The organism is Phenylobacterium sp., from assembly GCF_030651755.1.
GTDB lineage: Bacteria > Pseudomonadota > Alphaproteobacteria > Caulobacterales > Caulobacteraceae > Phenylobacterium.
On record NZ_JAUSBZ010000053.1, the window covers coordinates 1 to 45,133 of the forward strand.

A 45,133-nucleotide genomic window follows, 5' to 3' on the forward strand; every position below is an offset into this window, starting at 1 on the left:
GATGGATGAAGATGAAAGTGATGCCGATGTCACCGCCACCTTGTCTGCTTTCAGTATTAGCTCAATGACTGGCATCCCCCGCGAGACTGTCCGGCGGAAGCTCCGGATCCTCGTGGACCGCGGTCTGATCACCCCTGGACCGGGTTCGGCCTTCAGCCTCACACTCGCCCGTGAGGAGATCAGCGAATTCGTTCGCCGGGCCCAACCCCTGGAAACGTCCTATGACTGGGAGGCCCTCCAGTGACCCCAAACTCGCCTTCTGGCGCCGAAATAATCCACCTGACGTTGCGTCAAGATCTGGGAGCCCTGGATCATCCCTCGCCGGCGGCGCCCTATTTCTTCGGCTCTGGCGTGCTCAGTGACGATGGTGAACATCGGGTGGTCGAGTACTGCCTGCTCGACACCTTCGCCACCATCGCGCTGAAGTTCCGCGCCGAGTGGACTGCCGGCTGGGTCGGAACGCGGAGCCGCTGGCAGCCCGGGTCCGAGGCCCTGGCCGGCCTGTTGATGCTGCGCCTGGCCATCGCCCGCCAAACGGTGGTGATCGCCAGCCGGGAGGCCGACGAGTCACGCCTGCCTGTGGGCGCCCTCGAAGAAGCGCGACGGGTCATGGTGGGAAAGGAGTTCTATGACGACCGCCAGATTCGGCGTCATGCGCCTGGCGCCTGCGCCCGCATGGCCGTCGTCCACGCCGAAGCCATAGAAAGTGAATTCACAGCCTTCCTGGTGGCCGCGCGGCTCCATGAGCTCTGGACCATCCGGGAGGCCACCCTGCGGGCGCCGCCGGAACTGGACGCGTCAGCCGAGATCGTCGCCTTTCCCCTGGAAGAAAGCCGCAGCTTCGATCCCCGATCTGGCGGCGGCGATATTCGTCGCAGCCCCCTCTTCACCCGCCTTCTCGACCCCTTTGGACTCACAGGCGCGCCAGCCCCGGAAGGGCGCCCCCAATGAGCCAGCCTGGAGACATCCTCCGCGCCGTGGTGGGCCCGCTGGGCTATCCGATCACCCGCGACACCCTGCCGCCGCCGGACACGGCCCGGTGGAACGCCCGGCGAAAGGCGGAGCTGCTTCTCGCCATTCGGGCGGAGTTGATCACCCTGCGCGAGGCCGTCAGCCTCTACAGGCTGTCGGCTGAGGAAATCGCCGGCTGGCTGGCCCTGTTTGAACGTCATGGTCTGGACGGCCTGAAGACCACAAGAGCCCAGACCTATCGCCAAGGCCGGACGCGGCCGCGTCTCCCCCCGACTCATGGCCGCGCCCAGCCCGTGGAGATCTCCGCCCGCTAGAGCCCAGGCGACGAGCGAAAGGCTTCTCCGCTCATCTCGCCTTAGGCGGGGGTCTCCACGACCTGCACCTGACTGATCCCGGCGTGCGCCAGCACGTCGATGAGTTCAGCGAGCGTCGCCTCGACCTCCGCCGGGTCGCGACCGCGGATGACCAGGTTCGAACCAAAGCCTTCGGGACCATAAAAAGGATAGCTCCCCAGGGACAGGGCCGGATGGGCCTTGGCCAGGCCCTCCAGGGGGGCTGCGATCGCGCCTTCGCCCGATCCCTCCACCCGCAGGGTGCGCGAAACCACCACCGCCCCGCCCTTCAGCCTTGGCCCCACATCCTGCAGCATGCCGCGCATGATCTGCGGCACGCCGGCCAGGACGAAGACATTGCCGATCATGAAGCCGGGCGGGCCCTGGACGGGATTGTTCACCAGCTCCCCGCCCACCGGCACCCGGGCCATCCGCCGGCGCGCGGCATTGATCTCTCCGCCCCAGCGGGCGGTCATCATGGCCAGGATGTCGGGATGCTCATAGAGCGCGACGCCGAAGGCCGCGGCCACCGCATCGGCGGTGATATCGTCGTGGGTCGGGCCGATGCCGCCGGTGGTGATCACATAATTGTAGCGCGCGCGCAGGGCGTTCAGCGCCGCAACGATCTCCCCCAGATCATCGGAAACGGTGCGCGCCTCGGCCAGCTCCACCCCGTGGGCGCCGAGATATTTGGCGATGTCGCCGAGATTGGTGTCCCGGGTGCGGCCCGACAGAATCTCATCGCCGATGATCAGGACTGCGGCGGTCACGCGGCCCTGGGTGAAGGGGTCGACGGCGCCGTCCGCCGGAGTGTCTGCGGTGCTGTCCATCGTTGCGATCCTCGCCTAAACCCTGCCCTAACCTCAGACCCTACGGACTAGCGCGCCCCATGGATTTCCCGCAACCGCTCAAGCGCGGTCAGCTCGTGCAACGCTACAAGCGCTTCCTGGCCGACATCGTGCTTGAGGACGGCAGCGAGATCACCGCCCACTGCCCCAATCCCGGCGCCATGCTGGGCCTGAACATGCCGGGGCTACCGGTCTGGGTCTCCCGCTCGCCGGACCCCAAGCGCAAGCTCGCCCATACCCTGGAACTGGTGGAGATCGATGGCGGCCTGGTGGGGATCAACACCATGCATCCCAACCGCCTCGTGGCCGAAGCCCTGGCGGCGGACGCCATCCCCGAACTCACCGGCTACGCCACCCACCGCCGCGAAGTGAAGTACGGCCAGGCCAGCCGGGTCGATTTCCTGCTGGAGGCGCCCGACCGGCCCCGTTGCTGGCTGGAGATCAAGAACTGCCATCTGCGGCGCACAGGAACCCTGGCGGAGTTTCCAGACTGCGTGGCGGCCCGGTCGACCAAACACCTGCGCGAGCTGGAAGCCATGGTCGCCGAGGGGGACCGCGCCGTGGCGCTGTTCGTCGTCCAGCGTACCGATTGTGACGCTTTTTCCGCCTGTCACGACCTCGATCCCGCCTTCGCCCGCGGGCTGGAGGCGGCGGCTGACGCCGGCGTCGAGGTGCTCGTCTATGGATGTGACCTCACCCCCGAACAGGTAAGGATCGCGCGCGCCATGACCTGGAGACGGTAGGCGAGATGGAGCAGGTCTGACGCCTACCGCCCCCGGGTCAGGGCGCGGTATTCGACCAGCCGTTCCTTGTCGCGCCGCACCTGGTCACCAATAGTGTTGTCCACGTCGAGGGAGGCGAAGCGGACCCAGCCGTCCAGGCCGAGCTTGTCCTTCACCGCCGCCGTGGGAGTCTGCCACTTGGCGTAGGACAGCCAGGACACAATCACCCCCAGGACCAACGCCACAGCCTGCAGGCCGCGGAAACCAGCTGGGTTCACTTCCGGCGCCGGCCAGAAGGCGAAGACCACCAGCCAGATGATCAGCACCAGCGGCGTCGTGAACCGGCCGACCCAGCGCATCCAGTAGCGTTCCCGCCGCACCCGCCACAACTCCATCTGGGCGTACTTTTCCAGATACTCCATGCGGGCGCCGATCCACATGACCAGCCGCGTCAGGAACAGGGCGCGCTGCCCCCAGCCCTTGCCGTCCATCTGGAACTGGGTCTCGGCCTGGTCCGACATGGCCCGGGCGTTGGTGAACAGGTTCTGCAACTCCCGCGTCCGCTGGACGATCTCGCGGGAGAGCTCATAGGAGTCGTTTTCCAGCCGGAACCGGTACTGGATGAACAGTATGGCCGAGACGCCATAGAAGGCGCCCAGGGTGACCAGCATGCCCAGCACCGCCAGACCAAGCCCCTGAGCCTGATCGCCGGTCCAACGCGGGAACAGGGTCGGCCCCAGGATCGCCAGGGCCGAAAATCCGACCAGGGCCAGCGCCTGAGTCAGACGCTTGATCCCCACATGCACGAGAAGCGCGCCGAACACCCGGCGGCCATAGCCGTGCACGCGGCCGCGGATGTCGGCGTCGACGGGAAAACGCTCCTCGATCTGCCGGGTGAAAAGGACGTGAAAGCGGTCGGGCTTGTTCTCGGTTTCCCAGAACGGAAAGATGTCCAGAGCCTGGTTGAAATACTGATCGATATTGGCGGAAATGACCTGGATCGCCTCAGGATCCATGGTGAAATAGTCGCTCTCCTGGATCGGACGCAGAATGCCGTCGCGAGCGGCGACTGGCTCTGGCCGCGTGGGCGGTGTGGGCGGCGGCGTCATGCGATTGGGAATGTCGGCCGCCCCCGGAGGCGGGGCGGGCTGGGCGGCGAATAGGGTCGGGTTCGGAGCGCCGGCGGCGCGCGTCTGGTCATCATCGGACATGGCGGACGCTTTGACCCCCTTGAGCTGCACGGCGAAGCTTAGGATGCAGACACAGTTCGGACGACGGCGTTCTCTCCCAAGGCGAAGCCGCCCGGCTGATATCGCCGTTAACCTTGGCCTGCGGCAAGTCAGTTTCGAAGACTCTCAGCCGCCGCCAGAGCGCCCGCCGCCGCCGCACCGCGGCCTCGCCGGGTAGCGGCAGACGTTGAAGTTTTATGCTAGGATTGCGACATAGCCTTCAATCAGACGTTTCGCCTGCGCCGCCGCAGTGGCTGGCTGACCGCAGACGAACCGGGAGTTTCGCACCGCCATGAGCACCACCGACGTCCTCGAAGCCGAGTATCGCGACGGCCAGATTCGCACCCATGGGCCTGAGGGCTTTGAGGGCATGCGCAAGGCCGGCCGGTTGGCGGCGGAGTGCCTGGACATGCTGACCCCCCATGTGGTCCCGGGCGTCGTCACCGACGATCTCGACCGCATGGCCCGGGAGTTCATCCTCGACCACGGCGCCCTGCCCGCCTGCCTGTTCTACCGCGGCTATTCGAAGACGGTCTGCATCTCGGTCAATCACGTGGTCTGCCACGGCATTCCCGGTGAGCGCGTGCTGCGCGAGGGCGACATCGCCAATATCGACGTCACCTGCATTGTGGATGGCTGGCACGGCGACCACAGCCGGATGTACGGGGTCGGCCCCGTCTCGGCCCGATCAAAGCGGCTGGTGGAGGTGACCTATGAGTCCATCGCCCGCGGTATCGCCGCGGTGAAGCCCGGCGCCACAACCGGCGATATCGGCCACGCCATCCAGTCCTATGTGGAGTCCATGCGCTGCTCCGTGGTCCGCGACTTCTGCGGCCACGGCCTGGGCAAGGTGTTCCACGACGCCCCTAACATCCTTCACTTCGGCCAGCCCGGCCAGGGCGAGGTGCTGAAGGCGGGCATGTTCTTCACCATCGAACCCATGGTGAACCTGGGCAAGCCGGCGGTGAAGGTCCTGGCCGACGGCTGGACCGCCGTCACCCGGGACAAGTCCCTGTCGGCCCAGTGCGAGCACTCCATCGGCGTGACCGAGGACGGAGCGGAGATCTTCACAGCCTCCCCGGCCGGCCTCTTCCAGCCGCCGATCGAAACGGCCTGAGGCGCTTTAGCCCGAACGCTGACGTCTGGCGTCGAAGGACGCCCTCTGGGCTGAGCGCAGAGGCCCTTCGCCGGCGGTCATGACGGCAGGCTGTGCGCGCACCCCGCCGCCGCCGCTGGTTCAGGCCCTGGAAGCGGCGAACAGGCGGCGGGCGCCGATTGCTAGCGACGGCCCCGCCCACCGAGGCGGCTCAGGGCGTCTGGATAGCGCCGTGACAGGGGCGCCGCGCCCTCGCCGAGCTCGATCTGGAAGTCGCCGGAGCCTTCCGGAACCAGCCCGGTGACCGCCGCGGCATTGACCAGCCACGAGCGGTGGGTGCGGACGAAGCCCGCCGGTCCCAGTTCTTGCTCCAAGGCCGACAGGGCGCTGCGCATCAGCGGACGGCGGCCGTCGCGCAGGTGAAACTCGACATAGTTCCCCGCCGCGCTGATCGCCAAGACATCGGCGAGTTCCACGCGCACCAGCCGGGATCCATCGCGGATGTCGAACAGCGCGGCCGGGGCGTCGTCCGCCGCCGGTCGCGGGGCGGCCAGGAGACCGGCGAAGAGGTAGGCGCCCACACACAGCCCATAGGCGATGACGTCCTTCCCCGCTTCGAACGGAAAGGCGCCCAAGGTGGCCCAGGGGTCATAGGGCTGGCTCACCGCGGCGAACAGGACCAGCCGGAACAGGATGAAAAGGCCCACATGGGCGGCGGAGAAGGCCAGCGCCGCCGCCATATGGGAAAGCCCCTGCGCCCACCACGGCCCGTTTCGGGTTGCGCGCAGGATCGTCCAGGGCAGCCAGGCCAGCAGCGCGATCGACAGCCAGCTTGAGCCCTCATAGATGAGCTGTTCGCCCAGCCGGCCGCGCCCGTGCTGAGTGAATCCCACGACGTTCAGCAGGCAGACCGCGGCGGCCACCACCAGGATCACCGCCCAGCCGATCACCAGCTCCCTGTGGCCCTCAAGCCGCGACCGCAGGCCGCTGCGCCATTCGTCCCTGCTAGTGCGCCGCTTATCCCGGGAGGCTTTCTCCACCGGCGCGCCCTGCTGATGAGGAGGCTCATTCGCCTGAGAGGGAGACTGCGCCATGAGCGATCCGAGCCCGCGCCGATACGATCTGGACTGGATCCGCATCGGCGCCTTTTTCCTGCTGATCCTCTACCACGTGGGCATGTTCTACGTGCCCTGGGACTGGCATGTGAAGAGCCCGCAGCCGGTCGCCTGGCTCGAGCCGGTGATGCTGCTGACCAATCCCTGGCGGCTGTCGCTGCTGTTCCTGGTCTCAGGGGCCGCGACCCGGTTCATGGCCGACAAGCTGGCCGCCGGCGCCCTGGCCGGCCAGCGCACCGCCCGGCTGCTGCCGCCCCTGGTGTTTGGCATGCTGATCATCGTGCCGCCCCAGTCCTATTACGAGATCGTCGAGCAACTGGGATTCAGCGAGGGCTACCTCGCCTTTTACGGCCGCTATCTGACGGCCTCGGGCGGCTGGTGTGACGCGGGAGGCTGCCTGATCACGCCCACCTGGAACCACCTTTGGTTCGTCGCCTATCTCCTGGTCTATACGCTGGCCCTGGCGGCGCTGATCGCCTGGGCGAAGCCTGCCCTGCGTCGCCTGGAACAGGGTCTCGCCCGTCTGCCGGCCTGGGCCCTGCTGGTCTGCCCGATCATCGTCCTGGGTCTGGCGCGCGCGGTGCTGCTGCCGCGGTTTGGGATCACCCACGCCCTGGTGGACGACTGGTACAACCACGTCCTGTCCTTCAGCCTGTTTCTGTTCGGCTATCTGACCGCCAAGTCAGACGACGTCCGGCGCCGCCTGATCAGCCTGCGCTGGCCAGCCCTGGCAGTGGCTCTGGTCGCCTATGGCCTGTTCAGCCTCTATGCCTGGACCTGGCGCGAGGCTGTAGCTGAGCCCGCCCCCGGCCTCGTCCTGGCCATGCGGTTCGTCTATGCGGTCGACCAGTGGGGCGCCATCGTCGCCATCCTTGGCTTTGGCGCCCGACACCTGAACCGTCCGCACCCGGCGCTGGCCTATCTGACCCTGGCGGTCTTCCCCTACTACATCGTCCACCAGAGCGTGATCGTCGTCGCCGGCCACCACCTGGCGCAGTCGGGTTTGCCCCAGGGCCTTGAGGCGGGATTGCTGATTGGCGTGACGGTCGCCGCCTGCGGCCTCACCTACGAGGTCGTTCGACGGCTCGGCTGGCTGCGGCCGCTGTTTGGCCTGAAGTCCGAACAGCACAGCGCGCGGGGGCGCGAACAGGCCTTGCCAATTCAGAACGGATGAGGAACATTTCGGCCCATGACCGACGCTGCCGGCCTCTCTGAAGATCTGTCCCGCCAGGCCGACCTATGGGCCGCCGCCAGCGTCAGGCCGCATCATCTGGGTCATCGGGAGCGGTTGCGCGACCGGGCGTTGAGGGGCGGGATCGAGGCCCTGCCCGACTATGAGCTGCTGGAGATGCATCTCTTCCGCTCCATCCCCCGGGGGGACGTCAAGCCGCTGGCCAAGGCGCTGCTGACCAGGTTCGGCTCCCTGGCCGGCGTGCTGGGCGCCACCGTGGCCGAGCTGCGAACCGTGAAAGGGGTAGGCGAGGCCGTGGCCCTGGACCTGAAGCTGCTCCACCACACCGCGTTGCGCATCGGCCGCGAGCAAGTGGCCCGGCGCACCGTGATCACCTCGTGGGCGCAGCTGCTGGACTATGTGAAGGTCGCCCTGGCCCATGAGGCCCGCGAGCAGTTCCGGGTGCTGTTCCTGGACAAGAAGAACCAGCTGATCGCCGACGAGGTGCAGAACCACGGCACGGTGGACCATGCCCCGGTCTATCCCCGGGAGGTGATGCGCCGGGCGCTGGAGCTGTCAGCCAGCGCCATCATCCTGGTGCACAACCACCCCTCCGGCGATCCGACGCCGTCGACCACCGATGTGGATATGACCCGTCAGGTGATCGAGGCGGGCCGCGCCCTGCGCATTACCGTCCATGACCACCTGGTGGTGGGCCGCGACGGCGTGGCGAGCTTCAAGGCCCTGGGTCTGATGTGAGGCCTGAGAGGCCCGTTGGGCGCGGAACGAACCGCGCCCTGGCATGGGTCGTCTACTGGCGCGCCTTGCGGGCGGCGTAGCGACGGTCGCGGGCTTCTTTCTGCTCGGCCTTGGTCAGGGCCTTGCGGGCCTTGCGTTCGCCGCGCTTGGCGTCGAGAGCTTCGGCGGCGACGGCTTCTTCCGCGAGGCGGGCGGCCTCTTCGGCTTCGGCGGCGGCCTGCTTCTTGGCGTCCTTGGCCGCCTGGCGCTCCTGGCGCACGCGCTCCAGTTCGGCTTCGCGCAGGGCCGCGCGTTCAGCAAACTGCGGGTCGGACACGGCCGCCTTGGGCTTCATCTTGGCCAGCAGGGCCTTCTTGGCCTCCGCGGCGGTCTTCAGGCGTTCAGAGAAACCCGTGCGTTCGTCTTGGTTCATGTGGAGCTTTCATCGTGTTGCGCCGCCTCAGCGGCTTCGGAGGGCGTATCGGTCGTCTCAGGTGGGTGAAAGGTGGCCGCGCAGATGGCCTGCAGGTGGCGACGCACCGAATAGGTGGCCAAGAGCGCGTCAACCGCACGACAGCCTTCAATCTTCAGGCGGCTCTTGAGTTGGGCGAGGTCAGCGACCTCCCCGGAGCGGGCGAGAAAATAAGCGCGTTCAAGGGTCGACATGGTCATCCTCTCAAGTTCGGCAGGACTGCGGTTCCAAGGAAAAGCCTCTAGAGCCGGGTCGGTCGTGCATAGGCGTCTGCACCCCCAATGCGGGAGTACGCGGTCAAAAATTGCTGGCGAGGATCGAAAAAGGCTCGGGCTCGATCCTAGGGACAAGCGTGGAGAGCGACCGAACCAATGCAACAGTTCGCCACCCTAGCACCAATGGCCGACAAAGGCCAGCGCACGGCAGTCTAGTCTCTATTGCGCGGGGGGTCGAACATGGGTGGCTGGCGAAGGGACGTTTTCTATTCGACAGATCATGCCAGCGCCGCCGGCCAAGGCCTCGTCGCCCGAGAGACGGCTGAGCGTCCCCTCATCTGTCCCCTTGGCCCACCATTGCCGGCCGCCGCCCACATAGCGCGCGCCGCTGGCCGAGCGGGCGAGCGTCATGAAATGGGTCTCTCCCCGATAGGTGAGCATGATGCTGTCTTCGGACCGGTAGACCACCTGCAGGCGCTCGCCATTCTCACATCGATAGGTCTGAGCTTCCGAGCTGATATCCAGCCGGTCGCCCAGGGGCTTGGCGGCCGGCGCAGCGACCAGCTTTTTCGCCGGGGCTGGCGATCCGGCCGCGGCCCGTGGCTCAGGCGCTGGCTCACAGCCCCCCACAGTGAGGATGGCCAAGCCAATCAGGCTCGCGCAGCGCAGGGGAAAGGGGGCCTTGAGCGTCATGGGACAGCAACTCCAGCCCCCAGGCTAACCCTTCCGCCGCGCCGGTCAAAACCCCTTGGCCGACTGCGGCCTAGGCATTGGCGGCAGCCTCCCAGACCAGGAAGTCTTCATCCGCCAGCAGCCGCGCCACATAGGCTCCAGCCGTCCCGTCGTCGCCGTAGTCCGACAGGTCCTGGCCATAGGTTCGCAGGCGGGTGGCCACTGGTGTGAAGAAGGCGTCGGCGATGGACCATGGGCCGGCGAGAAAGGGGCCGCCATACTGGTCCAGCATCTGGCGCCACAACCGGACCAGTTTGCGAATGTCCTCCTGGGTGGCTGGGGAGAGCGCCCGAACCTCTGGCGGCTGGTCCAGGGCCATCGGGCACTCCCCGCGCAGTGAGGCGAATCCCGAGTGCATCTGGGCGCTCGCAGCGCGGGCCTGGCCCCGGGCGCGCGGGTCGTCGGGCCACAGCCTGGCGGCGGGATACCTTTCCGCCAGATATTCGCAGATCGCCAGGGAGTCCCAGATCGTCAGATCCCCGTCTTTCAGAACGGGCGCCAGACCCGAGGGGGCATAGGGCGCAAGGTCGGCTTGGGTGGCCTCGCCCCGGCGAAGCTCGATCTCGGTTTCCGTGAAGGCCGCCCCTGTCTTTCGCAAGGCCAGCCACGGTCGCAGCGACCAGGTCGACCAGCGCCGGGTGCCGATAATCAGCTCCATCTGAACCTCCTAGAAATCTGGGTATCGCACTTGCCCAACGCCCGCAGAGCCTGTCTAGAGTGACTTAACGATAAGAAGCCGTCCGCCCAGGAGACAACGTCCCATGACAGACACCACCGCCCCAGGGGCGCCAAACCCTGACGCCGCTGCGGCGCAACCTGAGGGCATCCAGCCCCTGGCCAAGCCGGCTCGGACCTACGCCCTAAGCCTGCTGCTTGGCATCTACACGATCAACTTCCTTGATCGGCAGGTGGTGAACATCCTGGCCGAGCCGATCAAGCTGGAGCTCGGCCTCGCCGACTGGCAGCTCGGCCTGATGAGCGGTCTGGCTTTCGCCCTCTTCTATACCGTGCTGGGCATCCCGATCGCTCGGCTGGCGGAACGGGGTAATCGCCCCCTAATCATCGGCACCGCCGTGGCGGTCTGGAGCGGCTTCACCGCCCTTTGCGGCGTGGCCCAGAACTTTGCTCAGCTGATCCTCTTCCGGATCGGCGTGGGTGTCGGCGAGGCGGGCTGCACGCCGCCGGCCCACTCCCTGATCAGCGACTATGTCCCCAAGGAAAACCGATCCACGGCGCTGGCCTTCTATTCCATGGGCACCCCCATCGGCGGCCTCGCGGGTCTGATTCTGGGGGGGCTTATCGCTGACGCCTATGGCTGGCGCACGGCCTTCTTCGTGGCCGGCGTTCCGGGGATTCTGTTCGCCATCCTGGCCATCTTCACCCTGCCGGAGCCCCGCAAGGAACTCGCCCGCCGGGCCGTGAAAATCCAAGCCAACTCGGCGACCTTCCCCGAGACGATGAAGTTCCTGAAGGGTCGCAAGACCTTCTGGTACATCTCGTTCGCCGCGGCGATCAAAGCCTTCATCGGCTACGGCCATGCCCCCTTCACCGCGTCCTTCTTCCTGCGGAACTATCCCGAACAGGTTCAGTCCCTGGCCTCCACGGTCGGCGCCACCGTGGGATACAATCTGCAGTCCATCGGCTTCCTCGGCCTGGCCCTGGGTCTGATGTCGGGCACCGCCGGCGCTCTGGGTTCCTGGCTCGGCGGCTTTGTGGCCGACAAGTTTGCGGCGCGCGACCTGCGCGCCCAGATGATCGCCCCGGCGCTGGCCTCGCTGATCACCATCCCCATCTTCATCGGCGCCATGACCATCGGCAACGTCCCGCTCGCGCTGCTGCTCCTGACGGTGAACGGCCTCCTGGGGACCATCTGGTACGGCCCGGTCTATGGCACGGCCCAGTCGATCGTCCCGCCGCACATGCGGGCCACCACCTCGGCCATTCTGCTGTTCATCATCAACCTCATCGGCCTTGGCCTGGGTCCCCTCGCCGTGGGCCTGCTCAGCGACTATTTCGCCGTTGGGATGGGCATGGGATCGGGCGATGGGGTGCGTTGGGCGCTCATCGTCTCGGCCAGCTTCGGCCTGGTGGCCTTCTACTGCTTCTGGCGCGCCACCCAGACCATCCGCGAAGATCACGTCGGCTGATCGCCGCCGCCCGGCGCCCCGCAAGGGGCGTCGGGCGGGCCTCGCAGATACGCTCTCGACCGCCGAAGACTGATCCCTTCGGCTTGACAGGCAGGCGCCTTGACCCCCATCAGCGCGGGGCTGAAGGAGCCCCGCATGATCCCCCGTTACGCCCGCGCCGACGCCGCCGACATCTGGTCCCCCCAGACGCGGTTCTCGATCATGTTCGAGATCGAGGCGCACGCGGCCGACGCCATGGCCGAGCTGGGGGTCATCCCCAAGGAAGCCGCGGAGACCATCTGGGCCAAGGGCCGCGACGTGGTCTGGGACGCCGAGCGCATCGACGCCATCGAGCGCGAGGTGAAGCATGACGTCATCGCCTTCCTGACCCATGTCACCGAGGTGGTCGGGCCTGAAGCGCGCTTCCTGCACCAGGGCATGACCTCCTCGGACGTCAATGACACCGCGCTGGCCGTCCAGCTCAGCCGGGCCACCGACCTGCTGATCGAGGATGTGGATCTGGTCCTGGCGGCCCTGAAGAAGCGGGCCTTTGAGCACCGTATGACTCCCTGCGTCGGCCGCAGCCACGCCATCCACGCCGAGCCCACCACCTTTGGTCTGAAGCTTGCCGGCCACTATGCGGAGTTCCAGCGCGCCAAGGAGCGCCTGGCCATGGCGAAGTTCGAGATCGCCACCTGCGCCATCTCCGGCGCCGTCGGCACCTTCGCCAATGTCTCGCCACAGGTCGAAGCCCATGTGGCGCAAAAAATGGGTCTGGCCGTGGAGCCGGTCTCCACCCAGGTCATCCCGCGCGACCGCCACGCGGCCTATTTCTGCGCCCTCGCCGTGGTCGCCTCGTCCATCGAGCGCCTGGCCGTCGAGATCCGTCACCTGCAGCGCACCGAGGTGCTCGAGGCTGAGGAAGCCTTCGATGTGGGCCAAAAGGGCTCCAGCGCCATGCCCCACAAGCGCAACCCGATCCTGACGGAGAATCTCACCGGCCTCGCCCGCCTGATCCGTTCGGCCGCCGTCCCGGCCCTGGAAAATGTCGCCCTGTGGCACGAGCGCGACATCAGCCACTCCTCGGTCGAGCGCGGTATCGCGCCGGACGCCACCATCCACATGGACTTCGCCCTGCGCCGCCTGGCCGGGGTCATGGAGCGGCTGGTGGTCTATCCCGAGAACATGGCCAAGAACCTCGACCGCCTGGGCGGCCTGGTCCACTCCCAGCGGGTGCTGCTGGCCCTGACGCAGAAGGGGTCCTCGCGGGAGGGCGGCTATGCGGCGGTCCAGCGCAACGCCATGAAGGTCTGGCGCGGCGAGGGCAATTTCCTGGACTTCCTCAAGGCCGATCCCGAGATCACCCTGGCCGACGAGGAGCTCGAGGCCCTGTTCGACCTCGGCTACCACTTCAAGCATGTGGACACGGTCTTCGCCCGGGTGTTCGGCGAGCAGGCCTAGGGCGCTCTCAGGCCTGGGCCTGAGCGGGCGCGTCTCTTTCGCCGCCCGCCGGCGGCTCCTGGTCCTTTGACCGCCCTAGCCTATCCGCCAGTCGGAAGACGAAGGGGTTGGCCAGGATCGAGATCAGGGCTCCGGCCAGGACCAGGTCGTGGGTCTCCCGGGCCATGAGGCCTGCTGACACCCCGACTCCGGCCAGGATGAAGGAGAATTCGCCGATCTGGGCGAGGCTGGCGGCGATCATCAGGCTGGAGCGTTTTTCCAGCCTGAACAGGCTGGTGATGGCGAGCGCCGCGGCGGACTTGCCGACCACGACGATCAGCACCACAGCGATCAGGGCGAGCGGTCGCTCGACGATCACGGCGGGATCAAAAAGCATGCCCACCGAGACAAAGAACAGCACGGCGAAGGCGTCCCGCAGGGGCAATGACCGCTCCGCCGCGTTCTGGCCAAGCGGCGAGCTGCTCAGCACCACGCCGGCCACAAAGGCTCCAAGGGCGAAGGACGCGCCAAACACCGCATAGGCCAGATAGGCGATGCCGAGCGCGATGGACAGCACGCCCAGGGTGAAGAGTTCGCGAGACCTGGTGTGGGCGATCCGCACCAGCAGCCAGGGCAGGGCCCGCGATCCGACGATCATCATGAAGGCGATGAAGATGGCGATCTGCAGCAGGGTCGAGCCGATACTCAACGCCACCTCACCGGCCGAGGCGGCGGCCTGACTGACCGCCATCAACGGCACCAGCACCAGGGCGATGACCATCACCAGGTCCTCGACGATCAGCCAGCCCACGGCGGTCTGACCGGCCTCGGTCTTGAGCGCCTTTCGCTCCTCGATGGCACGCAACAGCACGACCGTCGAGGCCACCGACAGGGTCAGGCCAAAGAGCGCCGCCTCCCCGTCGCCAAAGCCCATCAGCCGCCCTGCCCCCCATCCCAGGACCGTGGCGACGGCGATCTGCACCAGGGCGCCCGGCACCGCCACCTTGCGCACCTTCAGAAGGTCGGCCGGCGAAAAGTGCAGGCCAACCCCGAACATCAGCAGGATCACCCCAATCTCAGCCAGTTGCCCGGCGAGGGACACATCGGCCACCCAACCGGGGGTGAACGGCCCCACCGCCACGCCGGCCAGCAGATAGCCCACCAGCGGCGAGAGCTTCAGCCGGTTGGCCAGCATGCCGAACACGAAGGCCAGGACGAAGCCGGCCACCAGGGTCAGGATCAGGGAGTCGTCGTGGGGCATCGCATCTCCGAACGCGGCGCGCGGTCGGACCAGCATACGCGCAGCCCGTCGCCGTCCGCGATGTCGGCAGGTGCTCTACGGGTAACCGATCTGCGCGCCCGTCGCCACTGAGCGCGGCGTAGGCCTTGGCGCCTCACGAACAAGCGTCAGGCGGCCGCGCCCTATGGGAGCGCCACCGCCGGCCTGCCGGGACGGATAGAATGGGACGGGAGCGGCCTCAGCCGCCGAAGCCGACCTACTGGCCGCCGCGAACCTGTTCGCGAGCCTGGGCCATGAACTCGTCCATCTTCATGCGGACTTCGCCCTCGGAGACCTGGACGCCAGAGCCTTTTAGGTCTTCGAAGACCTTGCGCAGCACGTCTTCCTCGCCCGGCTGCTCCAGATCGGAGCGAACCACGGCTTGGGCATAGGTCGCCACGCTGTCCTCGGCCAGGCCCATCAGGCCAGCCGCCCATTCGCCCAGCATGCGGTTGCGCCGCGCGCTGGCCTTGAATTCCTGTTCCTGATCGAGCGCGAACTTCTTTTCGAAGCCCCTCTCACGATCGTCAAACGTGGTCATGCGTTCCCCGATAAGCGACACATCGCAGGGTGCATACCTCCCGGCGGGCGGCCCCGCAATCGAAACAGACGACTTGCCTGACGTTCGCAATCGGCCACCGGGGGGGGCTTACAAAAGGACGCAAGCGCAAGGTTTGCGCACGGCGCGCCCTTCCGCTAATTTCCGCCCGCCTCATGTCGAACGAGAGGCCGAGTCGGAACCGCGCGTGGAGACCGCTGCGCGCGTTTTTTCATTTCCGATGGCGGCAAGCCCTCGTTCTGGGAGAAGGCGTTGCAAATGACCCGCCGCAAAAAGATTTACGAGGGCAAGGCCAAGATCCTCTACGAGGGTCCGGAACCTGGCACCTTGATCCAGTACTTCAAGGACGACACCACCGCCTTCGACGCGACCAAGAAGGCCGTGCTGGAGGGCAAGGGCGTCATCAACAACCGCATCAGCGAGTTCGTGATGACCCGTCTGAACTCCATCGGGGTGCAGAACCACTTCATCAAGCGGCTGAACCTGCGCGAGCAGCTGATCCGTGAGGTGGAGATCATTCCGCTGGAGGTGGTGTGCCGCAACATCGCCGCGGGCTCGCTCTCCACCCGGCTTGGCCTGCCGGAAGGCCAGGCCCTGCCCCGCTCGATCATTGAGTTCTTCCTGAAGGACGACAAGCTCCACGACCCGATGGTCACCGAGGAGCACATCACCGCCTTCAACTGGGCCTCGACCCAGGAGATCGACGACATCATGGCGCTCACCCTGCGGGTCAATGACTACCTTACCGGCATGTTCGGCGCGGTCGGCATCACCCTGGTGGACTTCAAGATCGAGTTCGGCCGCGTCTGGGAGAACGACTTTGGCCGGGTCATCCTGGCCGATGAGATCAGCCCGGATTCCTGCCGCCTGTGGGACTCGACCACCAATGAGAAGCTCGACAAGGACCGGTTCCGCCGCGACCTGGGCGATGTGATCGAGAGCTACACCGAGGTGGCGCGCCGCCTGGGCATCATGAAAGAGATGCCCACCGTAATCCAAGGAGGACTGCACTAGTGAAGGCCAAGGTTCACGTCTTCCTCAAGCCCGGCGTCCTGGACGTGCAGGGCAAGGCCGTCGAACAGGCCCTCCACGGCCTGGGCTGGTCGGGCGTCGAGGGCGTCCGCGTCGGCAAGACCATCGAATTCGACCTGGCGGCCGACGATCGCGCCGCCGCCGAGGCCGAGGTCAAGGCCATGTGCGACAAGCTGCTGGCCAATACGGTCATCGAAAGCTACCGGGTCGAACTGGCGTGAAATTGTGGGGCGTCCTGGCGTCCGGGCTGGTGGCCCTTGGCCTTTCGGCCTGCGCGCCTGCGGCTCCCAGTTCGGGAGCGCCCTTCACGCTGGACTGCGCCGCGGGGTATGAGGCGATCCGCGCCGGCATCCTCGCTCGCCCCGGCGTCAAGCCCGCGCCAGACGCGCCCGGAGAGCCCTACGAGATCTTCAACGAAGAGACCGGTCGGGCTTCCTATATATTCACCAGGCCCGAGGCGCCGGCCCACCCGGCGGTGTTTATCCAGACCGCGACCCGGCGGGATGGGGCTCGAGTGATGCAGCACGAAGGCTGCGCCCTGGGTGATCCCGCCGCCTATGACGAACTTCTCGACTATTGGGAGTCGATCGCCGCCGCCCGGTGACGACACGCCGCCCGGCCCCCAGGCCGACTCAACTTTGGAACGACCAGGTTCGAACGCGACATGAAAGCCGCCGTCATCGTCTTCCCCGGCTCCAACTGCGACCGCGACTGCAAGGTCGCCGTGGAGCGCTCCACCGGCGCCCAGGTCGAGATGGTCTGGCACGGGGACACCGCCCTGCCCGGCGGGCTGGACCTGATTGTCCTGCCGGGGGGCTTTTCCTATGGGGACTATCTGCGCTGCGGCGCCATGGCCGCCCTCTCGCCAGTGATGGCCGAGGTCAAGGCCGCCGCTGAGCGCGGCGTGGCGACGGTGGGCATCTGCAATGGCTTTCAGGTGCTCTGCGAGGCGGGTCTGCTGCCCGGCGCCCTGCTGCAGAACGAGCGGCTGAAATATGTCTGCAAGCCCGTGGCCCTGGAGGTCACCAACGCCCAGACACGCTTCACCTCAGGCTATGGCGGCCGCCGCGAGGTGGTGATGACCGTGGGCAATGGGGAGGGCAACTATTTCGCCGACGAAGCCACCCTGGACCGGCTGGAGGGCGAGGGTCAGGTGGTGTTCCGCTACCGCGACAATCCCAATGGTTCGGCCCGGGACATCGCCGGCATCGTCAATCCCAAGGGCAATGTGTTGGGCATGATGCCCCACCCTGACCGGGCGTTTGAGGCCGAACTCGGCTCGGCCGACGGCGCCATCCTGTTCCAGAGCGCGCTGGCCAGCGCCTGAGCTGAGCGGCGTTTCAACGACCCGTTACGGCGAACAGCGCAATAGATTGGTCTGACTGGCCAAGGCGGGCTATGCGCAACCCCATGTCGTCCGCCGAGTCCGCCCTGCCGCCCCCCAGTCCTCTCGCCGTTCCTGTCCTGATGGGCGTGGTGTTCCTGAGCCTGATCGGCTTTGGGGTGGTGATCCCGCTCCTGCCCTTCTACGCCGTGGTGTTCAGCGCCACCGCCTGGCAAGTCACCCTGATGTTTGCGGTGTTCGCCGCCGGCCAGTTCTTCGGCGAGCTGATCTGGGGGCGGTTGTCGGACAAGATCGGCCGAAAGCCGGTGATCCTCGGCACCATTTTGATGGCCGCGCTCGGCTATGTGGCCCTGGCCTATGCGCCGAACATCTGGTTCGCCGTCGCCGCCCGCGCCGTGGCCGGAGTGTTCAGCGGCAATATCTCCACCATCCAGGGCTATATCGTCGATGTTACGCCGAAGGAAAAACTGGCGGGCCGCCTGGGTCTGATCGGCTCAGCCTTTGGCATCGGTTTTGTCGTCGGCCCCCTGCTGGGCGGCCTGTTGGCCCGTCCTGAACTGGGCGCCGCCGGCTTTCAGCCGCCGCTGCTCACCGCTGCGGCGCTCTGCGTCGCCGGCGCCTTGGGCGCGGCGGTCTTTGTGCGCGAGAGCCGGACGCGGGCGGCGGCTGGCGCGGCGCGCCCAGGCCCCCTTCAGGCCCTGGCCCACACCCTGAGCGACCCGACCTTGCGGCGGCTGATGGGCGGGACCTTCCTCTCCTTCGCCGGCTTCTCGGCCATGTGGTCCATCTTCGGCCTCTGGGGCGCGGCGGAATATGGCTGGGACCCGAGAATGATCGGCTTCGTCATGGCGTTGACCGGCGTCGCGGCGGCGGCCAGCCAGGGCCTGCTGGCCGGGTGGGCCGTGCGGAAGATCGGTGAGCGGCCGACGGTGCTGATCGGCCTGACCGTGACCTCCGTCTTCCTGTTCCTGGAGGCCCTGGGGCCGCCGGTCACCGTGGCCATCATTCTGATGATCATTCTGGTGATCGGCCACACCACCAGCCAACCAGCCACCTCATCCCTGATCTCCCGCGCCGCCCCGGCTGACCGTCAGGGCGAGACCCTGGGCGCCAACAACGCTTCCAGCGCTGCGGCCCGGGTGCTGGGTCCGGTCATGGCGGGATTCCTGTTTTCAGGGGTCGGGACCTGGGCGCCCTTTGTCCTGGCCGGCGTTCTGATCCTACCCGCCGCCGTCCTGATCGGTCTGGGGGGACGGCGCTGAACGTAGGGGCGGAAGTTCGCCCCGCGCCATGGCCATGCCCATCTGCAGGCTACGGGCGATCATCTCCGCTCGAGCGATGAACATGTCCGCCGCCAGCGGCGGACATGTCTCCCGCGCCGTCGCCCGCCAGATCTCCAGCCAATGGGCGAAGTGGGGTCCGCCGACACCGACCAGCCGCGCGTGAGCGGGCATGGGCGCGCCCTTGAACCGCCCCGTCATCAGCAGGACCGAGGACCAGAAGTCGCACAGCTTAGCCAGATGGGCGTCCCAGTCGTCGATCTTGGCCTCGAAGATGGGACCCAGCATGGGGTCGTCCCGCACCCGGCCGTAGAAGGCGTGAACCTGGGCGCCGATCAGCTCTTCGGTGACACCGACGGCGACGCCTGGCGCCTCCAGTCGCCGACGGGCGGCCGCGGCGGCGCGGTGGGCCATCAGTTCCTCATCCTGCATGAGGCCATTGTGCCGCGGGTCCGTCCCGCCCGCCACTCAGGGCGACTACCGAGGCCCTTTGTCGGTCGACAGGCGGAAGGCGGCCTCAGCCATAGGCCTGACGAAGGCGCTCGGTCATCTGCCGGGGCGTCGATGGGCCTTGCGAACCCTGCGTCCCCGATCCCTCACTAATGCGGAACTCACCCACCAGCCGGCTCAGCTCGGCGGCCTCGCCGCGCAGGGCGTGGCTGGCGGCGGTCGCCTGCTCGACCATGGCGGCGTTCTGCTGGGTCACCTGATCCATGCGGTTGACCGCATCATTGACCTCGTTGAGGCCCACAGCCTGCTCCTGAGCGCTGGCGGCGATTTCGCCCACCAGAGCGTCGATCTGCTCCACCTGCACGACAATCTGGCGCAGGGCTGCGCCAGTCCGTCCGACCAGATCGACACCGGCGCCCACCTGTTGGGTGGAGGTGCTGATCAGGGTCTTGATCTCCTTGGCCGCATCGGCCGAACGCTGGGCCAGGGCCCGGACTTCGGAGGCGACCACGGCGAACCCGCGGCCGGCGTCGCCCGCGCGGGCGGCCTCAACCCCGGCGTTCAGGGCCAGCAGGTTGGTCTGGAAGGCGATTTCGTCGATCACACCGATAATCTGGGTGATTTCGGCCGAAGACTTCTCGATCCCGCCCATGGCGGCGATGGCCTGCTCGACGACCTTGCCCCCTTCGCCTGCGCCGGAGCGGGCGGTCAGCACGGCCGTGCGGGCATGACTGGCGCCTTCGGCGGATTTGCGCACCGTGGCGGTGATCTCGTCCAGGGCCGCGGCGGTCTCTTCGAGGCTGGCCGCCTGCTGTTCGGTCCGCCGGGCGAGGTCGTCAGACGCGCCGGCGATCTCATCGGCGCCGGAGCTGATCTGGGTGACGTTGGCGCTGATCACCCCCATGGCGTCCCGCAGCTTGGCGACGGCGCCATTGAAGTCGGCGCGTAGCTGCTCGTACTCACTGGTGAAGGGGTCGGTGAGGCGCGAGGTGAGGTCGCCGTCCGACAGGCGCGACAGGCCTGTCGCCAGCGCCTGGACGACGGCGGCCTGGGCGGCCTGGGTGGCTGCGCGCTCCTGTTCGACCTGATCGCGCATGGCGGCTTCGCGCTGGCTACTGGCCTGTTGAGCCTGGTTCAGGGCGGCCAGGCTCCGTTGATTGTCCTGGAAGACCCGCAGGCCCCGCACGATGGCGCCCAGTTCGTCGCTGCGTTCCAGGCGGTCGAGATCCTGCGCGTCGTCGCCGGACGCCAGGGCTTCAGCCGCGCCGGCGATACTGTCGATGGCCCGCCGTATCCCAAGCACGACCACCACTGACAGGCCCGCCACCGCCAGCAGGGTGATCAGGGACCCGATCATGAAGATGCGCCCAGCAAGCTGACCTTGGGCCGCGCTCTGGGCGGCGCGCTGCTCGGCGCCGGACTGGATGGCGGCTGTCGCCTGCTCCAGGGTCTTGGTCATGCGGGCATAATGTTCTTCGAAGGGCTGGACGAAGGCCACCGCTGTGCCGAAGTCCACCGCCATCATTGAGCCCACGACCTCCACTCCGTCCCGGTAGTCGGTGAGGTCTTGGGCGAGCTCGGTGAACCTCGCCTGTTCGTCGGCTGGCAGGCGCGGTTTCAGCGCCTCCAGATCGGCCTTGATGGCGTCGACCTCGCCCACCAGCTCCACAAGCTCCGCCGAGGAATCCGGCGCTGTGAACGGATCGGCCGCGCCGGCCTGGCGTGTCAGCAGCTGATAAATGTTCAGGTGGGCCACCGCGACCCGCCGGGAGACCGCCGCCAGCTCCAGGCCAGCCTGCATGTCCTCATTGACGATCCGGTCCAGGGCCTGGGCCTGCTGCTGCTGGCTGATGAAGGCCCCGCCTGTGATCACCGCCAGCATCACCACGGCGAACAGGGGCGCGAGCGCCATCTTCACCACCAGGGACAGATCGGCGAAGCGAAGCGATTTCATGTCAGGTCTCCGGTGGTCCATCGCCGATTTGACGGGGGTGCGCGCAGAAGAAGGCTGGAAAAGTAGACAGGGGACCGCGCCCTGCTCGACGCGGCCCCCTGGGGCGGCCCCACCCTCGGGGGAGGGGGGAGGATGGAGCCGATGGCGATCACCAGTCCTTGCTGAGCGTCATGAACACCCGGCGCTCGGCGGCCAGGCCGCTGGTCTGGCGCTGGGCGTCGTCGAGCAGGTTCTGCCCGCTGACGGCGAGGGTCATGCCGTAGGGAAGCTCGCGGGCGACACGGCCGGCGAAGGTCATGTGGCCATCCACCGGCTGGAGCGCGGCGTTGTAGTAGAGCGCCTTGTCGCCTTCGTAGCGGGCGAAGGTGTCCACCGACCACAGGTCGTTGGACCAGCCGATGTTCAGGTTGGCCCGATGCTCGGGCGTGGTCGAAGCGAAGGCCGCATACCGGGTTGCGGCGTTGTAGCCGGCGTTAATCGACTCCTCGACGTCGGTGAAGACGTAGTTGGCGTTCCAATAGAAGCCGTCGGCGTAACGGCCCTCCGCGGTCAGCTCCACGCCCTTCATCTCGGACTCGCCGATGTTGACGAAGGTGTAGACCGGCAGACTGACGGGGGTGGCCGGCAGGTCGGCCTGGACCGCATTGGGCTGGCCTTTGATATCCTCGCTCTTCTGGGCGAAGAGGCGGATCCCGACCTTGCCGCCGAACTGGGGCATGTCGCGGTCATAGGCCAGGCCGAAATTGGTCACCACGGTAGGCTCAAGCGTCGGATTGCCGCCGAAAGCGCCGCGGAAGGTCGGGGTCACCGCCACCAGTTGCAGGCCGCCAAGATCCACCAGGGTCGGCAGCTGGACGCCGCGGGCGTAGGTGGCCCGGAAGGTGTCAGACGCCGTGGCGGTCCACACCGCGCCAAGATTGTAGGTGGTCTCCTCCAGGCTCCGATCCCAGAGGGCGTTGCCAAGCGGCGGCAGGCCGGCGGGGAAGACGCCTTCGCGCTTCAGCTCCAGGGAGTCGTAGCGGGCGGCTGCGGTCACCGCCAAGGCGTCGCTGACCTGCCAGTTCCACATGCCAGAGACCGAGGCCACGTCGTAGCTGATGGTCGCGCCGCGGACCGGGGCGGTGGGCATCTCGTTGTTGCGATGCTCCAGGCCCACCCGGAAGGTGTGCTGGGCGCCGACCTTGAACAGGTTCTGCAGGCTGAACACGCGGATGGTGTTCTCATACAGGGTCGGAACCGCGGCGATCTCGGTCTTGACCGTCAGATCGTTCTGATAGGCGGCCGCCTGGATCAGGCCGAACTGAGAATCCCAGGTCAGGGTGCCCTTGATCGAGTGGGCGAGATATTTGGCCGGAGCGTAGGCATAGGTCGAGATGATGTCGGTCTGCTTGGTGTTGGCGTAGCCGCCCTCCACCCGCAGCTCGAGCTTGTCGGTCAGTTGCGCCACAGTGTCGAGGTTGGCCGTCAGGCGTTCGGCGTCATAGAACAGGCGGTCGGCCGAACCGGTGTTGTTGTCCCACTCGTCCTGCTGCGATGCGCCGGCCGTCAGGCGGGCCGAAACGCGGTCGCCGAGCTTGACCGTGTGACCCAGGGCGAGTTCCCCGTAGCCGCCGGTTCCTGCCCGCGCAGTGGCGAAGCCCTCGTCGTCGAATTTCGGATTATAGGTGATGATGTTCACCACGCCGGCCACGGCGTTGAAGCCGAACAGGGCGGAGTTGGGTCCCTTCACCACCTCAATCTGGCGGATTTCCTCAAGGCGCACCGGCAAGGTCGACCAGGCCGTATAGCCATAGTGGTCGAGATAGGCCTGGCGGCCGTTGACCAGCACCAGCAGGCGAGCCGAACGGGCCTGGTTGTAGCCCCGCACGCCCACATCGGCGTGGCCGGCGCTCCAGGCCTGGATGTCGACCCCGGCCACGCGGGACAGGATGGTCGGCAGGTCAGTGGCGCCTGAGCGACGGATCGCCTCGGCGGAGATGATGTCCATATCGACCGGCGCCTGGCTGGCGCGCTGCGGCGAGCCGGTGGCGCTGGTGGTCACCGGCTCATTGAACAGCATCTCGAGCGAGCCGTAGTCGATGGATTGAGCGCCGGCCGGCAGGGCGGCGGCGAGCACGAGGCCGGCGGCGGCGCCGGCGAACAAGAAGGACTTAGACATGGGTGATGGCTCCTGGCGTCGCGCCGGCTCAGACTTCTTTGATCATCATGCGGAAGGCGGCCTTGAAGGCGGCGCCCACGGCCGAGGCCGTCGCACGATTGACGATGATTTCGACCTTGGGCTGGGTCGCCACGGCCATGACGCAGGCGCCGGAATTGGCGCAGGCGGCGTCTGACGAGATGGTGATGATCTTCTTGCTCTTGGCGGCGGCGCCGACGGCGGCGTAGTTCACGCCGGTCGTGACGAACAGGACCTGGGCGTTGGAGCCCGCGACGGCTCCGGCCTCGACCGCTGTACCCACCAGCTTGACGGCGCCGGCGTCATAGCCTGCGCCGATGGCGGCCATGACGGCGTTCTTCTCGGCCACCGAGGCCGGTTTGGACGGGTCGAAGACGACCCCCATCCGGGTCGTTCCGGTCGGACCACCTTCCAGGAAGGTCAGGGCGCGACCTGCGACCTGCAGGTTCTTGGCGGCGTCAGCGTGGGCCACGGCCGGCAGGGCCAGCGCGGCGGCGCACAAAACAGCAAGCGCTGGCTTGGCGTAGCGTGTGAACATGAATGATCCCCTCACCCGATTTTTTCGGGCCTGAATGGCCGGATAACGACCTTAGAGAGGCAAACAGAACCTTAACCACCGCCACACGAGGGACGGCGCGCGGTCGATTTCCGTCCACACACTACTGTAGTAAGTGAATATATAAGGTGATTTATAGCGTATAGTTTTCCCATAAGACAGACAAAATCGATCCACGATGTTCGTAACCACCCCCTTTGACGTCAATATTATATAGACATATACATCTATCGCACTTCTCTCAATTGCTAGACGCCTAAGTGTTTGGCGATGATTACCGCTATTCATCGTCGATTTTATCTCGCAGCCTCGCCAACAGGTGCTAGGAAGTAAGGCGGAATGTCGCAGGGGCCGGCAGGATTGTCGCACCCCCCTCCACGAGGCCCTCAAGGTTGCGGCGCAGCATTGAGCGCACGTTGGCAGGGTTGGTTCTTCGACCCGCCTGACCGCGCCGAGAGTCGCGTCGCCCGCGGATTCGTAGGGGCTTTGTGGCGACGGCCATCTGCCCTATGAACCTGCCGACCTGTGGAGCCCATGACCATGACCGCCGACACGCCCCCCGATCGCCTGGCCACCAACCCCGACAGCCCGCACTACGACGAGGCCGTCCTGGCGCGCGGGGTGGGCGTCCGGTTCAAGGGCGTCGACAAGAACAATGTCGATGAGTACTGCGTCAGCGAGGGCTGGGTGCGGCTGGCGGTGGGCAAGACCCTCGACCGCAAGGGCAACCCTGTGACGGTCAAGCTCCAGGGCGAGGTCGAGCCCTATTTCCGCGATGCTGAAGCCTGACTTGAGATCACCACGCCGAGTCGCACAGCGCTATGAATAAATGCATCGCTTGATTTCATTAATCTGAATGGGAAATTTCCCACACCTCAGTTTTCATGGTCACGCTTTCTACTCAAAACGCGTATTTCTAGTAGCGCCGGTCTATAAAAATAAACAACTGATTTACCCCAACCTGACACACGCAGGGCGCGATATTTCTCGCCCTCTGGTTGGAGTAAACCTTCGTGCATCGGTTCAAGATTTCCACGCGTATCGTTACTGGATTTCTATTTCTGCTTGTGCTCATGACGGGGCTGACCATCGGTTCGATCGCACAGATCAATCAGGTCAAGGACAACCTGGCTCAGATCAATCAGGTCAACAGCGTGAAGCAGCGCTATGCGATCAATTTCCGGGGTAGCGTCCATGACCGCGCGATCGCCATCCGAGACGTGGTGATCCTGGAGGATCCCCGGCAGGTGCAGGCGCAACTGGAGCTCATTGATAGGCTCGCCGCCGACTATGCGCAAAACGAGTCGCTGATGGCCGAGATGATGGCCTCCGCCTCCGCGGACGAGCAACAGATCGTCAACGAGATCGCCGCCACCCAGGCCCGCACCAACCCCCTGGTCGCCCAGGTGATCAATCTGCAGTCCCAGGGCCAGACCGACGCGGCCCGCACCCTGCTCAACAGCGAGGTCGGCCCCCTGTTCGGGGAATGGCTGAAGACGATCAATGTTTTCATCGACCTTCAGGAGTCCCGCAATCAGGCCGTCGGCGGCCAGGTTGAGAAGGCGGCCAGCGGCTTCCAGACCCTGGCCCTCACCTCCCTCCTGGGCGCCGCCCTGCTGGCGGTTCTGGCCTCCTGGCTCACCACCCGTTCAATCACCCAGCCCGTCGACCGTCTGTCGCGGGTGATGTCCGTCCTGGCGGGCGGCGACTATCGAATCCCGGTGTCGGAAACCGAGCGTGGGGATGAGATCGGCGTCATGGCCCGCACCGTCGAAGTGTTCCGCCAGAACGGGCTGAAGGTGGCCGAACTCACCGCCGCCGAGACCGCCCGGGACGCGGCTGCCGCGGCCGAACGGCAGGCCAACGAGGCCGAGCGCGCCGAGGCCGCCCGGGCCCAGGCCCTGGTTGTCCAGACTCTGGCCGATGGTCTGGAGAACCTGTCCGCCGGCAAGCTGGACTTCACCATCGATGTCGCCTTCCCCGAGGGCTATGAGGGCCTGCGCGTCAACTTCAACACCGCCATCGCCCGTCTGCACGACACCATCGCCACCCTCGACGCCTCCACCAGCAGCCTGCGCAGCAGCGCTCAGGAGGTCAGCTCCGGCGCTGACGAACTGTCCCGGCGCACCGAACAGCAGGCCGCCAGCCTGGAGGAGACCGCCGCGGCCCTGGAGCAGATCACCGTCACGGTCAGCAAGACCGCCGACGGCGCCCGACAGGCGCACGGCGTCGTCAACGCCGCCCGGGCCGACGCCCAGACCTCCGGCGAGATCGTCGCCGACGCCGTGGCGGCCATGGGTCATATCGAGAGCTCGGCCAATCAGATCAGCCAGATCATTGGGGTGATCGACGAGATCGCCTTCCAGACCAACCTTCTGGCCTTGAACGCCGGAGTCGAGGCCGCCCGGGCGGGAGAGGCCGGGCGCGGCTTCGCCGTCGTGGCCTCCGAGGTGCGGGCGCTCGCCCAACGCTCGGCCCAGGCCGCTAAGGAAATTAAGGTGCTGATCTCCAACTCCGCCCAGCAGGTGGGCGCGGGGGTGGATCTCGTGGGTAAGACCGGCGAGGCACTGCGGCGCATCGCCGGCCAGGTCAGCCAAATCACCGATCTGGTCACCGAGATCGCCGCCAGCGCTCAGGAGCAGGCGTCGGGCCTCGCCCAGGTGAACACCGCCGTCAGCCATATGGATCAGATGACCCAGCAGAACGCCGCCATGGTCGAGGAATCCACCGCCGCCAGTCGGACGCTCTCAGAACAGTCCCTTGAACTGTCCCAGCTGGTGACCGGCTTCCAGATCAGCCGGGTCCGGATGCAGGTCGTAACCCCGCGGGCGAAGCCCCGGCTCTCCGTCATCCGCCAAGGCGCGACCATGCGCAAGGTGGCGGTCGATGCGGCCCCTGACCGTTGGACCGACTTCTAGCGACCTTGATGTCGCCGCCCCAGGCGCAGTCTTGGGGCGGCGACACCATTGGTGCTATCGTCCGGTGGCCGCAGGGAATGAGGTCTGTAACCGGTGTCAGTCGCCTTCGCATTCGCACTCGCGCTCCTCGCCCAGGAGGGACAGGCCACCCTGCAGTCCTGCGTCTTTGAAGCCGACGGCTGGGTCTGCCGCTATCGCGTGCCTGAGGCCATCTACCGCCCGGAAACGGCAGCTCCAGCGCGGACCAGCCAGCCGACGCCTGCGCAGGACTTGGCGCCTGGCGTTCCCCGGGACGCCGAAGCCGTCCGCCAAGACCGGCTCATCCGGCGGTGCGCCGACGCCGGCTGGCTCTCCCTGTGCACCCCAGGCGACCGACGCGAGGCCCAGGCCCTGAAGGCCCGGGCCGATATCCGAGAGTCTCTCCGCCTTGAGGTCACCGCCCTGGCCGCCAAGAACCAGTGCGCCGACGCCATTCGGGTCGCCCTGGAGGGCGGCGATCTGGACCTCGCCCGAGAAATCCGCGCCTTCTGCGCGCCGGTCGACTGAGGCTCCAGCGCTGCCGCTCCCCCCACGAGACGCCGCCTCGACGGAGCCCGGTTCCACCTCCTCGGTCACCAAGGCTTCCTTCGCCCCTGTGGCCGACCACCGCACACGGGTGCTGATCCTTGGCAGCCTGCCCGGCGAGGCCTCCCTGGCCAAAGCCCAGTACTACGCCCATCCCCGCAACCAGTTCTGGCGGCTGGTCGAGGCGGCGACCGAGCGCCCCCTGCCCGAAGGCTATGAGTCCCGCCTTGGCCACTTGCTGGAAATTGGCGTGGGGCTCTGGGACACCATCGGTTCCGCCCGCCGACGCGGGAGCCTGGACGGCGCGCTCCGCGACATTGAGGCGAACCCTCTGGCTGAAATGGTGGAAGGCCTGTCGAACCTGCAGGCGGTGGCGTTCAATGGTCTGACGGCGACGAGGCTTGGGCGACGTCAACTGGCGACCAATCCCAGGCTGAGCTTGATAAGCCTGCCCTCAAGCAGCCCCGCCCACACCCTGGATTACGAGGCCAAGCTGGCGCGTTGGCGTGAGATCAGGCGCCATCTGCCGGACTAACCGCCCACCGACATCAAAAACGCCGCCGCCCGGGCCTGGGCGGCGGCGTTCAAACTTCCGCCGATGATCGCGGCGCGACGATCAGGGGTGGGCCACCGGCCCGCACACCCGACCATCCGGGCAAGGCGCGATATGGACCTGCGGCGGCTCCACCGTCACCTGGGACGGCTTCACCCGCACATCGGGGGCATGGAGATAGATCTGGGCCGGCGCGACGCGGATGGGCGGCGCCTCCACATAGATCGGCGGCCCCTGAATATCGATCCGACCCGAGGGCACATAGACCGGGGCAGAATAGATCCGGACCGCCGGGCCGCCCGTGTGGCGGACATTCCAGGGGGTCCCAGGATGATAGAAGGTATGCTCCTGTGGGCAGTAGCAGTTGGCGTGGCCAGCATGTCCGGGATAGTGACCCGGAGGGCAGTTCTGATAGGCCGGCTGGGCCGCGGTCGGATGATACTGCGCGCTCGCCGCCCCGGCCGAGGCCAGAAGCGCGATCACCGTCAAAGACGCTGTCTTAAGCATAAAAACCATCCCCAGTTGAGAGTCTCCAAGGGCTGGCGAACGGCCATCAGCCCCTTACGCTGACGGTTCCTTGTTAGGGCGGATTGTCGCACCTGACAAGGTTCGGTTAACCATAGTTCAGGCCAAGGTTAACAGCGTCTTCTCAGTCGACCAGACAGGTTCCCGCAGGAGGCGAGCCGCAGGGTCGGATTGATCAACTCACAAGTGTTCGCGACAGACTGGCGGCGCCCGCGCCCGCGGCCCTCCTGCCAGGGCCGCTTGGGTCCCGGGCAAAAAGAAAATGTCTCCTCAGGTGAGCTTATGTTGCGCTGCAGCATTATCTAAGGGTGAACCCCCGCCGATAGGAACGACCATGCCGAGTCTCGGAGACACCACAGCCCTTTTGAAGCGGGCCAGACGCAAGGCGCCGACCGCCGCATCGCGCCGGGGGAGACCGGCCGAACAGATGGTCGAGACCGCTGATTTTGGTCCCAATCCCGGGGCGCTGCGCATGTTGAGCTATGCACCGGCCGGCTTGCCCAAGGGCGCGCCGCTGGTGGTGGTGCTCCACGGCTGCACGCAAACGGCTGAGGCCTTTGCGGCCGACGCCGGCTGGCTGGCCTTGGCTGATCGCTACGGGCTCGCCGTGGTGGCGCCCGAGCAGAACAGCCAAAACAACCCCAATCGCTGCTTCACCTGGTTTTCATCTGGCGACATCACCCGCGGCGAGGGAGAGGCGGCCTCCGTCGCCGCCATGACCGCCCATGCGATCGCCACCTACCAACTTGACCCCGAGCGGGTTTTTGTCAGCGGCCTGTCGGCAGGCGGGGCCATGGCCGCTGTGATGCTGGCGGCCTATCCCGACATCTTCGCTGGCGGAGCGATCATCGCGGGCCTGCCCTATGGCGTGGCGGGCAATGTCGGCCAGGCCATGATGGCCATGCGGGGCTCTGACCGGCGCGACGCGTCGGCGCTCGGCGCCTTGGCGCGGGGCGCCTCGCCCCAGGGTGGCCGGACGCCGCGGGTGTCGATCTGGCATGGCGCGGCCGATCACACCGTGAACCCCGCCAACGCCGCGGCCAGCGCCGGCCAATGGGCCTGGATGCACGGCCTGGCGGTCGAGCCCGACGAGACATGGTCGCCGCCAGGGCGGAGTCATTCAGTCTGGCGATCCCCAGAGGGCGGCCAGGTGATGATCGAAAAGCACCTAATTGCGGGCCTCGGCCACGGAACGCCGCTGGCGGTGGATGGCCCCGATGGAGCGGGCGCGGTCGCGCCTTACATGCTGGAGGCGGGGGTGTCTTCGTCCCTTGAGAGCCTGCGGTTCTGGGGTCTCGCGCCCCCCGCCGCCGACCCGCCGGCGGAGCAGAAAGCGGCCAAGGCCGCCCCCGCCGCCGCCGCCGCCGAAGGGGGCTTGGCCGAGCTGGTGATGCGGTCAGTATCTGGTCATGTCTCGGGTCCGGTCCACGACCTGATCGCCAAAGCGCTGAGAAGCGCCGGTCTGAAGTGATCAGGAGGTCAGCGAGCCAGAGTGGTCGCTCGCCTCCATCTCCTAGTCGTCGAAACCGACGAACACCGTCGCCTCGGCCACCGGCTTGCGTTCAGACACCACGGCGTTGGCGGGGAAGGTCTCGTCGGGCCAGCCCAGCGCGATGGACTTCATGATCACCTGATCCTCGGCGATGCCGGCGTGTTCGCGGACCACCGGGGACTGCATGATGCCTTGGCTATTGATCACAGCGCCCAGGCCGCGGGACCAGGCGGCGTTGACCAGGGCCGTCGTCACCGCCCCGCAGTCGAAGGGGGTGTCGTCGCTGCCGTCCAGGACCCGGTCATAGGTGACGATGATACACACCGGCGCGTCAAACTGGCGAAAGCCGCGCAGCACCCAGTCCTGCCGCATCTCCTTGTCCTCGCGGGCGATGCCCATGGCGGCGAACAGCTGCTTGGCCACGCCGACCTGTCGGTCGCGGTGCGGACCCTCGAAGGCCTGGCCGGTGCGGAACTCCCGCGACTGCGGCACGCCGGCCACCATCCGCTCGGTGTTGCCGGCGCGGATGCGGTCCAGCGGCTCGCCGGTGATGACGTAGAAGTTCCAGGGCTGAGTGTTCATCGATGACGGCGCGCGCATGGCCAGGGTGAGGATTTCCTCAATCAGCGCCCGGGGAACCGGATCGGGCTTATAGCCCCGGATGCTGCGGCGGCCGAGGATAACGTCGTCAAACTGCATGAAGGGCCCCTGGGGTCTCTGGCGCTGTGTCGGTGGAGGGAGAACTGTCAGTTTTCGGCCACGGCGCCAATCTCGGTCCTCGGCTAGGGCCGCCCATGGACCTCTGGCCAGGGTTTTCCCCGCGGCGCGGGGTGGCCTGAGGCCCCTGGCCGGGCTAATTCCCTTGGATGGCGCGAACCAAACAGAATCCCGAATTTGAGATCCAGGTCGATGGGGACCCCTATGTCTGGCGCATCCAACGTCAGCCCCAGTGGTCCAGCGACGCCGCAGAGTGGCGCGGCATGGCGATCGCCGTGCGTCACCAGGAAGGCCAGCGTGAAGCCGTGGTGGAGTTTCCCCCCGGCCCGCAGCGCAAGTATGGCGCCCCGCAACTGCAGCCCTCGCAGATCGCCCCCGAACTGGTGGCCAGAGCCATCGCCTCCGCCATTGAGGCTGGATGGGAGCCCCTGTCCCGGGGCAAGACCGTCGCCATCGTCGTCGACGCCACCGGCGGCTAGGGCGCGCCCGCTGCGCCTCCTGGCGGCGACCAGAACCGCAAGCTCGATGTTCGTGATCCTCACCCTATCGCCCTGCGGCCCGAACCTCGCTAGAAGGCGGCCATGACCGCTGCGCCTGCGAAATCCCTGGCCGATACGGCCGCCGAGTTCGGCCTCAAGGCCGAAGAATATGACCTGATCGTCCAGCGCCTGAACCGCGAGCCGAACCTCGTGGAACTTGGCGTCTTCTCGGTCATGTGGAGCGAGCACTGCTCCTACAAGTCGAGCCGAAAACACCTGGGCAAGTTCCCCACATCGGGACCGCGGGTGATCCAGGGCCCTGGCGAGAACGCCGGGGTGGTGGACATCGGCGATGGCCAGGCCTGCGTCTTCAAGATGGAGAGCCACAACCACCCCTCCTATATCGAGCCTTACCAGGGCGCGGCCACCGGCGTCGGCGGCATCATGCGCGACGTCTTCACCATGGGCGCGCGCCCCGTGGCCCTGCTGAACGCCCTGCGCTTCGGCGATCCCAGCCACCCGAAGACCAAGCGCCTGGTGTCGGGCGTGGTCGCTGGCATCGGCGGCTACGGAAACTGCGTGGGCGTGCCCACCGTGGCCGGCGAGACCAATTTCCATCGCGGCTATGACGGCAACATCCTGGTCAACGCCATGTGCGTGGGCCTGGCCGACGCCGACAAGATCTTCTATTCCGCCGCCCCCGGCCCTGGCCTGCCTGTGGTCTATTTCGGCTCCAAGACCGGCCGCGACGGCATCCATGGCGCCACCATGGCCTCAGCCGAGTTCGATGACGCCTCCGATGAAAAGCGCCCCACCGTTCAGGTCGGCGACCCCTTCGCCGAGAAGCTGCTGATCGAGGCGACCCTGGAGCTGATGGCTTCCGGCGCCGTGGCCGCGATCCAGGACATGGGCGCGGCCGGCCTCACCTCCTCCTCCGTCGAGATGGCGGGCAAGGGCGGCGTCGGCATCGAGCTCAATCTGGACGCCGTGCCCCAGCGCGAAGAGGGCATGAGCGCCTATGAGATGATGCTGTCGGAAAGCCAGGAGCGGATGCTGGCCATCCTCAAGCCCGGCCGCGAGGCCGACGGCCAGCGCATTTTCCAGAAGTGGGGCCTGGACGCCGCCACCATCGGCCAGACCACCGACACCGGCCGCATTGTGCTGACCCACCAAGGTCAGGTGGTCTGCGACCTGCCGCTGGCGCCCCTGTCGGACGATGCGCCCCTCTATGACCGCCCCTGGGTCGCCCCCGCACTCCAGCCTCACCTAGCGCCGGCGGACGTCCCGGCTCCGGCCGACTACGCCGCAGCGGTGCGCCAACTGATGGGCAGCCCCGACATGGCGTCAAAGCGCTGGATCTGGGAGCAATACGACCGCCACGTCATGGCCGACACCATGGAAGACTCCGCCACTGGCGCCGACGCCGGCATTGTGCGGGTCCATGGGACCAAAAAGGCGCTCGCCGTCACTTCAGACTGCACCCCGCGCTACGTCCAGAACGACCCCTTCGAAGGGGGCAAGCAGGCTGTGGCCGAGGCCTGGCGCAACCTGACCGCCGTCGGCGCCGAACCCATCGCCATCACCGACAATCTGAACTTCGGCAATCCCGAACGCCCCGAAATCATGGGCCAGATCGTCCGGGCCATTGAAGGCATGGCGCTCGCCTGCCGCGAACTCGACTTCCCCGTCGTGAGCGGCAATGTCTCGCTCTATAACGAGACCAATGGCCAGGCCATTCCGCCGACGCCCACCGTCGGGGCCGTGGGCCTGATCGCCGACTATGAACGCCGCGCCGATTTCTCCAGCCTGAGGCCCGTGGATACGCTCATCCTCCTGGGCGAAACCCGGGGAGAACTGGGCGCTAGCATGTATCTGCGCGAGATTCTCGGCCGCGAGGACGGGGCGCCCCCCCCGGTCGACCTGGCTCAGGAGCGCAAGGTCGGCGACTTTGTGCGCGCCCTGATCAAGGGCGAGCAGATCGCCGTGGTTCACGACCTCTCCGACGGCGGCCTGGTGGCTGCGGCCGCCGACATGAGCCTGGCTTCCGGTCTGGGCGTGACCCTGAACCTGGAGGGCGCCCTGCCGCCCCACGCCGAACTGTTTGGCGAAGATCAGGCGCGTTATCTGGTGGCCGCCGCCGAGGCTGAGCCGATCCTGGCCGCCGCCCGCGCCGCGGGCGTGGCCGCGCGGATCGTGGGTCAGGCCGGCGGGACCGCCTTGGCGGTGACCGGTCTGTTTAATCTGCCTCTATCGCAACTTCGCGATGCATACGAAGGGTGGATGCCGGCGTACATGGGCTAGGCGGAGCCACGTGCCGGCCTTCGCGTTTAAGGTCGTCATGTCCCAGAACCTCTCCCGCCTATCCGCCCCCCTCCTGTTGCTCGCCCTGGCCGCCTGTGCCGGGACGCCCCAACAGGGGCGGTTCCTGACCAGCTATGAGGGTCTCTCCCCGCGCGCCGACATGGTTCGCGCCGGCGCCCTGGATCGCTCCGACAAGGCCGCCCTCGACCAGGTCAAGGCGGTGAGGATCGAACCCGCCGTCTTTGCGCCCCAAGCCGAGGCCCGCGCCTGGATGACGCCCGTCGAACAGACCGCCATGCTGCGGGAGGTCGACGCCCAGCTATGTTTTGAGCTGTCAGAGCGGTTCGAGATCGCTGGGGCGGACGCTGCCCCCGATGTCCCGCGGGTTCGCGCCGCGGTCACTGAGGTCATCCCCACGGGTCGGGTAGGGTCAGCGGCGTCCGCCGCCGCCGGCTTCTTCATCCCCGGCCCTATCGGCGTCCGCGTGCCCGGGACCCTTGGGGGCCTGGGCGCAGAGGCCGAGTTGCTTGACCCCGCGGGCCAGCAGATCGCCGCCATCGTCTGGCGGCGCACCGCCGGCGCCATCGGCACCGACAATCCCTCCCTGAGCCGAATTGGCGACGCCCTGCAATTTGTCGAGCCCTTCGCCGACGCCGCGGCCGCCGCCATGACGCCAGAGGACCACACCGCCCGCAAGATCACTGCAGAAACAGATCCCTGCCTGGAATTCGGCTCCCGCTTCCGGGTCGAGGGCTTCGGCGCCCGGTTCATCACTGGCCTCTATGTGCCTGAGGCAAGCGCGGCCCGGCCGGCGCAGGCTGCGCCCCAGGTCGATCCGGCGTCCCAGCCGTGACCCTGGCTGAACAGGCCGCCCCCTCTACGGACGGGCCCGGCCTGACCGTCTGGTATGATGGGGACTGTCCGCTCTGCGCCCGGGAGATCGCCCTGATGCGCCGCCTGGACGATGAGGGCCAGGTGGAGTTCGTCGACCTCGTGACGGCCGCCGAGACGCCCCTTCCAAGGCAGGCCATGCTCGCCCGGTTTCATGTCACCACCGCCGACGGTGTGACCGCCTCAGGCGCCGCGGCCTTTGCGCAGCTCTGGCGGCGGCTACCGGCCCTCCGCCCCCTGGGCCGACTCGCCGCCTGGCCACCTTTGCTCGCGGTGCTGGAACAGGCCTACCGCCTCTTCCTCCGGGCTCGCCCCGCACTGCAGACCTGGGTGCGACGGTGGGAGGCCGGGCGCGGTGGGCCTCGCTCATGACCGCGCCCAAGAAAATCCCGCCGGCGGCTCTGCTGCTTGGCGCGGCCGGCGTCATCCCCTTCGCCGCCCTGGCCCTGCTGATCGTCCTGGACGGCGCAGGCCTGCTGGCCCCGGAACAGGCCAAACGGGTCCTGCGGCTCTATGGCGCCGTGATCCTCTCCTTCATGGGCGGGGCGCAGTGGGGTCTGGCGACGGCCCGCGCCGACGGCCCCAAGGCTCGGGCCCTGGCGGTGAGCGTCCTGCCGGCCCTGTTCGCCTGGGCCGCCTTTCTGGTTCCGGCCGGGCCCGGGCTGCTCGCCCTGTCGGCCGCATTCCTGGCGCTGATGCTGTATGATCTCTGGACTGTGGGTCGAGGCGAGGCGCCGCTCTGGTATGGTCGTCTGCGGGTCGGCCTGACCCTGGCGGTCGTGGGCGCCCTGCAGATCGCCCTGGTCGCAGGCGGCGGCCTGAGCTGAAACGCCCCGCCCCCATGGCCCCGGCCGCGCGACCGGGATAAACATCGCGCAACACGCCAGAAGGAGCGCATCAGCATGGCCGGTCTGAAGGACAAGCGCGGCTTCATCGACAAGGACCGCCTGGACCTGTCGGAGCGCAAGGCCGTGGAGTACTGGATGAAGCGCTGGGGGGTGACCCGCGACCAGATTACTGCAGCCCATCGAAAGGTCGGCCGCATGACCAAGGATATCGCGGCCGAACTGGGCAAGCGTCGCTAGAGCGCGTTCCGATAGGTGGGAACCGGTTATCGGGACGAAACGCGCTCAAGACTTAGAGTTTAGAGCCCGCTGCGGCGGGCGGCTGCGCCCCTAGCCTGACGGCGGAGTCAGACACCATCCAACTCGCCAATCTCCGCACAGGTGTCGAGCAGTTGCTCGATAGCGGCGTCAAGGTGTTCTCCTTGCATCACTCTTCGCGGTCCGGAGACGGCGATGGCCGCCACCGGGCGCCCTCCCTGCCCGTGCAGGACCGCGGCGATCGACAGCGCCCCCGGCGTCAGTCCGCCGCTGAGGGCGTACCCCCGGTCGCGGGTGATCGCGATGTCGGCCATAAGCTCTTCCACGCTGAATTGGGCGGACGGCGCGGCGCTGAGTCCGCGCTCGACGATGGGACGCGGGTCGGCCATCACACTCAGGAAGGCTCGCCCTGATGCGGTCATGACCATCGGCGCGCGGGTGCCGTTCATCGGCGTGTATCGCAACAACCTCGCAGCCGCCACGCGATCCAGAAACAGCACCTCGTCGCCGACTGGGGTCACCAGGATGGCCGTGTCACCCGTCAAGGCGTGAAGTTTCTGCAGGTGGGGCGAGATCGCCCGCCGCAGGGGATGAGCAGAGATAATGCTGACGCCCAATTCCCAGGTCCGGAGAGAGGCGCAGTAGCGCGACGTTTCCGGATCCCGCTCCACATAGCCCAGCTCCACCAGTGTGCCGAGCAGGCGGTGGACGTTGCTCTTATGCAGGCCCGCCGCGTCGCTGATGGCGCTCAGGCGCATGGGGCGGCGGGCATGGGCCAGCATCTCAAGAACCAGCATGCCCTTCGCCACAGTCGTATCCATCGCTCCCCTCCAGTTTCTGCGAGTCGCCCTAAACCCAACATTTGTTCCAAATATCAGAACACAATTTCGACAGATAGACTCCTTTCTCGTTTTCGTCCAGGTTGACGAAATTGCCCGCCGCTATTTGGACAGGGCGTCAAATTCTGGGGGAAACCATGCTGAAGTCCGTGTCCCTTCGCAGCGCGTCCGTCTGCGCCATTCTGGCGGGCTCGGCCCTCGCGCTAGGAAGCGGAATCGCCCACGCCCAAGGGACCGAGGTGACCGAGGTTATCGTCACCGGTTCGTTCATCCGCGGCACCCCAGAGGACGCCGCCCTGCCCGTGAATGTGCTTTCGGCTCAAGACCTGCAGAAGCAGGGCGCGCCGGCGCTTGTCGATGTCATCAAATCTATTCCCGGCGTTCAGAGCGTGCTGGGCGAGACCAACCAGTTCGCCAGCCAGGCCACCACGGGCTCGGGGAACATCAATCTTCGCGGCCTGGGGGCTGTCCGCACCCTTGTCCTGATGAATGGGCGGCGCTTGACCAGTTCGCCGGGCGGCAGCGGCGTTGACACCAATCTGCTGCCCACCGCCGCGATCGGCCGCATCGAGGTGCTCAAGGACGGCGCGGCGGCGACCTACGGCTCCGATGCGATCGGCGGCGTGGTTAATTTCATCACCCGCCGGGACCTCAACGGCCTGGAGCTGAACGGCAGCTATACGCACATTGACGGGTCGGCGGGCGACTACAGCCTCAGCGCCAACTATGGGTGGGTCGGCGAACGCGGGGACATGCTGATCTCACTCGGGCATCGTCATCGCTCAGAACTGGACACCCTTGAGCGGGACTGGGCGGTCAACAGCTACCTGGAGAACCCCAACGGCAGTTGGTCGGGCTTCGGCAATCCAGGGACCTATATCGCCGGCGCCACGCGGATCGTGGATCCCGCGTGCCAGGCGTTGGGCAACACCCTGGTGACCTCGGCCGCCGGGACGCAGAGCTGCTATTTTCAGTTTGGCCGCTTCAACAATCTGGTGGAGACCGAGAACCACTATCAGGCCTACGGCCAGCTGAATTGGGATCTCAGCGAAAGGACGAAGCTCCATGCTGAAGTCCTCTATGCGAGCCACGACGTGCCGCACGAGGGGACCTCCCCTTCCTACGGCCCCACCCAGGCCTTCGGTCCCGGCGCAGCGTCCGGCTCCTTCATCATCCCGCGCAGCAATCCCGGCCTGTGCGGATCGGCGGGCGCAGGCGCCTGTCTTCCCGGCAGTCTGCTTGGCCAGCTGACCCCGGCTCAACAAGCCGCGGTGAATGGGTCTGGCTTTGTCGCCGCCAACATTCTGCTGTGGCGGCCCTATGGGGCTGGCGGCAATCCCCTGACCGGCGGCTCCAAGCCCGACCAGCGCTTTTTCGAGGGACTCCGCTTCTCGGCCGGCCTCACCGGCGAGTTCGGCGGTGGGATGGGCTGGGATCTCGCCGCAACCCACATGATCAATCGCAGCGACATCGTGACCTACGACATTCCTGTCGCGCGCCTGCACTACGCCTTGAACGGCTTGGGAGGGCCAGGTTGCGACACCGATCCCGCCACCCCGGGCGTGCAGGGGGGAACCCCCGGCGTGGGCGCGTGTCTCTATTACAACCCGTTCTCGAGCGGCATCGCGGCGAACGCCGCGACCGGCGAAACCAATCCGAACTATGTGCCTGGCTCTCCGGCGGCGCTCGCCAACAGTCAGGCGATCGGGGCCTGGCTCTTCCAGCCCTATGGCTACCAGTCCGAGACGACCCTCACGGTGATCGACGCGGTGCTGAACGGCCAGGCGCCGATCGACTTCGGCGCCGGCCCGGTAGGCTGGGCTCTTGGCGCCCAGCATCGGACCAATGGCTTCTCCAGGGAGGTCAATGACATCAATAACATCGCCTTGAATCCCTGCCCCGAGGAGGGGGTCACCAACTGTGTCACGGGCCGCGGCAACGGCGTCTTCGGCTTCCTGGGTCCGCTGAGCGAGCAGGATCTTGAAGGCAATGTCTGGGCCGCGTTCGGAGAGCTCCAGGTCCCCATCACCGACGCCCTGTCCATGCAACTGGCCGTCCGCCACGAGGAACACAGCAATGGCGTCGGCTCGACCACCAATCCCAAGGTGGCCCTCCGCTGGCAGGTGACCGACTGGCTCGCCCTGCGCGGCTCGGCGGGCACCACCTTCCGGGCGCCGACCCAGTCGAACCTGCTGCCCGACGCCAACACCACCCAGGCCTTCATCACCCAGACCAGCGGCTATCGGGCGTTCGACACCTTCGGAAACCCAAATCTCCAGCCGGAGACCGCCAATACCTACAATCTGGGCGCCATCTTCCGCCTGGGCGGCTTCAACGCCACGATCGACTACTGGGCCTTCGACTTCCAGGACACGATCGAGGCGGAGTCCGGGGCGGGCCTGCTCTCGACGATCTTCCCCAATGGCGCCTCCACGACCTTGCCCAACGGCTGCGTCGATCCGGCGCTATCAGCCCTGGTGGCCCGCTTCACCTTCCAGAGCGGCGTCTGCGCCCCCAACAATATTCAGCGGGTGCGGCTTGGGGTCATCAACGGCTCGAACATCAAGACCTCCGGGGTCGACTTCTCCGCCACCTACCGCGCAGACGATGTGTGGGGCGGGGCGATGACTTTTGGCCTCGATGGCTCCTACCTGCTCAAATATGACTCGGCGGCCTCATTCATCGAAGGGGTGCAGGTCCAGGGCGCCCAGAAGCTGGCTGGAACCCATGGCGGGACGGCCGGCGGCACGTCGTTCCCCGAACTCCGCGCCAATCTGTTCGGTGAGTTCACCCGCGACGTCCACAATCTGCGGCTGACCCTGCGATACATTGACAGCATGCAGGACGTGCGGGACGGCCGGTTTGGCGGAACCAATATCTTCGGCCCGAACGGGGCGGTCGCGGGCTACATCCTGCCGCAGGGCGCCAAACTCGACGCCTTCGTCACGGCGGACGCCAGCTACCGGGTGTTCCTGCCCTGGGACACCACGGTCACAGCCACCGTCGTCAACCTGTTCGACGCCGACCCGCCCTTCGCCCGCCGCGATCTCAGCTACGATCCGGCGACGGCCAACCCACTCGGGCGCACCTACCGCTTGAACATGACCAAGCGGTTCTGATCTTCCCCAAAGCGAGGGGTCTCTACGGAGGGCTGGCCCGCGGGCCGGCCCTCTTTTTTCTGGCTCAGGTCTCTGTCGCCCGGCGCAGCAGATCCAGCGCCGCGGCGGCGAAGGCCTCCATATTGGCCGCCCGGTCATCGGAGCCGGTGCGCAGGGTGGTGACCAGCTCCACAGGCCCAGACAGGGCGATGCAGGTGTGGCCGGCCGGGTCGCCATAGCCATTGCCGGTGGGTCCCGCCGCGCCCGTCTCCGACAGGCCCCAGTCGGCGCCGAAGCGCTCGCGCACCGTGCGCGCCAGCAACAACGCATAGGGCTCGGACGCCGAGCGCATGCCGGCCACCGCCTCCCGGGGGATCTCCAGCAGGCTCATCCGCGCCTTGCCCGTATAGACCACCGCGCCCCCCAGATAGTAGGCCGAGGCGCCCGGCACGGCGAGCAGGGCCGCTGAGATCAGGCCGCCGGAGGAACTTTCAGCCACCGCCACCTTCTGTCCGTGGGCCTTGAGCTGTTCGCCCACCTGCGCCGCCAGTTCCGCCAGATTGCTCATGCCTGTTTCACTCCCGTTTTCGGCCCCCAGCCTAGCAGGCCAGGATAACGAACGTCTTGGCCGCTGGCGGTCTCGGCCCCATGATGGCGCCAATTAGAAGCGCCGCGATTTTCGGGAGGATTTTCACATGGACGCCCAATCACAATGGACGGGCCTGGACGCCAAGCGTCTGGACCGCATCGCCGACCACCTGCAACGCAACTATATCGAGCCGCAGAAGATCGCCGGCTGTCAGGTGCAGGTCGCCCGCCACGGCCACATCGCCTACGAAAAAGCCTTCGGCTCCATGGATGTGGAGCGGGCCAAGCCGATGCGCGATGACGCCATCTTCCGCATCTATTCCATGACCAAGCCGATCACCTCGGTGGCGCTCATGACCCTGTATGAAAAGGGTCATTTCCAGCTCACCGATCCGATCAGCCGATTTGTGCCCTCATGGCGCAACCACCGGGTCTGGGTGTCGGGCGAAGGCGAGGACATGGTCACCGAGGCGCCGCACCGCCCCGTGACCTTCCGCGACGTGCTGAGCCACACCAGCGGCCTGACCTATGGCGGCGGCCTGCCCGGCATGGGCATCCAGCATCCGGTGGACAAGATCTACCGGGGCCTGAAGGTCCGCTCGGTCGGCGGCGCGGACTCCATGCAGGAGTTCATGGACAAGCTGTCCCAGGTTCCCCTGCTCTATCAGCCGGGCACGCGCTGGATGTACTCCCTGGCCACCGACGTCTGCGGCGCCCTGGTCGAGATCATCTCCGGCAAGCCCTTCGACCAGTATCTGAAGGAAGAGATCTTCGAGCCGCTCGGCATGGTCGACACCGCCTTCCACGTCGGCCCTGACAAGGTGGAGCGGTTCTGCGCCAACTATCAGCGCGGCCCGGACAAGAAGCTGAAGCTGATCGACGATCCCGGCGGCGACAGCCAGTTCGTCCGCGAGCCCGGCTTCAAGTCTGGCGGCGGCGGCCTGACCGGCACGGTGGCCGACTATGGCCGCTTTACCGAGATGCTGCGCCGGGGCGGCGAGTTGGACGGCCACCGGATTCTGGGGCCCCGCACCCTGGAAATGATGCACATGAACCACCTGCCCGGGGGCAAGGACCTGACTCAACTGGCCATCGGCGCCTTCTCCGAAACCGCCAATGAGGGCGTGGGCTTTGGCCTCGGCTTCGCCTCCACCATGGGCCAGGTGGAGACCGGTTCGCTCGGCGTCGGCGACTACTACTGGGGGGGCGCGGCCTCGACCATCTTCTGGGTCGATCCCAAGGAGGACCTGACGCTGGTCTTCATGACCCAGCTCATGCCGTCCGGCACCTTCAACTTCCGCGGCCAGCTGAAGAGCCTGATCTATTCGGCCATCACCGACTAGGACCACGGTCGGCCCGGACGTTCAGCGCGTCCGGGCCGCGCCGTCGGGCGCTGTCGCCTAGGCTGCGACCGCCAGGGCGTCGCGGGCGGCGCTGGCGATCTCTAGAGAGCGGATGCGCTTGGCCTGATCGAAGATCTGCGCCGTGATGATGATCTCGTCGGGACGTTGATCGGCCACGAACCGCTCAAGGCCGGCGCGCACGGTGTCGGGGCCGCCGACCACAGCCTGAGACAAGGGCGAGCCCGGCGCGACGGTTCCAGCAAGAATGCCTTCGGCGTCATCGACCGGCGGCGGCAACGGCCCGGGCTGGCCCCGATGCAGGTTCACAAAGGCCTGCTGCAGCGAGGTGAACAGAACCTTCGCCTCGGCGTCGGTCTCGGCCGCCACTAGGTTGAGCGCCAGCATCAGGTGCGGCTTGTCCCCCGGTCGGGCGGGTCGGAACTGCTGGCGATAGATGTCTGCGGCCTGGTCCATCATGGCCGGCGCGAAATGGGAGGCGAAGGCGTAGGGCAGGCCGAGCGCCGCGGCCAGCTGGGCGCCATAGAGGCTGGAGCCCAGAACCCAGACCGGCACCTTCGACCCCGAACCCGGCACGGCGCGCACCGTCTGGCCGGGCTGCGGGTCATCCAGCAGGGCCATCAGCTCCATCACATCCTGCGGAAACTGGTCGACGCCGCCGGCCAGGTTGCGCCGCAGGACCCGGGCGGTGATCTGGTCGGTGCCCGGCGCCCGGCCGACGCCCAGGTCGATCCGCCCCGGATAGAGGGCGTCCAGGGTGCCGAACTGCTCGGCGATGATCAGCGGCGCATGGTTGGGCAGCATGACGCCGCCGGCCCCCAGCCGGATCGTCGAGGTCCCCTCCCCCACATAGGCCAGCGCCACGGCGGTCGCCGCGCTGGCGATGCCGGTCATGTTGTGATGCTCGGCCATCCAGTAGCGCGCAAACCCCAGCCGCTCAGCGGCCCGGGCCAGATTGCGGCTGTCGCGAAGGGACTGGCCAGGGCTGCCGCCCTGGACGATGGGCGAAAGGTCGAGAACTGAAAGCGGGATCATGGAGGCTATATAGGTGGGTGCGGGGCAATTGCTCGGGCTCGCACCGAGGGACGGCTGTGCGCCAGTGGCAGACATTGGCCCTCCGCCGGAAACCAGACGCTGAAGCTGGCTGTCTTGTTTGGTCCGCTTTCGACAGATAACATGGGCCACCTGCGTCGCCGCGCAAGCGATCAGCCGGTGTATGCGCCAAGCTTGCTAGATGGACACGCGCAGGCGACGCGCGCGAGATTTGAACGCACCTTCGCCGCCTTCGAGAATGGCGCACACGCGCGCGCGTATCGATGCTTCATCCAGTCCTCCAGACGCGTAGCTGATTGACGGCATCTGCCCTGGAACGTGAGTGCCAGCCTCGGCGATGATGATCTGATCGGCATCCGTGTTGATGACGAGGTTTGCGTTGTGGGTGACCATGACCACCTGCCGTCGCAGCTTGGCGTCCGCGAATAGCGGGACGAGTTCGTCAAAGATCGATTTCGGGTCGAGATTCTCTTCCGGCTGATCGATGATCAGCGGGCGGTCATCGGAATGATCGAGAGCGAGATACAACAGCAACAAAACGATGCCCCGCGTACCGGGCGAAAGGTTGCGGATGTCCGTAAAATCGTAGTCAACCGAGTATCGGACCGTGATGTGATCGGTGCTGTATAGCCATTTGGCGAAGGATTTGAGCCACGCCCGGTGGGCCACTGGGTCGGTGTTCGCGACACGGGAGCTTGCCATCAGAACTTGGTCGTGGTTCGAGCGGAAATCTCGCATCGCGTCTGAGACCTCTTGAGCTGACCCTTCCTCCCACGCCTTTCGCAGATGCTTGTCCGCTAGCTCCAGCAGGGTGCCTTTGCCTTTGAAGGGACCAGCTTCTCGCAGGTCCACGAACGCTTCGCCCGCCAAAGCCCATTGCGTCAGGTCCGCTGTGCGGCGCACCGAGAACGCCAACTTCTTCAACGTCCCGGCCGAGTTCTCCAGTCGCGCTTTGATTGGAGAATAGAGATCGTTGAGCACCTGCTCCTCGGCGATGATGGAGTTGAACACACTCTCGTAGGCGGCCGTGCGCTCATCGACCAATGCCTCTCGCCGCTCGGCTGCCCCACTCGCGTCTTCCAACCGCTCTCTAAGGTTGGTCAGCAGATCGGTCTCGGCGATCACACGCGTTGAGAGCTGTGTGAACTTTTCCTGTGTCGCTCGATCGACATTGATGATGGCACTGAGACGGCCAACCTCGGCCTCCAGTATTGCGAGATTTTGCTGCTCAAGATCGAGGGTCTCGGCGAGCGGATTGGGCGTCGTGCCTGGGGGATTCGGCACGCCCTTCCACGATACCGAACTGGCGCGCGCCTCTTGCAGTCGCTGATCTATGACATCAGTGACTTGTCCAACGAAGTCCGTGCCGAACGGGTTCCAGTCGGTGTCATTCAACCCGCTCGTGCTGAACTTCGCCCTCAAGCTTCGCAGTGCCTCGGGGGACTTGTTGACACGGAAGTCACCCACCTCATCCTGAAGCGTCAGCAGCTGCTGCTCTCGAATGTTGAAGTGCCGCACGTAGCCACGCACCTTTTCAGCGGCGGCGGTGACAACCATGAGTCGGGCAGCCGTCGTAGCATCGCCTTTTTTTACGAGTGCAGCACGCTCCGCCGTGAGCCGACCTAGGTTCTGTTCCTTCTCGGTGATCTGCCGTTGAAGACCGACGATGCTTTTAGTTTTCTCGATTTCCTCGCCGATCCGTTCAGACAGATTGATCAGGTAGGCTTCATCACGCGAGCGTGCTTCGCGATGACGCAACGCGCGTAGGTCTAGCAGCTCTTTGAAATCCGTGGCGCCGTCTCTCGTGCTGACCGAGTGGGAATCGAACACGACCCTCTCGACCTCTCGTAGCAACTCGTCGGAGACGCCGTCAGACGAGCACAAACGTTCGACGAACTGCTGGGACAGATACTGCACTCGCTTGATCTGGAATTCCTCACCGTCAACAGCGTCGGCGATAGTTTGCTCGTCAGTCTCGCCCGATGCCCAGTTCACGTCGACGGATACGTCGGTCAAAAAATCTCTAGCACGGTAGAGGAACGACTGTTTGTGTCGGTCGAGCGGAAGCGGAACGGCGTCGCATCCGGCGACGATCAGTTCGGCCAGCGCGGTCTTGCCTGAGCCACGGGCACCAATAATAGTCACCAACCCAGGGTTGAGAGGAACGGCCGGCGTCGCTGTCCAACTCGCACCTTTGATGAGAACATCGGAGATCACTTGAGACGGAAGCGCGCCGGTCGGGGGAGTTTCGCCGGTATAGGCCCGCTCAGGTGAGATGCATGTTTGCCGAAGCGCTTCGAACGTCGGCGCGCCTTTGATCCAGCTAAATCGTTTGCCGTGCGGCTCGCCGACCCGCTCCATCGAATGCGCGTCGCTTCCGTGTAGGCAGGGTTTCTCACTGCCGTACTTTCGAACGAACTCTTCGCGCGGCAACGTTCGCGCTAGCCAGAAGTCTCGGTCCTTCGGGTTAGCCGAAAAGATCGCTCTGGAGAATTTCTCGACCTCGCGCCGAAGCGTTGCGTCCGCTCCATCCTGCATTCCCGATGTCCCGTCAGCTCCCGCTGCGACGGCAACCAGAATGTTATCCCGAGCCCACCCAAAGCCCGTAAAAATTTCTTTGAGCTGGTCGAAGCTAACCTTGAACTGGGTCGATCCATACCGCCGCGCTGCGCCCTCATCCCTGATGTTCGGGTCAGCCTTGAAGCCGAGGCGTGCGAGCTCTGATGGTGTACAACTGAAACGGTCATCTAGTGCATTGAATGTCAGGTTCGACAGAATCCGGTTCAGTTCATTCAGACGGTTTGGATCATCG

The 45,133-nt window shown here is 66.5% G+C and carries 46 protein-coding genes; 27 read left to right on the forward strand and 19 right to left on the reverse strand.

Annotated features, from left to right (window positions below):
• The 3 genes from Q7V15_RS05385 to Q7V15_RS05395 all read left to right on the forward strand — a co-directional run.
• On the forward strand, window positions 1-244 hold a 244-nt coding region (locus Q7V15_RS05385; protein WP_304754406.1), incomplete at its 5' end, for a hypothetical protein.
• Between the two features lie 41 nt (window positions 245-285).
• Window positions 286-951 carry a hypothetical protein gene (locus Q7V15_RS05390; RefSeq protein WP_304754407.1) on the forward strand — a complete coding sequence of 222 codons (666 nt, stop codon included), beginning with the start codon at window positions 286-288 and terminating at the stop codon, window positions 949-951.
• Complete coding sequence (locus Q7V15_RS05395; RefSeq protein WP_304754409.1) at window positions 948-1,286, forward strand: DUF1153 domain-containing protein; 339 nt, start codon at window positions 948-950, stop codon at window positions 1,284-1,286. Before Q7V15_RS05390 ends, Q7V15_RS05395 begins: the two co-directional genes overlap by 4 nt.
• A 41-nt stretch (window positions 1,287-1,327) precedes the next feature.
• Here Q7V15_RS05395 and Q7V15_RS05400 read toward each other — a convergent pair whose 3' ends face one another.
• Window positions 1,328-2,134 (reverse strand): competence/damage-inducible protein A, encoded by an 807-nt coding sequence (locus Q7V15_RS05400; RefSeq protein WP_304754410.1) that lies wholly within the window; start codon window positions 2,132-2,134, stop codon window positions 1,328-1,330.
• Between the two features lie 59 nt (window positions 2,135-2,193).
• Here Q7V15_RS05400 and sfsA point away from each other — a divergent pair, with 59 nt between their 5' ends.
• Window positions 2,194-2,895, forward strand: a complete 702-nt coding sequence (gene sfsA / locus Q7V15_RS05405) for a DNA/RNA nuclease SfsA (protein ID WP_304754412.1) — start codon at window positions 2,194-2,196, stop codon at window positions 2,893-2,895.
• Between the two features lie 23 nt (window positions 2,896-2,918).
• On the opposite strand, the gene Q7V15_RS05410 is transcribed toward sfsA, so the two are convergent.
• Entirely contained in the window at window positions 2,919-4,085 is a 1,167-nt protein-coding gene (locus Q7V15_RS05410) for a hypothetical protein (protein ID WP_304754414.1), read from the reverse strand.
• A 310-nt stretch (window positions 4,086-4,395) separates the two neighbouring features.
• Here Q7V15_RS05410 and map point away from each other — a divergent pair, with 310 nt between their 5' ends.
• Window positions 4,396-5,220, forward strand: a complete 825-nt coding sequence (gene map, locus Q7V15_RS05415; RefSeq protein ID WP_304754416.1) for a type I methionyl aminopeptidase — start codon at window positions 4,396-4,398, stop codon at window positions 5,218-5,220.
• Window positions 5,221-5,381: 161 nt separating this feature from the next.
• On the opposite strand, the gene Q7V15_RS05420 is transcribed toward map, so the two are convergent.
• Window positions 5,382-6,149, reverse strand: coding sequence for a LytTR family DNA-binding domain-containing protein (locus Q7V15_RS05420; protein WP_304754417.1), 768 nt, complete (start codon window positions 6,147-6,149; stop codon window positions 5,382-5,384).
• 142 nt (window positions 6,150-6,291) lie between these two features.
• Between Q7V15_RS05420 and Q7V15_RS05425 the strand changes: the two genes are divergently transcribed.
• Window positions 6,292-7,488, forward strand: a complete 1,197-nt coding sequence (locus Q7V15_RS05425; protein ID WP_304754418.1) for an acyltransferase family protein — start codon at window positions 6,292-6,294, stop codon at window positions 7,486-7,488.
• Between the two features lie 15 nt (window positions 7,489-7,503).
• A complete protein-coding gene (gene radC, locus Q7V15_RS05430; protein ID WP_304754419.1) occupies window positions 7,504-8,244 on the forward strand; it encodes a DNA repair protein RadC in 741 nt (246 codons plus the stop codon).
• Window positions 8,245-8,296: 52 nt separating this feature from the next.
• On the opposite strand, the gene Q7V15_RS05435 is transcribed toward radC, so the two are convergent.
• From Q7V15_RS05435 to Q7V15_RS05450, 4 genes are all read right to left on the reverse strand, one after another.
• Window positions 8,297-8,656, reverse strand: a complete 360-nt coding sequence (locus tag Q7V15_RS05435) for a DUF6481 family protein (RefSeq protein ID WP_304754420.1) — start codon at window positions 8,654-8,656, stop codon at window positions 8,297-8,299.
• Window positions 8,653-8,889 carry a hypothetical protein gene (locus Q7V15_RS05440; RefSeq protein WP_304754421.1) on the reverse strand — a complete coding sequence of 79 codons (237 nt, stop codon included), beginning with the start codon at window positions 8,887-8,889 and terminating at the stop codon, window positions 8,653-8,655. The genes Q7V15_RS05435 and Q7V15_RS05440 overlap by 4 nt, the downstream gene beginning before the upstream one ends.
• 240 nt (window positions 8,890-9,129) lie before the next feature.
• Complete coding sequence (locus Q7V15_RS05445) at window positions 9,130-9,603, reverse strand: MliC family protein (protein ID WP_304754422.1); 474 nt, start codon at window positions 9,601-9,603, stop codon at window positions 9,130-9,132.
• Window positions 9,604-9,673: 70 nt separating this feature from the next.
• Window positions 9,674-10,300: a glutathione S-transferase family protein gene (locus Q7V15_RS05450; protein ID WP_304754423.1), complete on the reverse strand. Its 627-nt coding sequence runs from the start codon at window positions 10,298-10,300 to the stop codon at window positions 9,674-9,676.
• Window positions 10,301-10,403: 103 nt separating this feature from the next.
• On the opposite strand from Q7V15_RS05450, the gene Q7V15_RS05455 reads away from it, so the two are divergent.
• Complete coding sequence (locus tag Q7V15_RS05455; RefSeq protein WP_304754424.1) at window positions 10,404-11,789, forward strand: MFS transporter; 1,386 nt, start codon at window positions 10,404-10,406, stop codon at window positions 11,787-11,789.
• A 135-nt stretch (window positions 11,790-11,924) separates the two neighbouring features.
• The gene (gene purB, locus Q7V15_RS05460) at window positions 11,925-13,229 is read left to right on the forward strand and encodes an adenylosuccinate lyase (protein WP_304754425.1); all 1,305 of its coding nucleotides are present in this window, start codon (window positions 11,925-11,927) and stop codon (window positions 13,227-13,229) included.
• Between the two features lie 7 nt (window positions 13,230-13,236).
• On the opposite strand, the gene Q7V15_RS05465 is transcribed toward purB, so the two are convergent.
• Window positions 13,237-14,469, reverse strand: a complete 1,233-nt coding sequence (locus Q7V15_RS05465; RefSeq protein WP_304754426.1) for a cation:proton antiporter — start codon at window positions 14,467-14,469, stop codon at window positions 13,237-13,239.
• A gap of 235 nt (window positions 14,470-14,704) precedes the next feature.
• Window positions 14,705-15,028 (reverse strand): DUF1476 domain-containing protein, encoded by a 324-nt coding sequence (locus tag Q7V15_RS05470; protein ID WP_304754427.1) that lies wholly within the window; start codon window positions 15,026-15,028, stop codon window positions 14,705-14,707.
• A gap of 276 nt (window positions 15,029-15,304) precedes the next feature.
• Between Q7V15_RS05470 and purC the strand changes: the two genes are divergently transcribed.
• The 5 genes from purC to Q7V15_RS05495 are packed head-to-tail and all read left to right on the forward strand — an operon-like array spanning window position 15,305 to window position 18,685.
• Entirely contained in the window at window positions 15,305-16,060 is a 756-nt protein-coding gene (gene purC / locus Q7V15_RS05475; RefSeq protein ID WP_293318231.1) for a phosphoribosylaminoimidazolesuccinocarboxamide synthase, read from the forward strand.
• On the forward strand, window positions 16,060-16,299 hold the full coding sequence (gene purS, locus Q7V15_RS05480) for a phosphoribosylformylglycinamidine synthase subunit PurS (RefSeq protein ID WP_304754428.1): 240 nt from the start codon (window positions 16,060-16,062) through the stop codon (window positions 16,297-16,299). The genes purC and purS overlap by 1 nt, the downstream gene beginning before the upstream one ends.
• Window positions 16,296-16,682, forward strand: a complete 387-nt coding sequence (locus Q7V15_RS05485; RefSeq protein ID WP_304754429.1) for a hypothetical protein — start codon at window positions 16,296-16,298, stop codon at window positions 16,680-16,682. The genes purS and Q7V15_RS05485 overlap by 4 nt, the downstream gene beginning before the upstream one ends.
• 60 nt (window positions 16,683-16,742) lie before the next feature.
• The gene (gene purQ, locus Q7V15_RS05490; RefSeq protein WP_304754430.1) at window positions 16,743-17,405 is read left to right on the forward strand and encodes a phosphoribosylformylglycinamidine synthase subunit PurQ; all 663 of its coding nucleotides are present in this window, start codon (window positions 16,743-16,745) and stop codon (window positions 17,403-17,405) included.
• A gap of 41 nt (window positions 17,406-17,446) precedes the next feature.
• Window positions 17,447-18,685 carry an MFS transporter gene (locus Q7V15_RS05495; RefSeq protein WP_304754453.1) on the forward strand — a complete coding sequence of 413 codons (1,239 nt, stop codon included), beginning with the start codon at window positions 17,447-17,449 and terminating at the stop codon, window positions 18,683-18,685.
• On the opposite strand, the gene Q7V15_RS05500 is transcribed toward Q7V15_RS05495, so the two are convergent.
• The 4 genes from Q7V15_RS05500 to Q7V15_RS05515 form a co-directional block, all read right to left on the reverse strand.
• Window positions 18,644-19,117 carry a group III truncated hemoglobin gene (locus tag Q7V15_RS05500; RefSeq protein WP_304754431.1) on the reverse strand — a complete coding sequence of 158 codons (474 nt, stop codon included), beginning with the start codon at window positions 19,115-19,117 and terminating at the stop codon, window positions 18,644-18,646. The two genes, Q7V15_RS05495 and Q7V15_RS05500, sit on opposite strands and share 42 nt — an antisense overlap.
• A 103-nt stretch (window positions 19,118-19,220) precedes the next feature.
• A complete protein-coding gene (locus Q7V15_RS05505) occupies window positions 19,221-21,107 on the reverse strand; it encodes a methyl-accepting chemotaxis protein (RefSeq protein ID WP_304754432.1) in 1,887 nt (628 codons plus the stop codon).
• Window positions 21,108-21,255: 148 nt separating this feature from the next.
• Window positions 21,256-23,265: a TonB-dependent siderophore receptor gene (locus Q7V15_RS05510; protein ID WP_304754433.1), complete on the reverse strand. Its 2,010-nt coding sequence runs from the start codon at window positions 23,263-23,265 to the stop codon at window positions 21,256-21,258.
• Between the two features lie 28 nt (window positions 23,266-23,293).
• Complete coding sequence (locus tag Q7V15_RS05515; RefSeq protein WP_304754434.1) at window positions 23,294-23,821, reverse strand: hypothetical protein; 528 nt, start codon at window positions 23,819-23,821, stop codon at window positions 23,294-23,296.
• Between the two features lie 552 nt (window positions 23,822-24,373).
• Here Q7V15_RS05515 and Q7V15_RS05520 point away from each other — a divergent pair.
• The 4 genes from Q7V15_RS05520 to Q7V15_RS05535 all read left to right on the forward strand — a co-directional run bounded on the left by Q7V15_RS05520 (window position 24,374) and on the right by Q7V15_RS05535 (window position 27,856).
• Window positions 24,374-24,628, forward strand: a complete 255-nt coding sequence (locus tag Q7V15_RS05520; protein ID WP_304754435.1) for a DUF3297 family protein — start codon at window positions 24,374-24,376, stop codon at window positions 24,626-24,628.
• 224 nt (window positions 24,629-24,852) lie between these two features.
• Complete coding sequence (locus Q7V15_RS05525) at window positions 24,853-26,757, forward strand: methyl-accepting chemotaxis protein (RefSeq protein ID WP_304754436.1); 1,905 nt, start codon at window positions 24,853-24,855, stop codon at window positions 26,755-26,757.
• Window positions 26,758-26,850: 93 nt separating this feature from the next.
• Window positions 26,851-27,303 (forward strand): hypothetical protein, encoded by a 453-nt coding sequence (locus Q7V15_RS05530; RefSeq protein ID WP_304754437.1) that lies wholly within the window; start codon window positions 26,851-26,853, stop codon window positions 27,301-27,303.
• 88 nt (window positions 27,304-27,391) lie between these two features.
• On the forward strand, window positions 27,392-27,856 hold the full coding sequence (locus tag Q7V15_RS05535) for a DNA-deoxyinosine glycosylase (RefSeq protein ID WP_304754438.1): 465 nt from the start codon (window positions 27,392-27,394) through the stop codon (window positions 27,854-27,856).
• Between the two features lie 81 nt (window positions 27,857-27,937).
• Here Q7V15_RS05535 and Q7V15_RS05540 read toward each other — a convergent pair whose 3' ends face one another.
• Complete coding sequence (locus Q7V15_RS05540) at window positions 27,938-28,381, reverse strand: hypothetical protein (protein WP_304754439.1); 444 nt, start codon at window positions 28,379-28,381, stop codon at window positions 27,938-27,940.
• A gap of 352 nt (window positions 28,382-28,733) precedes the next feature.
• Between Q7V15_RS05540 and Q7V15_RS05545 the strand changes: the two genes are divergently transcribed.
• Entirely contained in the window at window positions 28,734-29,870 is a 1,137-nt protein-coding gene (locus Q7V15_RS05545) for a PHB depolymerase family esterase (RefSeq protein ID WP_304754440.1), read from the forward strand.
• Between the two features lie 42 nt (window positions 29,871-29,912).
• On the opposite strand, the gene Q7V15_RS05550 is transcribed toward Q7V15_RS05545, so the two are convergent.
• A complete protein-coding gene (locus tag Q7V15_RS05550) occupies window positions 29,913-30,590 on the reverse strand; it encodes a nitroreductase (protein ID WP_304754441.1) in 678 nt (225 codons plus the stop codon).
• A 167-nt stretch (window positions 30,591-30,757) separates the two neighbouring features.
• Between Q7V15_RS05550 and Q7V15_RS05555 the strand changes: the two genes are divergently transcribed.
• The 6 genes from Q7V15_RS05555 (at window position 30,758) to Q7V15_RS05580 (ending at window position 35,364) form a co-directional block, all read left to right on the forward strand.
• Entirely contained in the window at window positions 30,758-31,087 is a 330-nt protein-coding gene (locus Q7V15_RS05555) for a hypothetical protein (RefSeq protein WP_304754442.1), read from the forward strand.
• A 102-nt stretch (window positions 31,088-31,189) separates the two neighbouring features.
• A complete protein-coding gene (purL, locus tag Q7V15_RS05560; protein ID WP_304754443.1) occupies window positions 31,190-33,388 on the forward strand; it encodes a phosphoribosylformylglycinamidine synthase subunit PurL in 2,199 nt (732 codons plus the stop codon).
• 37 nt (window positions 33,389-33,425) lie between these two features.
• Window positions 33,426-34,241 (forward strand): DUF3313 domain-containing protein, encoded by an 816-nt coding sequence (locus tag Q7V15_RS05565; protein ID WP_304754444.1) that lies wholly within the window; start codon window positions 33,426-33,428, stop codon window positions 34,239-34,241.
• Window positions 34,238-34,651 (forward strand): thiol-disulfide oxidoreductase DCC family protein, encoded by a 414-nt coding sequence (locus Q7V15_RS05570; protein ID WP_304754445.1) that lies wholly within the window; start codon window positions 34,238-34,240, stop codon window positions 34,649-34,651. The genes Q7V15_RS05565 and Q7V15_RS05570 overlap by 4 nt, the downstream gene beginning before the upstream one ends.
• Window positions 34,648-35,106 (forward strand): DUF3429 domain-containing protein, encoded by a 459-nt coding sequence (locus Q7V15_RS05575; RefSeq protein WP_304754446.1) that lies wholly within the window; start codon window positions 34,648-34,650, stop codon window positions 35,104-35,106. The genes Q7V15_RS05570 and Q7V15_RS05575 overlap by 4 nt, the downstream gene beginning before the upstream one ends.
• A 75-nt stretch (window positions 35,107-35,181) precedes the next feature.
• Window positions 35,182-35,364, forward strand: coding sequence for a DUF3606 domain-containing protein (locus Q7V15_RS05580; RefSeq protein WP_293320868.1), 183 nt, complete (start codon window positions 35,182-35,184; stop codon window positions 35,362-35,364).
• A 107-nt stretch (window positions 35,365-35,471) separates the two neighbouring features.
• Here Q7V15_RS05580 and Q7V15_RS05585 read toward each other — a convergent pair whose 3' ends face one another.
• Entirely contained in the window at window positions 35,472-36,203 is a 732-nt protein-coding gene (locus Q7V15_RS05585; RefSeq protein ID WP_304754447.1) for an IclR family transcriptional regulator, read from the reverse strand.
• A gap of 155 nt (window positions 36,204-36,358) precedes the next feature.
• Between Q7V15_RS05585 and Q7V15_RS05590 the strand changes: the two genes are divergently transcribed.
• Window positions 36,359-39,340 (forward strand): TonB-dependent receptor, encoded by a 2,982-nt coding sequence (locus Q7V15_RS05590; protein ID WP_304754448.1) that lies wholly within the window; start codon window positions 36,359-36,361, stop codon window positions 39,338-39,340.
• 64 nt (window positions 39,341-39,404) lie between these two features.
• Here the strand turns inward: Q7V15_RS05590 and Q7V15_RS05595 are convergent, their stop codons facing one another.
• The gene (locus Q7V15_RS05595) at window positions 39,405-39,887 is read right to left on the reverse strand and encodes a CinA family protein (protein ID WP_304754449.1); all 483 of its coding nucleotides are present in this window, start codon (window positions 39,885-39,887) and stop codon (window positions 39,405-39,407) included.
• A 127-nt stretch (window positions 39,888-40,014) separates the two neighbouring features.
• On the opposite strand from Q7V15_RS05595, the gene Q7V15_RS05600 reads away from it, so the two are divergent.
• Entirely contained in the window at window positions 40,015-41,250 is a 1,236-nt protein-coding gene (locus Q7V15_RS05600; RefSeq protein WP_304754450.1) for a serine hydrolase, read from the forward strand.
• 57 nt (window positions 41,251-41,307) lie between these two features.
• On the opposite strand, the gene Q7V15_RS05605 is transcribed toward Q7V15_RS05600, so the two are convergent.
• Window positions 41,308-42,303: an LLM class flavin-dependent oxidoreductase gene (locus tag Q7V15_RS05605; protein WP_304754451.1), complete on the reverse strand. Its 996-nt coding sequence runs from the start codon at window positions 42,301-42,303 to the stop codon at window positions 41,308-41,310.
• Window positions 42,304-42,498: 195 nt separating this feature from the next.
• The coding region (locus Q7V15_RS05610; protein ID WP_304754452.1) for a TrlF family AAA-like ATPase at window positions 42,499-45,133 on the reverse strand (2,635 nt) is incomplete at its 5' end.

Coding starts and splice junctions, on each gene's coding strand:
- Q7V15_RS05395 (WP_304754409.1), top strand. CDS start 948: ATGAGCCAGCCTGGAGACATCCTCCGCGCCGTGGTGGGCCCGCTGGGC.
- Q7V15_RS05400 (WP_304754410.1), bottom strand. CDS start 2,134: ATGGACAGCACCGCAGACACTCCGGCGGACGGCGCCGTCGACCCCTTC.
- sfsA (WP_304754412.1), top strand. CDS start 2,194: ATGGATTTCCCGCAACCGCTCAAGCGCGGTCAGCTCGTGCAACGCTAC.
- Q7V15_RS05410 (WP_304754414.1), bottom strand. CDS start 4,085: ATGTCCGATGATGACCAGACGCGCGCCGCCGGCGCTCCGAACCCGACC.
- map (WP_304754416.1), top strand. CDS start 4,396: ATGAGCACCACCGACGTCCTCGAAGCCGAGTATCGCGACGGCCAGATT.
- Q7V15_RS05425 (WP_304754418.1), top strand. CDS start 6,292: ATGAGCGATCCGAGCCCGCGCCGATACGATCTGGACTGGATCCGCATC.
- radC (WP_304754419.1), top strand. CDS start 7,504: ATGACCGACGCTGCCGGCCTCTCTGAAGATCTGTCCCGCCAGGCCGAC.
- Q7V15_RS05435 (WP_304754420.1), bottom strand. CDS start 8,656: ATGAACCAAGACGAACGCACGGGTTTCTCTGAACGCCTGAAGACCGCC.
- Q7V15_RS05440 (WP_304754421.1), bottom strand. CDS start 8,889: ATGTCGACCCTTGAACGCGCTTATTTTCTCGCCCGCTCCGGGGAGGTC.
- Q7V15_RS05445 (WP_304754422.1), bottom strand. CDS start 9,603: ATGACGCTCAAGGCCCCCTTTCCCCTGCGCTGCGCGAGCCTGATTGGC.
- Q7V15_RS05450 (WP_304754423.1), bottom strand. CDS start 10,300: ATGGAGCTGATTATCGGCACCCGGCGCTGGTCGACCTGGTCGCTGCGA.
- Q7V15_RS05455 (WP_304754424.1), top strand. CDS start 10,404: ATGACAGACACCACCGCCCCAGGGGCGCCAAACCCTGACGCCGCTGCG.
- purB (WP_304754425.1), top strand. CDS start 11,925: ATGATCCCCCGTTACGCCCGCGCCGACGCCGCCGACATCTGGTCCCCC.
- Q7V15_RS05465 (WP_304754426.1), bottom strand. CDS start 14,469: ATGCCCCACGACGACTCCCTGATCCTGACCCTGGTGGCCGGCTTCGTC.
- Q7V15_RS05470 (WP_304754427.1), bottom strand. CDS start 15,028: ATGACCACGTTTGACGATCGTGAGAGGGGCTTCGAAAAGAAGTTCGCG.
- purC (WP_293318231.1), top strand. CDS start 15,305: ATGACCCGCCGCAAAAAGATTTACGAGGGCAAGGCCAAGATCCTCTAC.
- purQ (WP_304754430.1), top strand. CDS start 16,743: ATGAAAGCCGCCGTCATCGTCTTCCCCGGCTCCAACTGCGACCGCGAC.
- Q7V15_RS05500 (WP_304754431.1), bottom strand. CDS start 19,117: ATGGCCCACCGCGCCGCCGCGGCCGCCCGTCGGCGACTGGAGGCGCCA.
- Q7V15_RS05505 (WP_304754432.1), bottom strand. CDS start 21,107: ATGAAATCGCTTCGCTTCGCCGATCTGTCCCTGGTGGTGAAGATGGCG.
- Q7V15_RS05510 (WP_304754433.1), bottom strand. CDS start 23,265: ATGTCTAAGTCCTTCTTGTTCGCCGGCGCCGCCGCCGGCCTCGTGCTC.
- Q7V15_RS05515 (WP_304754434.1), bottom strand. CDS start 23,821: ATGTTCACACGCTACGCCAAGCCAGCGCTTGCTGTTTTGTGCGCCGCC.
- Q7V15_RS05520 (WP_304754435.1), top strand. CDS start 24,374: ATGACCATGACCGCCGACACGCCCCCCGATCGCCTGGCCACCAACCCC.
- Q7V15_RS05540 (WP_304754439.1), bottom strand. CDS start 28,381: ATGCTTAAGACAGCGTCTTTGACGGTGATCGCGCTTCTGGCCTCGGCC.
- Q7V15_RS05545 (WP_304754440.1), top strand. CDS start 28,734: ATGCCGAGTCTCGGAGACACCACAGCCCTTTTGAAGCGGGCCAGACGC.
- Q7V15_RS05550 (WP_304754441.1), bottom strand. CDS start 30,590: ATGCAGTTTGACGACGTTATCCTCGGCCGCCGCAGCATCCGGGGCTAT.
- Q7V15_RS05555 (WP_304754442.1), top strand. CDS start 30,758: ATGGCGCGAACCAAACAGAATCCCGAATTTGAGATCCAGGTCGATGGG.
- purL (WP_304754443.1), top strand. CDS start 31,190: ATGACCGCTGCGCCTGCGAAATCCCTGGCCGATACGGCCGCCGAGTTC.
- Q7V15_RS05565 (WP_304754444.1), top strand. CDS start 33,426: ATGTCCCAGAACCTCTCCCGCCTATCCGCCCCCCTCCTGTTGCTCGCC.
- Q7V15_RS05575 (WP_304754446.1), top strand. CDS start 34,648: ATGACCGCGCCCAAGAAAATCCCGCCGGCGGCTCTGCTGCTTGGCGCG.
- Q7V15_RS05580 (WP_293320868.1), top strand. CDS start 35,182: ATGGCCGGTCTGAAGGACAAGCGCGGCTTCATCGACAAGGACCGCCTG.
- Q7V15_RS05585 (WP_304754447.1), bottom strand. CDS start 36,203: ATGGATACGACTGTGGCGAAGGGCATGCTGGTTCTTGAGATGCTGGCC.
- Q7V15_RS05590 (WP_304754448.1), top strand. CDS start 36,359: ATGCTGAAGTCCGTGTCCCTTCGCAGCGCGTCCGTCTGCGCCATTCTG.
- Q7V15_RS05595 (WP_304754449.1), bottom strand. CDS start 39,887: ATGAGCAATCTGGCGGAACTGGCGGCGCAGGTGGGCGAACAGCTCAAG.
- Q7V15_RS05600 (WP_304754450.1), top strand. CDS start 40,015: ATGGACGCCCAATCACAATGGACGGGCCTGGACGCCAAGCGTCTGGAC.
- Q7V15_RS05605 (WP_304754451.1), bottom strand. CDS start 42,303: ATGATCCCGCTTTCAGTTCTCGACCTTTCGCCCATCGTCCAGGGCGGC.